Annotated in this window: 49 protein-coding genes (1 of these 49 running past the window's edge); 33 read left to right on the top strand and 16 right to left on the bottom strand. The window is 58.1% G+C overall.

The features are described from left to right. Positions 1 to 851: MFS transporter (locus AACX78_RS21735; protein WP_159167403.1), on the bottom strand; the 851-nt coding region annotated here is incomplete at its 3' end. Between the two features lie 92 nt (positions 852 to 943). Between AACX78_RS21735 and AACX78_RS21730 the strand changes: the two genes are divergently transcribed. Beyond that, the gene (locus tag AACX78_RS21730; protein ID WP_159167402.1) at positions 944 to 1,732 is read left to right on the top strand and encodes an AraC family transcriptional regulator; all 789 of its coding nucleotides are present in this window, start codon (positions 944 to 946) and stop codon (positions 1,730 to 1,732) included. Here the strand turns inward: AACX78_RS21730 and AACX78_RS21725 are convergent. Continuing rightward, a complete protein-coding gene (locus AACX78_RS21725) occupies positions 1,698 to 1,931 on the bottom strand; it encodes a hypothetical protein (RefSeq protein WP_021139880.1) in 234 nt (77 codons plus the stop codon). The two genes, AACX78_RS21730 and AACX78_RS21725, sit on opposite strands and share 35 nt — an antisense overlap. A 292-nt stretch (positions 1,932 to 2,223) precedes the next feature. Here AACX78_RS21725 and AACX78_RS21720 point away from each other — a divergent pair, with 292 nt between their 5' ends. Beyond that, a complete protein-coding gene (locus AACX78_RS21720; protein ID WP_159167401.1) occupies positions 2,224 to 3,474 on the top strand; it encodes a valine--pyruvate transaminase in 1,251 nt (416 codons plus the stop codon). 58 nt (positions 3,475 to 3,532) lie between these two features. On the opposite strand, the gene AACX78_RS21715 is transcribed toward AACX78_RS21720, so the two are convergent. Together AACX78_RS21715 and AACX78_RS21710 are read right to left on the bottom strand one after the other, a co-directional pair. Next, a complete protein-coding gene (locus AACX78_RS21715) occupies positions 3,533 to 3,970 on the bottom strand; it encodes an Hsp20 family protein (protein ID WP_159167400.1) in 438 nt (145 codons plus the stop codon). Positions 3,971 to 4,063: 93 nt separating this feature from the next. After that, a complete protein-coding gene (locus tag AACX78_RS21710) occupies positions 4,064 to 4,477 on the bottom strand; it encodes an Hsp20 family protein (protein ID WP_021139883.1) in 414 nt (137 codons plus the stop codon). 278 nt (positions 4,478 to 4,755) lie between these two features. Between AACX78_RS21710 and AACX78_RS21705 the strand changes: the two genes are divergently transcribed. From AACX78_RS21705 to AACX78_RS21695, 3 genes are all read left to right on the top strand, one after another. After that, positions 4,756 to 5,460: a helix-turn-helix transcriptional regulator gene (locus AACX78_RS21705; RefSeq protein ID WP_159167399.1), complete on the top strand. Its 705-nt coding sequence runs from the start codon at positions 4,756 to 4,758 to the stop codon at positions 5,458 to 5,460. Positions 5,461 to 5,530: 70 nt separating this feature from the next. Next, on the top strand, positions 5,531 to 5,908 hold the full coding sequence (locus AACX78_RS21700; protein WP_159167582.1) for a VOC family protein: 378 nt from the start codon (positions 5,531 to 5,533) through the stop codon (positions 5,906 to 5,908). A gap of 203 nt (positions 5,909 to 6,111) precedes the next feature. Further along, positions 6,112 to 6,876: a GNAT family N-acetyltransferase gene (locus AACX78_RS21695; protein WP_159167398.1), complete on the top strand. Its 765-nt coding sequence runs from the start codon at positions 6,112 to 6,114 to the stop codon at positions 6,874 to 6,876. 67 nt (positions 6,877 to 6,943) lie between these two features. Here AACX78_RS21695 and gyrB read toward each other — a convergent pair whose 3' ends face one another. From gyrB to dnaA, 4 genes are all read right to left on the bottom strand, one after another. After that, complete coding sequence (gene gyrB / locus AACX78_RS21690; RefSeq protein WP_159167397.1) at positions 6,944 to 9,358, bottom strand: DNA topoisomerase (ATP-hydrolyzing) subunit B; 2,415 nt, start codon at positions 9,356 to 9,358, stop codon at positions 6,944 to 6,946. Continuing rightward, positions 9,355 to 10,458 carry a DNA replication/repair protein RecF gene (recF, locus tag AACX78_RS21685; RefSeq protein ID WP_011898202.1) on the bottom strand — a complete coding sequence of 368 codons (1,104 nt, stop codon included), beginning with the start codon at positions 10,456 to 10,458 and terminating at the stop codon, positions 9,355 to 9,357. Before recF ends, gyrB begins: the two co-directional genes overlap by 4 nt. Positions 10,459 to 10,460: 2 nt before the next feature. Further along, entirely contained in the window at positions 10,461 to 11,564 is a 1,104-nt protein-coding gene (gene dnaN, locus AACX78_RS21680; protein WP_005319542.1) for a DNA polymerase III subunit beta, read from the bottom strand. Positions 11,565 to 11,646: 82 nt separating this feature from the next. After that, positions 11,647 to 13,017, bottom strand: a complete 1,371-nt coding sequence (gene dnaA, locus AACX78_RS21675) for a chromosomal replication initiator protein DnaA (RefSeq protein WP_005319544.1) — start codon at positions 13,015 to 13,017, stop codon at positions 11,647 to 11,649. A 311-nt stretch (positions 13,018 to 13,328) separates the two neighbouring features. Between dnaA and AACX78_RS21670 the strand changes: the two genes are divergently transcribed. From AACX78_RS21670 to mnmE, 8 genes are all read left to right on the top strand, one after another. After that, on the top strand, positions 13,329 to 14,087 hold the full coding sequence (locus AACX78_RS21670) for an amino acid ABC transporter substrate-binding protein (RefSeq protein ID WP_159167396.1): 759 nt from the start codon (positions 13,329 to 13,331) through the stop codon (positions 14,085 to 14,087). Continuing rightward, a complete protein-coding gene (locus tag AACX78_RS21665) occupies positions 14,088 to 14,756 on the top strand; it encodes an amino acid ABC transporter permease (protein ID WP_087756815.1) in 669 nt (222 codons plus the stop codon). A 12-nt stretch (positions 14,757 to 14,768) separates the two neighbouring features. Continuing rightward, positions 14,769 to 15,503 carry an amino acid ABC transporter ATP-binding protein gene (locus AACX78_RS21660; protein ID WP_005319551.1) on the top strand — a complete coding sequence of 245 codons (735 nt, stop codon included), beginning with the start codon at positions 14,769 to 14,771 and terminating at the stop codon, positions 15,501 to 15,503. A gap of 269 nt (positions 15,504 to 15,772) precedes the next feature. Beyond that, complete coding sequence (gene rpmH, locus AACX78_RS21655) at positions 15,773 to 15,907, top strand: 50S ribosomal protein L34 (protein ID WP_005307156.1); 135 nt, start codon at positions 15,773 to 15,775, stop codon at positions 15,905 to 15,907. Then, complete coding sequence (gene rnpA / locus AACX78_RS21650) at positions 15,907 to 16,266, top strand: ribonuclease P protein component (protein WP_005319554.1); 360 nt, start codon at positions 15,907 to 15,909, stop codon at positions 16,264 to 16,266. Before rpmH ends, rnpA begins: the two co-directional genes overlap by 1 nt. Then, positions 16,233 to 16,481 (top strand): membrane protein insertion efficiency factor YidD, encoded by a 249-nt coding sequence (gene yidD, locus AACX78_RS21645; protein WP_010635605.1) that lies wholly within the window; start codon positions 16,233 to 16,235, stop codon positions 16,479 to 16,481. Before rnpA ends, yidD begins: the two co-directional genes overlap by 34 nt. A 5-nt stretch (positions 16,482 to 16,486) precedes the next feature. Beyond that, a complete protein-coding gene (gene yidC, locus AACX78_RS21640) occupies positions 16,487 to 18,133 on the top strand; it encodes a membrane protein insertase YidC (RefSeq protein WP_017411499.1) in 1,647 nt (548 codons plus the stop codon). A gap of 87 nt (positions 18,134 to 18,220) precedes the next feature. After that, positions 18,221 to 19,582 (top strand): tRNA uridine-5-carboxymethylaminomethyl(34) synthesis GTPase MnmE, encoded by a 1,362-nt coding sequence (mnmE, locus tag AACX78_RS21635; protein WP_159167395.1) that lies wholly within the window; start codon positions 18,221 to 18,223, stop codon positions 19,580 to 19,582. A gap of 101 nt (positions 19,583 to 19,683) precedes the next feature. On the opposite strand, the gene AACX78_RS21630 is transcribed toward mnmE, so the two are convergent. Both AACX78_RS21630 and AACX78_RS21625 read right to left on the bottom strand, forming a co-directional pair. Continuing rightward, entirely contained in the window at positions 19,684 to 20,853 is a 1,170-nt protein-coding gene (locus tag AACX78_RS21630; RefSeq protein WP_276529318.1) for a histidine decarboxylase, read from the bottom strand. Positions 20,854 to 21,011: 158 nt separating this feature from the next. Further along, positions 21,012 to 21,263: a phosphopantetheine-binding protein gene (locus AACX78_RS21625; protein ID WP_159167394.1), complete on the bottom strand. Its 252-nt coding sequence runs from the start codon at positions 21,261 to 21,263 to the stop codon at positions 21,012 to 21,014. 334 nt (positions 21,264 to 21,597) lie between these two features. Between AACX78_RS21625 and AACX78_RS21620 the strand changes: the two genes are divergently transcribed. After that, positions 21,598 to 25,971, top strand: coding sequence for an amino acid adenylation domain-containing protein (locus tag AACX78_RS21620; protein ID WP_159167393.1), 4,374 nt, complete (start codon positions 21,598 to 21,600; stop codon positions 25,969 to 25,971). A 62-nt stretch (positions 25,972 to 26,033) separates the two neighbouring features. Beyond that, positions 26,034 to 27,356, top strand: coding sequence for a putative histamine N-monooxygenase (gene basC / locus AACX78_RS21615; protein ID WP_159167392.1), 1,323 nt, complete (start codon positions 26,034 to 26,036; stop codon positions 27,354 to 27,356). 45 nt (positions 27,357 to 27,401) lie between these two features. Here the strand turns inward: basC and AACX78_RS21610 are convergent, their stop codons facing one another. After that, positions 27,402 to 29,531, bottom strand: coding sequence for a condensation domain-containing protein (locus AACX78_RS21610; protein ID WP_236556366.1), 2,130 nt, complete (start codon positions 29,529 to 29,531; stop codon positions 27,402 to 27,404). Positions 29,532 to 29,771: 240 nt separating this feature from the next. Here AACX78_RS21610 and AACX78_RS21605 point away from each other — a divergent pair, with 240 nt between their 5' ends. The 8 genes from AACX78_RS21605 (at position 29,772) to AACX78_RS21570 (ending at position 40,288) form a co-directional block, all read left to right on the top strand. Continuing rightward, the gene (locus AACX78_RS21605; RefSeq protein WP_111588789.1) at positions 29,772 to 30,290 is read left to right on the top strand and encodes a sigma-70 family RNA polymerase sigma factor; all 519 of its coding nucleotides are present in this window, start codon (positions 29,772 to 29,774) and stop codon (positions 30,288 to 30,290) included. 133 nt (positions 30,291 to 30,423) lie between these two features. Continuing rightward, positions 30,424 to 32,247: an ABC transporter ATP-binding protein gene (locus AACX78_RS21600; protein ID WP_159167390.1), complete on the top strand. Its 1,824-nt coding sequence runs from the start codon at positions 30,424 to 30,426 to the stop codon at positions 32,245 to 32,247. Beyond that, positions 32,241 to 34,010 (top strand): ABC transporter ATP-binding protein, encoded by a 1,770-nt coding sequence (locus tag AACX78_RS21595; RefSeq protein WP_159167389.1) that lies wholly within the window; start codon positions 32,241 to 32,243, stop codon positions 34,008 to 34,010. Before AACX78_RS21600 ends, AACX78_RS21595 begins: the two co-directional genes overlap by 7 nt. Further along, positions 34,007 to 34,951 (top strand): ABC transporter permease, encoded by a 945-nt coding sequence (locus AACX78_RS21590; protein ID WP_159167388.1) that lies wholly within the window; start codon positions 34,007 to 34,009, stop codon positions 34,949 to 34,951. Before AACX78_RS21595 ends, AACX78_RS21590 begins: the two co-directional genes overlap by 4 nt. A gap of 11 nt (positions 34,952 to 34,962) precedes the next feature. After that, positions 34,963 to 35,898 (top strand): iron chelate uptake ABC transporter family permease subunit, encoded by a 936-nt coding sequence (locus AACX78_RS21585; protein WP_321167833.1) that lies wholly within the window; start codon positions 34,963 to 34,965, stop codon positions 35,896 to 35,898. Beyond that, positions 35,895 to 36,677 carry an iron ABC transporter ATP-binding protein gene (locus AACX78_RS21580; protein WP_159167386.1) on the top strand — a complete coding sequence of 261 codons (783 nt, stop codon included), beginning with the start codon at positions 35,895 to 35,897 and terminating at the stop codon, positions 36,675 to 36,677. Before AACX78_RS21585 ends, AACX78_RS21580 begins: the two co-directional genes overlap by 4 nt. 2 nt (positions 36,678 to 36,679) lie before the next feature. After that, the gene (locus tag AACX78_RS21575) at positions 36,680 to 37,648 is read left to right on the top strand and encodes a siderophore ABC transporter substrate-binding protein (protein WP_236556365.1); all 969 of its coding nucleotides are present in this window, start codon (positions 36,680 to 36,682) and stop codon (positions 37,646 to 37,648) included. A 165-nt stretch (positions 37,649 to 37,813) separates the two neighbouring features. Further along, the gene (locus AACX78_RS21570; RefSeq protein WP_159167384.1) at positions 37,814 to 40,288 is read left to right on the top strand and encodes a TonB-dependent receptor; all 2,475 of its coding nucleotides are present in this window, start codon (positions 37,814 to 37,816) and stop codon (positions 40,286 to 40,288) included. 99 nt (positions 40,289 to 40,387) lie between these two features. Here the strand turns inward: AACX78_RS21570 and fhuB are convergent, their stop codons facing one another. From fhuB to AACX78_RS21545, 5 genes are all read right to left on the bottom strand, one after another. Further along, entirely contained in the window at positions 40,388 to 42,370 is a 1,983-nt protein-coding gene (gene fhuB / locus AACX78_RS21565) for a Fe(3+)-hydroxamate ABC transporter permease FhuB (protein ID WP_159167383.1), read from the bottom strand. Next, positions 42,367 to 43,275 carry an ABC transporter substrate-binding protein gene (locus AACX78_RS21560; protein ID WP_159167382.1) on the bottom strand — a complete coding sequence of 303 codons (909 nt, stop codon included), beginning with the start codon at positions 43,273 to 43,275 and terminating at the stop codon, positions 42,367 to 42,369. The genes fhuB and AACX78_RS21560 overlap by 4 nt, the downstream gene beginning before the upstream one ends. A 12-nt stretch (positions 43,276 to 43,287) precedes the next feature. Beyond that, positions 43,288 to 44,052: an ATP-binding cassette domain-containing protein gene (locus AACX78_RS21555; RefSeq protein ID WP_159167381.1), complete on the bottom strand. Its 765-nt coding sequence runs from the start codon at positions 44,050 to 44,052 to the stop codon at positions 43,288 to 43,290. A 46-nt stretch (positions 44,053 to 44,098) separates the two neighbouring features. Then, positions 44,099 to 45,745, bottom strand: a complete 1,647-nt coding sequence (locus tag AACX78_RS21550) for a multidrug ABC transporter permease/ATP-binding protein (protein WP_159167380.1) — start codon at positions 45,743 to 45,745, stop codon at positions 44,099 to 44,101. A gap of 83 nt (positions 45,746 to 45,828) precedes the next feature. Further along, on the bottom strand, positions 45,829 to 47,934 hold the full coding sequence (locus AACX78_RS21545) for a TonB-dependent siderophore receptor (RefSeq protein ID WP_159167379.1): 2,106 nt from the start codon (positions 47,932 to 47,934) through the stop codon (positions 45,829 to 45,831). A gap of 374 nt (positions 47,935 to 48,308) precedes the next feature. Between AACX78_RS21545 and mioC the strand changes: the two genes are divergently transcribed. The 10 genes from mioC to atpH all read left to right on the top strand — a co-directional run. After that, complete coding sequence (gene mioC / locus AACX78_RS21540; protein WP_103472774.1) at positions 48,309 to 48,758, top strand: FMN-binding protein MioC; 450 nt, start codon at positions 48,309 to 48,311, stop codon at positions 48,756 to 48,758. 509 nt (positions 48,759 to 49,267) lie between these two features. Beyond that, a complete protein-coding gene (gene mnmG, locus AACX78_RS21535; protein ID WP_159167378.1) occupies positions 49,268 to 51,157 on the top strand; it encodes a tRNA uridine-5-carboxymethylaminomethyl(34) synthesis enzyme MnmG in 1,890 nt (629 codons plus the stop codon). A gap of 8 nt (positions 51,158 to 51,165) precedes the next feature. Continuing rightward, complete coding sequence (gene rsmG, locus AACX78_RS21530; protein ID WP_065402526.1) at positions 51,166 to 51,792, top strand: 16S rRNA (guanine(527)-N(7))-methyltransferase RsmG; 627 nt, start codon at positions 51,166 to 51,168, stop codon at positions 51,790 to 51,792. Between the two features lie 26 nt (positions 51,793 to 51,818). Beyond that, complete coding sequence (locus AACX78_RS21525; RefSeq protein WP_159167377.1) at positions 51,819 to 52,622, top strand: ParA family protein; 804 nt, start codon at positions 51,819 to 51,821, stop codon at positions 52,620 to 52,622. After that, complete coding sequence (locus AACX78_RS21520) at positions 52,619 to 53,527, top strand: ParB/RepB/Spo0J family partition protein (protein ID WP_159167376.1); 909 nt, start codon at positions 52,619 to 52,621, stop codon at positions 53,525 to 53,527. The genes AACX78_RS21525 and AACX78_RS21520 overlap by 4 nt, the downstream gene beginning before the upstream one ends. Positions 53,528 to 53,717: 190 nt before the next feature. Next, positions 53,718 to 54,125 carry an ATP synthase subunit I gene (locus AACX78_RS21515; protein ID WP_005319613.1) on the top strand — a complete coding sequence of 136 codons (408 nt, stop codon included), beginning with the start codon at positions 53,718 to 53,720 and terminating at the stop codon, positions 54,123 to 54,125. An 8-nt stretch (positions 54,126 to 54,133) separates the two neighbouring features. Then, positions 54,134 to 54,913 (top strand): F0F1 ATP synthase subunit A, encoded by a 780-nt coding sequence (gene atpB / locus AACX78_RS21510; protein WP_005319615.1) that lies wholly within the window; start codon positions 54,134 to 54,136, stop codon positions 54,911 to 54,913. Between the two features lie 39 nt (positions 54,914 to 54,952). Beyond that, on the top strand, positions 54,953 to 55,180 hold the full coding sequence (gene atpE, locus AACX78_RS21505; RefSeq protein WP_370881544.1) for a F0F1 ATP synthase subunit C: 228 nt from the start codon (positions 54,953 to 54,955) through the stop codon (positions 55,178 to 55,180). A 57-nt stretch (positions 55,181 to 55,237) separates the two neighbouring features. Then, entirely contained in the window at positions 55,238 to 55,708 is a 471-nt protein-coding gene (gene atpF / locus AACX78_RS21500) for a F0F1 ATP synthase subunit B (RefSeq protein WP_005319619.1), read from the top strand. A gap of 13 nt (positions 55,709 to 55,721) precedes the next feature. Further along, positions 55,722 to 55,878 carry the 5' portion of a F0F1 ATP synthase subunit delta gene (gene atpH / locus AACX78_RS21495; RefSeq protein ID WP_005319621.1) on the top strand. The gene runs 377 nt beyond the window's last position, so the window shows 157 of its 534 coding nt (coding positions 1-157); its start codon is at positions 55,722 to 55,724; the stop codon falls past the right edge of the window.

Genomic DNA, 55,878 nt, shown 5'->3' with positions numbered 1-55,878 from the left:
GCCCCCAGCGCCAGCGACGTGGCCAACCGGATGAGCGACATCGACTGCCAGCCCTTGCCCAGCAAGCGCTTGTTCAGCAGGCTGCCGATCAGAGTCCCTAGCGCCAACACCAGGCCGGAATAGCCGAACTCGCTGGCATTCAATCCCAATCCGGCAAACAGAAACGGTGCCAGGCTGTAGTAGCCAAACAGCATGGTATTGAACAGAGCGACCAGCAGGGCGCTGCGCCAGAGCCCGCCATCCCTTGCCATCCGGCACGCCAGTGGCCAGAGAGCCACCCTGGTAGTGATGGCAGGACGGGTTTCCGGCAGACGCCAGCTGGCGATCACCGTCAATCCCAGGGCCAGCACCAGCAAGCCGCTGAAGACACCGAGATAGCCTAACTGCTCGGCCAACAGACCGCCGCTCACCAGCCCCAACACAGGGCTGATGGACAGAGCCACCCCCATCACGGAGAAGACACGGGCCAGATCGCTGCCCTGATAACTGTCACGCAGCATGGTCTGGGTCACGACAGATCCCACGGCGGCGCCAAAGGCCGAGATGATCCGGGCCAGCAGCAGGGTTTCAAACTGGTTGGCCAGCAATGCCAGCAGACTGCCAGCCCCGTAGGTCAGCAGACCGGCCAGCATGGCCGGACGCCGCCCGATCAGATCGCAGAGGCGACCCCAACAGACAACCCCTACCGCAAACGCCAGAAAATAGACTGACAGTGTCTGGGACGCCTGCCCGTCACTCACCCTGAACTGACTGGCAATATGCGTCAGCACAGGGCTGTAGATGGTCTCCACTATCTGGGGAAACATCATCAATCCGACCACCAGCCAGAGCGGTGGCAACTTGTTGTTCATGACAAACCTCCTTGACGAGAGGTTGCCAGTCTAGAGAGATACGAAATGTCTGATTACAATAAGCAAGACTATAAACATCAACAATCAGACATATGGCCTTTATTCTTCCCGATCACCCTTTTGATCCCGACCGCCTGACTGGCAGCGTGATCGGCATAGCCTCTGCACTGGGTTGGCACGACTCAGGCCTACATCAGCATCAACGCCATCAGCTGTTGTTCGCCCAGGCTGGCTGCATGAGCATAGAGCTGGCCAATCGGGTATGCCTGCTGCCACCCAGTCGGGCAGCCTGGCTGCCGGCGGGTACGCCCCACAGGGTCTTGATGCGCGGCGTGGTGGCCTACCGATCCCTCTACTTCATGCCACAACCAGAGCTGCCAACCAGTGTGCAGGTGATCGCTGTCAACCCGCTGCTGCGGGAGATCATAGAACGAATGGCACTCTGGCCATGGGAGAAACCGGAAGTGGAGCAGAGCCGGACGCGGGCCTTGTTCATGGAGGAGCTGGCGCAAGCGCCGCGGGAATCCTGGCAACTGCCGCTACCGGCAGACCCGCGCCTGGCAGTCTGGTTGCAGGAGGTAAAACGGGGGGACACCCTGCCCGATCGGCTCAACCGGCTGGCCGAACGGGTGGGTGCCAGTGACAAGACCATAGGTCGTATCTTCATGCGGGAAACCGGCATGAGCTATCAAGCATGGCGCCAGCAGTGGCGTCTGTTGCGTGCCATGGAGCTGCTGGCCGAGGCTGTGCCCATCAGTCGGGTAGCGGCTTCGCTGGAGTTCTCCAGCGACAGCGCCTTCATCAGCTTCTTCAAGCAGCACACGGGGCAAACTCCCCTGCGTTATCTCAACTCTCGGGGTGAGTCGCATCGGCCGAGCTAGCTTCCACCACCAGCGTATCCAGCGCCAGTGGCTTCAAATTGCTGAGGGCATCCAGCACCACAGCCCGGGATGCTTCCTGCTGCTGGGCCAGCATCTCCTGTCCCAGTTTGGCGGTATCCAGTTCGGGTCTGGGGTTTTCAGTTGCCATGACATTCAGGCTGAGGGTGCTCATTATCAGGGTGGCGATCAGGGTTTTCATCTGGCTTGCTCCGGTATGGTTGAGATGACCAGATAGCTATTCCAATAGTCGTGCCAATCCTCAAAAAATACATAAGATTATGAATTTGTTTAAATTTATCTTCTTATGACACCAAGGTACGTCGCACAAAACATCATGAGTGGTCATTTTTAAACCCATTAATGGTATTTTTTACCATGCTCGATTATTGAGTCATGTTCCACGTGGAACGTCCCGTTATTTTGATCGACACCCGCTTTTAAACTGAGCTATGGTGCTACATCCCCGTAACTGACTCTGGATCCGTCACCGAATGGAATTTTCTTTGTTCGGCGAGAAGTTCACTCGCCACGCCGGCATTACCCAACTCATGGATGACCTTAATCAGGGGCTGACCAATCCGGACGCCATCATGCTGGGTGGCGGCAATCCGGCTCCGATCCCCGCCATGCTGGAGCGCTTTCAAACCGAAGCCAGAAACCTGCTCGACAATGGCGAACTGGTCAAAGCCATGGCCAACTACGACGGCCCCCAAGGCAAAGACAGGTTCACCAAGGCACTGGCCACCCTGCTCAGCAAGGAGCTCGGCTGGAATATCACGTCCCGCAATATCGCCCTGACCAACGGCAGCCAGAATGCCTTCTTCTACCTGTTCAACCTGTTGGCCGGTGAGTTCGCAGATGGCCGCAAGAAGAAGGTGCTCTTCCCCCTGGCGCCCGAATACATTGGCTATGCCGACTCGGCACTGGCCGATGACTATTTCGTAGCGTACAAACCCACCATAGAGAAACTGCCCGATGGCCAGTTCAAATACCATGTGGATTTCGAAAGTCTGCAGGTGGGCGACGATATCGGCGTGATCTGCGTCTCTCGGCCGACCAACCCGACCGGCAACGTGTTGACCGACGAGGAGATTGAACACCTCGATCAAATCGCCCGCGACAGGGGCATACCGCTGCTGATCGACAATGCCTACGGTGTGCCCTTTCCCGGCATCATCTTCAGCGAGGCCAAGCCGTTCTGGAACGCCAACACCATCCTCTGCATGAGCCTCTCCAAGCTGGGACTGCCAGGCACCCGCTGTGGCATCGTCATCGCCGATGAGAAGATCATCCAGGCCATCACCAACCTGAGCGGCATCATCAACCTGGCGCCGGGCAGCCTGGGGCCCGCCATCACAATCCCCATGATCGAGAGCGGCGAGATCATTGCCCTTAGCGAACAAGTGGTGAAACCCTTCTACAAGCAGAAGGCCGACTTCGCCGTGCAACTGCTGCGAGACGCTATCCCGGACCCGCGCTTCCATATCCACAAGCCGGAAGGCGCCCTCTTCCTCTGGCTCTGGTTCGAAGGCTTGCCGATCCACAGCCAGGAGCTGTATGAACGGTTGAAAGCCAAGAACCTGCTGATCGTGCCTGGTCACTACTTCTTCCCCGGCATCGACGACCCAGAGTGGCGCCACAGCCAGGAGTGCATCCGCCTCAACTACTCCCAGAGCGAGGAGCTGGTGCGCCGTGGCATTGCCATCCTTGCGGACGAAATCAATGCTCTCTACGCTCGCTGATCAAGCCTGCCAAAAACAAAAAGGCCTGCAATCGCAGGCCTTTTTCATCTCTTGTCACTTAGTTGGGCAGCACCAGCTGATCGGGTTTGCCGATCTCGATGGCACGAGGCTTGAGCGCCTCGGGCAGCTCGCGAGCCAGATCTATGGTCAAGAGGCCATGTTCCAGTTTGGCGCCCTGCACCTCAACGTGCTGACTCAGCTTGAAGGCGAGCTCGAAGTCACGCTCTGCGATACCCTGATGGAGGAACTGACGCTCACCGGCAGCTGCCTTGCGCCCCTTCACCTTGAGGGTGCCGTTTTCGGTTTCCAGCTCCAGCTCTTCGCGCTCAAAGCCAGCCACGGCGACCGTGATGCGATAGCCATCCTGATCGCGCTTCTCAATGTTGTACGGGGGGTAAGCGGTGGTCTTCTGATCGAACAGACCTTCCAGCTCACGGGCCATCCGCTCAAAGCCGACGGCATTGGAATAGAGATGAGAAAAATCGAGGTTACGCATAATCCTATCCTTCTAATAAGCAACAGGTTTTCATTTCCACAGGCCCGTCATCGGCACCCGGGAAGCTTGGTAAAAATGGATTCAAATCAGGCGTTAGCCGTTGATCTCAATCTTGCGCGGCTTCATCGCCTCGGGTACTTCTCGCATCAGCTCGATGTGCAGCAGGCCATTTTTCAGATCAGCCCCTTTCACCCGCACATAGTCGGCCAGTTGGAAACGACGCTCGAAGCCTCGCTCGGCTATGCCCTGATACAGATAGTTGCGATCGGACTCTGCCTGCTTGTTGCCCTTCACCGTCAGCAGATTTTCCTGGAAGCTCAGCTCCAGCTCTTCCTGGGTAAAGCCAGCCACCGCCATGCTGATACGGTAGTCGTTGTCACTCAGCTGCTCGATGTTGTAGGGAGGATAACCGGCATTGCCATTGCTGGCCGCAGATTCGATGAGATTGGCCAGACGATCGAAACCGATGGCAGAACGATAGAGCGGGGAAAAATCGATAGAACGCATAGTATTACCCTCTTGTGAGCGATAACGGATTATTTGCCCTCCTGTCGGACGGGCTCCTGGTCGAAACCTCTGTCGAGCGTTCCGGCCTTGTTACCTATATAGGGGCCAGCTTTTTGCTTTCAAGGGCTAAAAATGAAAAGTTTTCTGAAACATCAGATGTGGCTCTTAGCCTCCCTTGGCATCTTCTAGTGATAATAAAAGAGGTGAGCATAATCCCCCACCTTGTCCCGGCTCGCCCAAACATGGCACCCTAACCGCAGATCCCAAGGTGCCATGCCATGTCCCGTTCCGAACGCCTGCTGGCCCTGCTCCAGCTGTTGCGCGGTCACCGTTACGCCATCACAGGCACAGAGCTGGCCAGCCAGCTCGGCATCAGCCTGCGCACCCTCTATCGGGATATCGCCACCCTGCAGGCTCAAGGTGCCCATATCGAAGGTGAGCCCGGTATCGGCTATGTGCTGCGCCCTGGCTTCATGCTGCCACCGCTGATGTTCAGCGAAGAGGAGCTGGAAGCCCTGGTGCTGGGTTCACGCTGGGTCGTCGCGCACTGTGATGAAGCCTTGAGTGCATCTGCCAGCAGTGCACTGGCCAAGATAGAGGCCGTGCTGCCCGCCGAATACCGCCAACAGCTCCAGGCCAATGCCCTGCTGATCGGCACCTCCCGCAGCGACAGCCCTGTCGATGAGGCTCCCCTGCGCAGCGCCATCCGCCAGCAGCGCAAGGTGACCCTGAGCTATCGCGATCTGAAAGAGGAGCTATCTGAGCGCACCGTCTGGCCATTTGCTCTCGGCTACTTCGAGCAGGTGCGGGTACTGGTCGCCTGGTGCGAACTGCGGCAGGGCTTTCGCCACTTTCGGGTAGATCGCATCGCCCGGATGCAGCTGGAAGATAACCGCTATCCCAAGAGCAGAGAGAGCCTGCTGAAAGAGTGGCGTGCTACCCAGCAGATCCCGCAACCAAAATTCATTGCTGACAGAAACTGACAGCAGGTAGCGCCATGCTGACGGGGTCGGCGCAAATGCGCCCTCCACCGAATCAAGGAGCGTTACCATGTTGTTAGTCCCGCAGTTCACCATTCTCTATGTCGCGAATCCGGCTCGCAGCGCCCTCTTCTATCGCGAGCTGTTTGGCCATCCGCCAGTCGAAGAGTCTCCCACCTTTGCCATGTTCGTGTTCGAGTCGGGCGCCAGGCTGGCGCTCTGGTCCAGTGCCACAGTAGAACCCGCCGTTACCCAGAGTGCAGGCGCCATGGAGCTGGCCTTCCCTCTGCCTGATGAAGCCAGTGTCGATACGGGCTTGGCCGAGTGGCAGGCTCGCGGCCTGACCATACTCCAGCAGCCAACCAAGATGGAGTTTGGCTACACCGGCATGGCGCTCGATCCGGATGGCCATCGCCTGCGCCTCTACTGCCCGGGTGCCGAGCCAACCTAGATCTTCAGGTATCCACATCTGTACATCAGGAAAAATGCCGAACGCTAATCAGGCGTTCGGCATTTTCGTTATTTCAACCCGGCCGACAGTGACACTATCATCCTTTCAACTGCCAGTGTTTCACGTGGAACATCGGGAGGCGCCTCGCTAACCAGCTGCATTGCCTGTGTTATCATCCTCAAGCCTGATTATCTGGAAAAACAATGACCTCTCGACATAACTCCCTCAGACTTTACCAGCCGACCAACAGCACCCCGGATGAACTGACAGAGCAACAACTGGCACTGTTCACCCTGCTCCAACTGCGTGAGCAGGAGTTTGGCTTCAACCCGAATGTGATCGTCCATTACCCGGAAGCCGGCTTTCTCGGCTCGCCGATCGGTTATCTGAATCAGCTGATTGGCGAACAGTTGCAACTGGGCTACTTCATCAATCAGGTGGTTATCCTCACCACCTATCAGGTATTGAGCTCCCCACTCATGCAAGCCGGTTATCAGCATGAAGCGGTTCATATGCCAGCAGGCCCCGACCATACCGCTATCTTCAGATGGCAGTGTGGCACTCACCCGGCTGGCAAGACCCTCTATGTCGAAGTCGTCAATGAGCAGGACCCAAAGATCCGGCCAACGTTTGTGCTGATGTTGCGCGATGAGCATGGCAAGCTGCAGGGTGGCATGTCCGGGTCAATCTGGACTAAAGAAGAGCGTCGTTATGCCTATATTGGCACTGTCGTTGTGCAACCGGGGCAACCCGCGGGAACCGGCACACTGCTGGCCAATACAGTGCTGGAGTACCTGAGCCTGCAAAGGGTTTGCGAAATCAATCTGGGCACCCAGACCGCCGAGCCTTTTTATACCAGGTTAGGATTCAGGGCCATTCACCACATAGTGCCTGCGTTACGTCACCGCACGACAAAGGATGGTACCGAGCTTCCCCATAATCTGGTCATCATGAGCAAACTGCTCTGATCCCGCTGACTGCAGATGTAAAAAAGCCGCTCACAAGGAGCGGCTTTTTGCTGTCTGACTGCGTCGATTAGACGTCGAGGTTGGCTACGCGCAGGGCGTTGGTCTCGATGAAGTCACGACGGGGCTCAACAGCATCACCCATCAGGGTGGAGAAGAGCTGGTCAGCACCGACGGCATCGTCGATGGTGACGCGCAGCATGCGACGGGCTTCCGGATCCATGGTGGTTTCCCACAGCTGATCCGGGTTCATCTCGCCCAGCCCTTTATAGCGCTGGATGTAGATGCCACGCTTGCCTTCGCCCATCAGCCAGTCGACCGCTTCCACGAAGTTGGCGATCGGCTTGACCTTCTCGCCACGCTTGATGAAACCACCGTCCTCGATCAGGTTCGCAATCTCTTTGCCCAGCGAGACCAGTTGACGGTACTCGGAGGACTGCAGGAAGTCGTAGCTGATCGCATATTCACGGTCGACCCCGTGCTGACGCACGACGGCGTGCGGCACGAACAGGCTGCGTTCTTCGTCACGACGCACCTGGATCTGGTACTGAATACCGTGGTTGCTCTCGTTGAGCACGGCTTCCATCCCCTGGCACCAGGCCAGCAGATCGCTTTCGCTGGCCAGCAGGGTTTCGTTCAACTCAGGCTGATAGATCAGCTGGGTCAGCACGGCATCCGGTGCCCGGCGGGACATGCGGGTGATCAGGTGAGACACGGCGCGGTGCTGATTGACCAGACGCTCCAGTGCCTCGCCACCGATAGCCGGCGCAGACTCGTTGACGTGCAGGGTCGCACCATCCAGTGCCATGGCAGTCTGGTACTGCAGCAGCGCATCTTCGTCTTTCAGATACTGCTCCTGTTTGCCCTTCTTGACCTTGTACAACGGTGGCTGGGCTATGTAGATGTAGCCACGCTCGATGATTTCCGGCATCTGACGATAGAAGAAGGTCAGCAGCAGGGTACGGATGTGCGCACCATCGACGTCCGCATCCGTCATGATGATGATGTTGTGGTAACGCAGCTTGTCCGGGTTGTACTCGTCACGACCGATACCACAGCCCAGGGCTGTGATCAGGGTGCCCACCTCTTGCGAGGAGATCATCTTGTCGAAACGGGCCTTCTCTACGTTCAGGATCTTGCCCTTGAGCGGCAGTATGGCCTGGTTCTTCCGGTTGCGACCCTGCTTGGCGGAACCGCCAGCAGAGTCCCCTTCCACTATGTAGAGTTCGGAGAGGGCCGGGTCTTTCTCCTGGCAGTCGGCCAGCTTGCCGGGCAGACCGGCGATATCCAGCGCACCCTTGCGACGAGTCAGCTCGCGGGCCTTGCGGGCCGCTTCACGGGCACGGGCCGCATCGATGATCTTGTTGACCACTATCTTGGCATCGCCCGGGTTTTCCAGCAGGAACTCGCCGAGCTTCTCACCCATCGCCTGTTCAACGGCGGTCTTCACTTCAGAAGAGACCAGTTTGTCCTTGGTCTGGGAGGAGAACTTGGGATCCGGTACCTTGACCGAGATGACCGCAATCAGACCTTCACGCACGTCGTCGCCGCTGGCGGCCGACTTGGCCTTCTTGCTGTAATCCTCTTTGTCCATATAGGTATTGAGGGTACGGGTCAGCGCGGTACGGAAACCCACCAGGTGAGTACCGCCATCCCGCTGCGGGATGTTGTTGGTGAAGCAGTAAACCCCTTCCTGATAGGCATCGTTCCACTGCATGGCGACTTCGACACCGATGCCGTCCTGCTCTGTGGAGAAGTGGAACACCTTGGGATGGATCGGGGTCTTGTTCTGGTTCAGGTATTCAACGAACGCCTTGATACCGCCCTCATAGCAGAAATGCACCTCGCGGCCATCACGCTCGTCCTGCAGACGGATGGAGACACCGGAGTTGAGGAAGGAGAGCTCGCGCAGACGCTTGGCCAGGATCTCGTAGTGATACAAGGTATCGGTAAAGATGGTCGGGCTCGGCCAGAAGCGCACTTCGGTACCCGTGCCGCTGCTGCTGTCGCCAATCTGCTTGAGCGGCGCCACAGGCTCACCCAGGTGATAGGTCTGCTCATAGACATGGCCGTTGCGACGTATGGTCAGCAACAGCTTGTCAGAGAGGGCGTTAACAACTGAGACGCCCACGCCGTGCAGGCCGCCTGACACCTTGTAGGAGTTGTCATCGAATTTACCGCCGGCGTGCAGCACGGTCATGATGACTTCTGCGGCGGAGCGGCCCTCCTCCTCGTGCATGTCTACCGGGATACCCCGGCCATTGTCACGCACGGATACGGAACAGTCGGAATGGATCTTGACCAGAATATCGGAGCAGTAGCCAGCAAGAGCCTCGTCAATGGAGTTATCGACGACCTCAAACACCATGTGGTGCAGACCTGAGCCATCATCCGTATCGCCGATGTACATCCCCGGGCGCTTCCGGACCGCATCCAGGCCCTTCAGTACTTTGATATTCGAGGAGTCGTAAGTATTTTCACTCATAGCTTACTCTCTGCCTTCTCTAACGTTTCGGAGATCTTGCCTTGTTCCACGTGGAACAACTTGCAGTCATTCGCATCCATCATGTCTGCGAGCTGACCGGTGTCGATGGCGGTGATAAACACCTGAGAACCGCACTGCTTCAGCCTTGTGGCCAGCAAACGGCGCTTGTCGACATCCAGTTCAGAGGCAAAATCGTCAATTAAAAAAATACAGCCACGGCTGCTATGTTGATTCAAATAGAGCCCTTGGGCCAGTCGCATGGCACAGACCAACAACTTCAGCTGACCCCTGGACAAAATATCCTGAGCAGGCACACCGTTCGCCTTGAGTCGCACATCGGCCTTCTGTGGGCCTACCCCTGTGTAACCCAGCGTACGATCCCGCTCAAACCCCGCCTCCAGCAAGTCGCCGAGGGGGGTATCTTTCTCCCAGCCCCGATAGAAACCGAGACTGATGTCGAATTCGGGCAGAAAATCTGCCGTCATCTCCTTGATCAGGGGCGTAATGGCCTGACAATAACTGGCGCGAAACTCGGCCAGTTCACCCCCGAGCCGCACCAGCTCCTGATCCCAGAACGCCAACTGGCGATACTGGGTGCTCTGGCGCAACAGCGCATTGCGCTGTTTCAACAGACGCCGCACTCGTCCCCACAAGGAGAAAAAGGTCGGTTCCTGATGGAAAACGCCCCAATCCAGCCAGGCCCGGCGAGCCTGGGGCCCGCCCGTCAGCAGGTTGAAGCCATCGGGATGGATCAACTGCACCGGCAGCAGCTCGGCCAGATCGGCCAGTCGCTGGGCCTGGGCCCCGGCGATCTTGAGCTGGGTCTCGCCACTCTTGTCCTTGGCGAGCCCGATGGGCACCTGACGCCCCTCCAGTTCACATTGGGCAAACAGGGTAAAGGCCCGCTCCCCCTGGCGGATAACCCGCCCGGTCAGGTGAGTACGAAAGGAGCGACCGAGACCAAGATAGTGAATGGCTTCCAGCACGCTGGTCTTGCCGCTGCCATTGCACCCGACCAGGATATTGAGACCGGGGGACAGCTTGAGACTGGCCTGCTGGATATTGCGAAAGTCGCTGAGCTGGAGTTTGACCAGGGACACGACTAGATCCGCATCGGCATCACCACGTACTGAGCATCCTGATGATCAAAATCCTCAATAATGGCACTGCTGATGGAATCGCTCAGGCTAATCCGAATTTGGTCACATTTTAACGTATTCAGCACGTCCAGCACATAAGAGACGTTAAAGCCGATCTCCATCTCGCTGGCTTCGTATTGTACGTCAAGCAGCTCTTCGGCTTCTTCCTGTTCCGGGTTGTTGGCGGTAATGCGCAGCAGGTTTTCCTGCAGATTGAGACGCACCCCACGGAATTTCTCATTGGAGAGGATAGCGGCGCGGGCAAACGCCTGACGCAGATCCTCACGACCGGCGATCAGGGCCTTGTCGCTGTTGCGCGGGATCACCCGACGCCAATCCGGGAAGCGACCATCTACCAGCTTGGAGGTGAAGATAAAGCCGTCCAGCGCAGCGCGCAGGTTGCTGCGACCAATCTGCAGCCGTACCGGCTTGTCTTCCGCTTCCAGCAGGCGCACCAGCTCAAGCACACCTTTACGGGGCAGGATAACCTGATGATCGGGCAGCGATTCTTCCACTACCTCACGACGACAGGTCGCCAGACGGTGACCGTCGGTCGCCACGGTACGCAGGCCGTGGCCCTCGCTCTCGAACAGCATGCCGTTCAGGTAGTAACGCACGTCCTGGCTGGCCATGGAGAACTGGGTGGCATCGATCAGCTTCTTCAGCTCCAGCTGGCCAATGTCGAATTCGAGCACGGATTCCCAATCCTCGATATTCGGATATTCGCTGGCAGGCAGGGTCGACAGGTTGAAACGGGAACGGCCGGAACGAATGATCAGACGCTCGCCTTCGGTATTGAGGCGAATGTCCGCCCCTTCCGGCAGGCCACGGCAGATATCCAGCAGCTTGCGCGCCGGCACAGTGGTGCGGCCATCCTGGCTTTCATTATTGAGATAGACCTGACCTATCATCTCGACTTCCAGGTCAGTCCCGGTCAGCGACAGCAGACCCTGGCTGACATCAAGCAGGACATTGCCGAGGATCGGCAGGGTCGGCCGGCCACCCAGGGCACCGGACACCAGTTGCAGAGGACGTAACAGGGCCTCACGGCTAATTTCGAGCTGCATCTGTGCTCTCCGTTGTTATCAGGACGAAAGGTTTCGGATCAGGTTGGAATATTCGCGCTGCATCTGTCCACTCACCGTCATATCAGGAAGAGAGGGTTCGGATCAGGTTGGAATAGTCCTCCTTGATGTCGTGACTCTCCTCCTTCAGCTGCTCTATCTTGCGGCAGGCATGAAGAACGGTAGTGTGGTCACGGCCACCAAAGGCATCACCTATCTCCGGCAAACTGTGGTTGGTCAGCTCCTTGGCCAGTGCCATCGCCAGCTGACGCGGACGGGCAACGGAGCGTGAGCGGCGCTTGGACAGCAGATCCGCCAGCTTGATCTTGTAATACTCAGCCACCGTCTTCTGGATGTTGTCGATGGTGACCAGCTTCTCCTGCAATGCCAAGAGGTCGCGCAGCGCTTCGCGCACGAAATCGATATTGATGGCACGGCCGGTAAAGTTGGCGTTGGCGATCACCCGGTTGAGGGCGCCTTCCAGTTCACGAACGTTGGATCGCAGACGCTTGGCGATGAAGAAGGCCACTTCGTCCGGCAGGTGGATCTGGTTCTCATCCGCCTTGCGCATCAGGATGGCGACGCGGGTCTCCAGCTCCGGCGGCTCGATCGCTACCGTCAGGCCCCAGCCGAAGCGGGACTTGAGACGATCCTCGACACCGTTGATCTCCTTCGGATAGCGATCCGAGGTCAGGATGATCTGCTGGTTACCTTCAAGCAACGCATTGAAGGTATGGAAGAACTCCTCCTGGGAGCGCTCCTTGTTGGCGAAGAACTGGATGTCATCGATGAGCAGGGCATCGACGCTACGGTAATAACGCTTGAACTCTTCAATGGCGTTATTCTGCAGCGCCTTCACCATATCCTGCACAAACCGCTCGGAGTGCATATAGATGACTTTGGCGTCCTTCTTGCGCTCCTTGATGGCGTTGCCAACGGCATGCAGCAGGTGGGTTTTGCCCAGACCGGTACCGCCATATAGGAACAGAGGATTGTAAGCGCCACCCGGGTTGTCGGCTACCTGACGGGCAGCCGCACGGGCCAACTGGTTGGACTTACCCTCGACGAAGTTCTCGAAGGTATAGTTCACGTTGGTGTTGCTCTTGTGGTTCGGCTCAGGCTTGGCGTCAGCCTTGCTTTCCCAGCTCTTCTGCAAGTTATTCACAGGCGCAGCACCCCGCGCCGGCGCTCTTGCGATCGCAACGGGATGGGGACGATTACCTATATCAAAACGCAGGGTGGGGCCATCGACCCCACAGAGTTCATTGATGATGCCGTTAACCCGGATGAGATACTTGTCTCGTACCCAGTCCAGAACAAAGCGATTCGGTGCATACAGGGTCAGAGTATTGTCACTCAACTCCGCTTGAAGCGGCCGGATCCACATGCTGAATTCTGCCGAGGGCAACTCATCTTGCAGCCGGTTAAGGCACTGCTGCCATAGCGAAGCAGTCACTCTAAACTCCCGTCAATTGATTAACTAAAGACCGGCTATTCTACGTTTTTAGCGGCTGGATCTCTAGCCGCCACCTCGTGGATCCGGCAAATAAGATCCTTGACTTTCAAGGATCCAGCACCGATGAATCCAATTTCATCCCCAAAGTTACCCACAGCCTGATCCCACCCGGACGGCCCCGGGGATCCTGACCTTAACCGGTTATTTTATATAACCAAATATCATTTATTCTTTGGGTTTTATTCCAATAACATCAACGAAAATCCAGTCATTACAACTAAAAATACAGAACAACAGAGAGAGGAATCCCCATGACATCATCCATCAAGCTGGTCTCCGGTGCCGCCATTCTGCTGGCCGCCCTGTCCGGTCAAGCCATCGCCCAGGAAACCATCAAGGTCGGCATGTCCGGCAAATATTTCCCGTTCACCTTCGTCAAGCAGGACAAGCTGCAGGGCTTCGAGGTGGATATGTGGAACCAGATCGGTGAGCGCACCGGCTACAAGGTCGAGTTCGTGACCGCCAGCTTCTCCGGCCTGTTTGGCATGCTGGAAACCGGCCGCGTCGATACCATCTCCAACCAGATCACCATCACCGACGAGCGCAAGGCCAAGTACGCCTTCTCCCAACCCTACGTCTATGACGGTGCCCAGATAGTGGTCCGCAAGGGCAACAGCACCATCCACGGCATCAAGGATCTGGAAGGCAAGACGGTTGCTGTTAACCTGGGTTCCAACTTCGAAGAACTGCTGCGCAAGAACGACCCGAACAAGAAGATCGATATCCGCACCTATGACTCCAGCTTCGAGCAGGATGTCGCCCTGGGTCGCATCGATGCTTTCGTGATGGACCGCGTCTCCACCGCCCAGCTGATCAAGGAATCCAAGCTGCCGCTGCAACAGGCTGGCGCACCGTTCGAGACTATTGAGAACGCCCTGCCCTTCCTGAAGACGCCTGAAAAGCAGGCTCTGCTGAAGAAAGTCGACGACGCCCTGACCGCCATGCGCAAAGATGGTTCCCTGCGTCAAATCTCCGAGAAATGGTTCGCAGCTGACATCACCGACAAATAAATGATGGAATTTGACCTCGAGTACACCCTAGGGCTGTTCCCCATCCTGCTCAAATACCTGGGCACCACGATGGAAATGGCCCTGTGGGGATTCGTCTTGGCACTCGTACTGTCGCTGACCCTGGCGATAGTACGGGTGTTTCGCATCCCCGTGATCCACTGGCTGGCGATGCTCTATATCTCGTTCTTTCGAGGTACGCCACTGCTCGTCCAGCTGTTCCTGCTCTACTACGGACTGCCGCAACTGTTCCCCGTCTTCGTGGGAATGGATGCCTTTACCGCCGCCATCGTCGGCCTGACCCTGCACTTCGCCGCCTACATGGCAGAGTCGATCCGTGCCGCCATCCTGGGTATTCACAAGAGTCAGATGGAAGCGGCGCTCAGTATCGGCATGAGCCGCTATCAGGCTATGCGGCGGATCATATTGCCGCAGGCGGCACGCATAGCGACCCCGTCGCTGATGAACTACTTCATCGACATGATCAAGAGCACCTCGCTGGCGTTCACCCTGGGAGTGGCCGAGATCATGGGCAAGGCGCAGATGGAAGCCTCCTCCTCCTTCAAGTTCTTCGAGAGCTTCATGGCGGTGGCCCTGGTCTACTGGGTGGTGGTCATCATCTTCACCCGCTTGCAGCACCTGCTGGAAGTGCGCCTGAACCGTGCCTATTAAAGGAAGTCTGCGATGATCAAATTAACAGGCCTCTCCAAGGCATTTCACGGCAACAAGGTGCTCAACAGCATAGATCTGGAGGTCAGGAAGGGGGAGATAGTGGTCATTATCGGCCCCTCCGGTACCGGCAAGTCGACGCTACTGCGCTGCCTGAATCTGCTTGAGACACCGGATGCAGGCACCCTTGCCATCGATGATCTGCAGCTGGATCTGGCCAATGCCAGCGAGCAGCAGGCCATAGAGCTGCGCAAGCGCGCCTCCTTCGTGTTCCAGAACTACGCCCTGTTCGCCAACAAGACGGCGCTCGACAACATAGCCGAAGGGCTGATCACCGTCTGGAAGCAGCCAAAGGCAGAGGCCCGCGCCACAGCTCTCGGCATCCTCAAGGACATAGGGCTTGCCGACAAGCAGGATGCCTACCCGGCATCTCTCTCCGGCGGCCAGCAGCAACGGGTCGGCATCGGCCGCGCCATGGCGGCTCACTCCAAGGTCATTCTGTTCGATGAGCCCACCTCGGCCCTCGACCCCGAGTGGGTCGACGAGGTACTTGGCCTGATGAAGGAGCTCGCACGCCAGCACCAGACCATGGTGGTGGTGACCCATGAGATTGAATTTGCTCGTGATGTTGCCGATCGGGTGATCTTCATGGAGGGGGGCCGGATCGTGGAACAGGGCCCGCCGGATCAGATATTGGTCGATCCCAAGGATCCTCGCACCCGGGAGTTCTTGCGAAAAGTACTTAAATAGCTCTCTCTTTGGCGGCCTGGCCGCCTTTTTTATTGGAGGATCCTTGTTTAACCCCAGGTTGCCAGTATAATCCGGAGCCCTTGATCCTCCGGATCCTGTCAGCTTCTCCTGCTTATTGATGAGTCAGGGCAAGATGAGAGGGAACGGCGGATTGACTAAAAGCCGAACTCTGTTTAGAATTCGGCCTCTTTTGCTAGTCGTCACACGCTATAGCTGGCGCGTCGGCTAAGTGTGACAATCAAAACTGTACAGAAATACGGAATCGAATCATGAAACGTACTTTTCAACCGTCCAACCTGAAGCGCAAGCGCTCTCACGGTTTCCGCGCCCGCATGGCAACTGCCAACGGTCGTAAAGTTCTGGCCGCTCGTCGTGCCAAGGGTCGTGCCCGTCTGGTAGTTTAATGCCAACGCCGCACACCTTCTCTCGGGAGTTACGTCTGTTAACTCCCGAACACTTCAAACGCGTTTTCGCCGAGCCTGTCCGGGCCGCTTCTCCGCAAATTACTCTTCTCGCCTGTCCCAATACTCTCGAACATCCCCGTCTTGGCCTCGCTGTGCCCAAAAAAGCACTCAAGCGTGCCGTCTGGCGTAATCGTGTCAAACGAGTGGTCCGGGAAAGCTTCCGTCTCAATCAAGCCAGCCTGCCCGCTATCGACATAGTCGTGATCGCCAAGGGCGGCGTCAAAGAGATGGATAACGAGGAGCTGTTCAAGTTACTGGAAAAGCTATGGCGCACTCTGTCACGCCGTTGCAATGGGTAGCTGTCAAACTGATACGCCTGTATCAGCTAATCATTAGTCCCCTGCTGGGGCCGCGCTGCCGTTTCACGCCAACTTGTTCCCAATTTGCGATAGAAGCCATCCGACTTCACGGTTTCATAAAAGGCGTTTGGTTAGCCAGCAAACGTCTATTAAAATGCCATCCCTTATCCGAGGGTGGTTATGACCCGGTTCCGCAACCAAAGCGAAGAAACTGAAGACTATGGAATCACAACGCAATCTTATCCTGATCGGTTTGCTGTTCGTGAGCTTTCTGCTCTGGCAACAGTGGGAGTCCGACAAGGCTCCGAAGCCGGCCCCGACTACCGTGGCCCAAACCGAACATTTCGTACCTGAAGCCGGTCAGACCGGTGATATTCCTCAGGTTTCCGAGCAAGCCAACGCAAACGCCGCACGCAAGCTGATCACCGTCTCCTCCGACGTGCTCAAGTTGACCCTGGATACCCAGGGCGGTGACATTGTTTCTGCCGAGCTGCTGGCTCACAAACTGGAAGAGGGCAAGGATCAATCCTTCGTCCTGCTGACCAGTCAGCCTGACCGCCTCTATGTCGCCCAAAGCGGCCTGGTGGGTCGCGATGGTCCTGACAGCCAGGCCCAGGGTCGTCCCACCTATGAAGCCGCCCAGACCAGCTACCAGCTGGCCGATGGTCAGGATCAAGTCGTCGTTCCGATGACCTGGACCGACAGCAAGGGTGTGGTCTTCACCAAAGAGTTCGTGCTCAAGCGCGGTGACTATGCAATTGGCGTCGATTACAAGATCGACAACAAATCTGCCGAGCCGGTCCAGGTGCAGTTCTACGGTCAGCTGAAGCAGACCGTGACCACACCCAAGGATCAGGAAGGTCACGCCATGGTAGCCAGTGCTTACCGTGGTGGCGCCTTCTCCAGTGAAGAGAGTCGCTACAAGAAGTACACCTTCGACGAGATGAAGGATGCCGACCTGAACAAGACCACCAAGGGTGGTTGGGTCGCCATGCTGCAACACTACTTCGTCTCTGCCTGGGCACCGAATGCCGACGATACCAACAGCTTCTACAGCCGCGTGATCCCTGGTAAAGACCAGGCCATCATTGGCTACAAGGCGCCGCTGGTAGACGTGGCTGCCGGCCAGCAGGCCGAAGTGACCAGCAAGCTGTGGGTGGGTCCCAAGCTGCAAGACCAGATGGCCAAGGTGGCAAACCACCTCGACCTGACCGTCGACTACGGCTGGCTGTGGTTCATCGCCCAACCGCTGCACTGGTTGCTGACCGTGTTCCAGGGCTTTGTGCATAACTGGGGTGTGGCCATCATAATGCTGACCCTGCTGGTGCGCGGTATCATGTTCCCGCTGACCAAGGCCCAGTACACCTCCATGGCCAAGATGCGCATGCTCCAGCCCAAGCTGGCCGCGCTCAAGGAACGCTTCGGTGACGATCGCCAGAAGATGTCCCAGGGCATGATGGAGCTGTACAAGAAGGAGAAGGTCAACCCGCTGGGTGGCTGTCTGCCTATCCTGGTCCAGATGCCTATCTTCATCGCTCTGTACTGGGCACTGATGGAATCCGTTGAGCTGCGTCACGCACCGTTCGCGCTGTGGATCACCGACCTGTCAGTGAAGGACCCCTTCTTCGTACTGCCAATCCTCATGGGTGCTTCCATGTGGTATCTGCAGAAGATGAGTCCGACCACCATTACCGACCCGATGCAGCAGAAAGTGATGCAGTTCATGCCGATCATCTTCACTTTCATGTTCCTCTGGTTCCCGGCTGGCCTGACCCTGTACTGGTTGGTGAGCAACGTCATCTCCATTACCCAGCAGACCATCATCTATCGTCAGCTGGAGAAGAAAGGGCTGCATACCCGCACCTGATCTTCCCCCTGATGACAAAAGAGGCGGCCTTCGGGCCGCCTTTTTTATTACAATGTCCCCAATTACCGAACATACGAGCCAAGCAAGATGACAACAGATACGATCGTGGCCCAGGCCACCGCGCCCGGCCGTGGCGGCGTTGGCATAGTCCGGGTCTCAGGCCCCGCCGCCGAACAGGTCGCCGAGATAGTGCTCGGCAAGCTTCCCCGGGTCCGTTATGCCGAATATCTGCCGTTCAAGGATGAGCAAGGCCAACCGCAGGATCAGGGCATAGCTTTGCTGTTCAAGGCCCCCAACAGCTTCACCGGCGAAGATGTGCTGGAGCTGCAAGGTCACGGTGGCCCCGTCATCATGGACATGCTGGTGCGCCGTATCCTGCAGATAAAAGGGCTGCGCCCTGCCCGTCCCGGCGAGTTCAGCGAACGCGCCTTCATGAACGACAAACTGGATCTGGCCCAGGCCGAAGCCATCGCCGATCTGATTGAAGCCTCCAGCGAGCAGGCCGCCCGCAGCGCCATGCACTCCCTGCAGGGGCAGTTCTCCAGCAAAATCCAGCAACTGGTGGAGAGCCTGATCCGGCTGCGCATCTATGTGGAAGCCGCCATCGACTTCCCGGACGAGGAGATCGACTTTCTCTCCGACGGCAAGGTGGCAGGCGATCTCTACGCCATCATGGCTGAGCTGGACGGCGTGCGCAGTGAAGCCAAACAGGGCGCCCTGCTGCGGGAAGGGATGAAGGTGGTGATCGCCGGTCGTCCCAACGCAGGCAAATCGAGCCTGCTCAACGCCCTGGCCGGACGCGAGTCAGCCATCGTCACCGAGATTGCCGGCACCACCCGCGACGTGCTGCGCGAGCACATCCACCTGGATGGCATGCCGCTGCACATCATAGATACTGCCGGCCTGCGCGATACCCTGGACAAGGTAGAGCAGATCGGCATCGAGCGTGCCTGGGCCGAGATAGAGCAAGCCGACCGTGTGCTCTTTATGGTGGATGGCACAACGACCGATGCGATCGACCCGCGGGAAATCTGGCCGGAATTTGTTGATCGGTTGCCAAAAAACATCGGCCTCACGGTAGTGCGCAACAAGGCTGACCTGACCGGCGAGGATCTCGCTCCAAGCCAGGAACTAGGCCACGCCGTCTACCGCATCTCAGCCAAGACAGAACTGGGGCTGCCCGCCCTGCGCGAGCACCTGAAAGCCTGCATGGGCTTCCAGGGCAACACCGAGGGGGGCTTCATGGCCCGCCGCCGCCACCTGGATGCGCTGGAGCGCGCCGCCGAGCGGTTGCTGGTGGCCAAAGATCAGCTGGAAATCTATGTCGCCGGTGAACTGGTGGCCGAAGAGCTGCGTCTGGCGCAGGAGTCTCTGTCCGAGATCACCGGCGAGTTCAGCTCCGACGATCTGCTCGGTCGCATCTTCTCCAGCTTCTGCATCGGCAAATAATCTAGCGAGAAGCAGCCAGAGTAACGCAAGCAAACAGGGCGAGAGCTGGCTCTCGCCCTGCAACCGTGTCCATCATGGCAAGGCCGTCAACTCTGGTGCTATCAGACAGTCAACGCATGCGCCAAACCGCGGCCAGGTTCTCCATCCAGAGCAATGTCATTGATCACCCTGTCCAGGGTTTCCTTCCCGGTGTGATGAGGCATGGTGATGATATGTGATATTTTTCCTGATGTGGCCAGACAGTGCTTTTTCCATATATGGTCAGCAGGCTTTGGGAAAACCACAGTGATCGAATTTGGATTGCGCCAGGCATGAATACCTTTGGCGTGAAAACGCTCGATGACATATTGGGCCATATCAAGACAGTGCTGCGTTCGCTGACGCCAGTCTGAAAATGATCGGCTTTTTATTGCCATCCATAGCAGTAGCGGGGTATAGCCATTACGCGAGCCACTGATTGTCTGGTCACATGCCGAGATATAATCTATTTCAACCGAGACATGCTCGACATGCTTGCGTCTGGCCAGGACAATCCCGCAGGGAATGGGAGAACCGATCATTTTATGACCCGATACACTTATCGAGTCGACGCCATCGGCGAAAGAGAAAGGTTGAGGGTTGTCGATGAAAGGCAAGATCATGCCACTCAATGCCGCATCGGCATGCAGGTAATAGTCCCCCCTGGTGATTCCTATTTTTTTCAAGCGTCTTTGAATGGTGGCAATGTTGTCTGTCGCCCCTGTCATCGTCGTCCCTATGTTGGCAAATATAATAGGGTGGCGCTCTCCATCCAGTCGAATCCGATTGATCAGGTCATCATAATCCATCTCGCCATTAGGCTGTGAATCGACCATACATGACTTTACTCTCAACAGTCGGATGATCTTTGCAACCGAATAATGCGTATCTTTTGAGTAATATAATGTTGCCTCAGGAAATAACTCGCGGGCCAGATAGCATCCGAACATATTCCCCTCAGTACCACCGTTGGTCACATAACCCCAACTTTGCTCAAAAGGAATGCAGAACAGGGTTGCAAAGAATTGCATCACCTCTCTTTCAAAATCAAAGGAGTTGAGAAGGTAGTTGCTCTGCTGGCTCCAATCACCACAGTTGTTGATAGAGAAGTTTAGAAAACGGTTCAAAGCGGAGTAGTCAAAGTCAGCCGCCTCTGGATAACCGATATTGAAATATTGATGCTGCACACAATACCGCCAAAACGACTCTATTTTCCCGGCATCTTCTGATGACAAACCCATTATCATACCCATGGCTAGCGCTATGCAGGCATGCCTGCACATTTGGTGGTGTAGTTTGGCAATCCGCATCTTGATTTATCAAGTTGCCGATGATTAATCGTAAGGGATGGCGGTGAAACAACCATTAATAAAATCACGCGGACTCTTGCTGTCAAAACTATAATTTACGGTTATCTTGCAATGGCTTGTCGATTGGCAATCAACTCCCGCCAGCTAGCCAATGTTGGTGATTTTATCAGATCTTCAAAACTGACATGGATGTTGCGTTCTTTAAGTTCAGCAGCAAATCGCATCACTCGCAAAGAGTCTAGCCCATATAAAATAAGGCTCTCTTCCAGATCCAGCTCAGTTTCATTGTCTTCAATAAGTTGCTGTACGCGCTCTTGTAGCCATTCATGGCTAATCATTTCTGGATTGGTCATGTGAAACCAGCCTCATATTGTTGATGTCATTGTAAATAACAGCAGACTCAAATACCCACATCATAACTATGGGCCTAACGCCTCCACACATTGAGCAGGGATATAAGCCTGCCATCTGTCATGACAATTTTTCGCCCAGGATAATAGAGTTGAAAAATACTTGTCCCGCATTTCAGCGCACACCATAAACCATTCCGCAGTAGATCCGTTGCAGACTATCTTGCTTCCCCCCATACAGGTTGACTCAATAAAATAAACTTGTAATGAAAACCATTCTCACCTGTAAATATATAAAGAACCAAATGAATGGCCTTGTCAACATTACGAGCGAGATATGAGAGAACTGACTTCCATGCAGGCGGCTTGCTGGATTGGCCGAGGCAATCACTCATCACTGGGTGAGGTTTCTGCGCATCTTTACGCCGAGTTCGATTGCCATGCCCTCGACTTGCAACGCTTGGGCCGCGCCCTTGAACATGTGTATCGATCACACCCCATGCTGCGACTTCGGATAACCCATGACGGCATGCAGACAGTGGCTGAAATGACTCCATCACAACGCCTTGAGGTTGATGACTTCAAGGCGTTGGGTGATGCAGAACGGGTGGAAGCACTGAGGCGCAAGCGCCAGGAGTGGACACATCAACGCCTTGACCTGGCCCGGGGGCAAGCTGCACGTTTCTCGGTATCAATTCTGGGGGAGGATGCATGCAGGCTGCATATCGATACCGACATGATAGCGGTCGATCCCTCCAGCTTCCGTGTGCTGATGGAAGACCTGGCGCTGTTCTATGAATGCCCGGACTCGCCACGGCAAACCCCTCCAGCCTTCTTCGACTGGTGCGATGCCATCAATCGGGATCCCGTGCAGCAAGCAGCCAGAATGGCTGACAGATCCTGGTGGCGCAGCAGGCTGTCTCAGATAGCGCCAGCCCCCTCACTGCCAGCGCCAGCACATGTTGCTTCATCCCCCGATAGCCACCGCCTCAGTGCATGGCTCTCCCCCGATGAGCGTCAAACCCTGATCCAGTTGGCCCGACACAGACGAATGACGCCTTCCAGCCTGATGTTGGGGCTGTTTGCGCATCAGCTCGGCATGGCCACGGGCGACAAGAGATTTCGTCTCAATCTGCCCTTCTTCTGGCGCCAACCCGTGATTGAGGGGACAGAACAAATCGTCGGGGAGTTCGCCAATCTGACCATCCTTGATGTCGACATGACCTCTGCCAATACCCTCGCAGGGCTCTGCCATCAACTGGCAAGCCAGATGGCCGAACGACTCAGTCACGGCAGCTACTCAGGTGTCAGCCTGATGCGCGATCTCTCCCGCCACCATGGTGCAGCCCAGCTAGCCCCTGTGGTGTTCACGGCAGCGCTGGATCTGGATGGCGGCGAGCTGTTTTCCGAACGGGTTCACCGTGTGTTTGGCTCCATGAACTGGGTCATCTCCCAGGGACCTCAGGTCGCACTGGATGCGCAAGTTGTCCGTATTGATGGCGGTATATTGATCAACTGGGACATTCGCCTGGATGCACTGCCGCAAGCCTGGATCACCCGGTTGTTCAACGATTTCGTCACTCAGGTTCGCACAGTGGCCACCAATCCAGCCACCCTTGACCTAGCGCTGACACCACAAAAGCCTCTGATGGAAACACCTCTGACACCATTGCAGCAAGCCTATCTGCTGGGTCGCACCACCCAGTTCCCACTCGGGGGAGTCGCCATGCAGGAGTTTCGCGAATACCACGGGCGACTGGATCCGGCCACGCTGCGGCAGCGACTGCACGCCATGGTCAAACGCCACGAGAGTTTGCGCACCCTTGTCGATCCCGAGAGAGTAATCCAGTACGTCAGTGACGAGGAGAGGATAAACCTTGAGGAGATCGACCTGCGCCACCTCTCTGCCAGCACGGCGCAAGAACGGCTCAAGCTGCATCGCAACCACTATACCCACGCACTCCTCAGCCTCGATCATGCCCCCTGGAACTTGACCCTGTTCCATTTGCCGGATGACCAGCATGTTGTTTTCGCTCGCTTCGATGCGCTCATCCTCGACGGGCGCTCGATCGCGGCACTGATGCTGGAGTTGTTCGAGGGTCATCAGCCCGACATGCCCTCCATCACGGCGGCACAGGACGCCCCCGTGAGCCCTGAGCTGCGCAAGGCTGATGCCCAGTATTGGACGCATAAACTCGCCGGGCTGGACGGGGCCCCCCGGCTGCCATGGAAGCAGCCACTGGATCAGATCCCTACCGCCCGTTACGAGCGACAGAGCCTAATCATCCCCCCTGACCTCTTCACCCAGCTTTGCAAACTGGGCTCCCGACAGCACTTTTTCAAAAACACCACCATCATGGCCCTGATCCTGGATGTGCTGTCCCGCTGGCTCGACGAGGGGGATCTATGTGTCGCCATTCCGGTCGCCCCCCTGCCCTCAGGCCCGCTTGCCAACCGATCCAGCTTCATTGCCGTCGAGTGGTGTGGTGCCAGGGACACCTTGGTAAACAGGGCAAACCAGCTGCAAAACGACGTGATGGAAGGGTTGCAGCATCTGGCCTTCTCCGGGGTGGATATTGCCCGTCAGCTGTTTGAAACCCGGGGTACAGGCCCGGCGCTACCCATTGTCATCACCAATGGACTCTCCTGGCCAACAGCCACCGGCAGCAGCACCATGACCCTGTGTGCCGGGCTGACTCAGACCCCGCAGGTGGCGATGGACATTCGCTTTTCGAGCCGCGCGGATGGCGCCCTGATACTGGATATCGACTATGCCCGTGAGGCAATAGAGAGCGATCTGGTGTGCGACATCCTCACGGCGCTGGACAAGGCAAGCCGCCATATCGTCACCTCCGGCCTGTTTGATATTGATGCCAGCGCCATCATTGATACGGGCCACTATCGCCATAACAGTGACGAGACAGCGGCAGACACGGACCCCTTCCTCGAGCGTATAGCGACGCACCTTTTCGATGCCGGCAATGACAAGATTGCCCTGATACAGGGGGATCGCCGCATCAGCTATCGCACTCTCGGCGACAGCGTCTGGCGGATCATGGGGGCGTTCGAAAGAGCGGGGATCACGGCAGGCAAGGTCGTCGCCATCTGTCTGCACCGCAGCCCGGAGCACACCATGGCTACCCTGGCCTGCGCCCTGAGCGGCGTGGTCTGGGTACCGATAGACAGCTGCTCCCCCACCGAGAGGCTGCACTACTTGCTGGAGAACTGTCGACCTGACCTGATCATCTGTGCAGACGGGCTCGAGTCTGACTACCCCACTGTCACACCAGCGGCGCTGCTGGCGTCTCCCCACGATAATCTCTGCGGCACCCCCTGGGTCTGGCGCTCCCAACACCTGGCGCCGGCCTACTACCTCTACACCTCGGGGACGACCGGCAAGCCCAAATGCGTGGTGCTCAACAACAGGGCCACGGCCAATGTTATCGGCAGCACGCTCAAGGCATGGCAAGTCACCCCTGACGATGTATTCATCTCGGTCACACCACTGCACCACGACATGTCGGTCTTCGATGTGTTCGGTTGTCTGAGCGCTGGCGCCACCCTGGTACAACCGGAAACGGGGGCGGAAAAAGATGCGGTGCACTGGAATCAGCTGGTGGAGCAGCATGGCGTCACCCTCTGGTGCTCTGTGCCGGCCATGCTCGAGATGTTGCTCTCCTGCTGTCAGGCAACGGGGCTGACGAGCCTGCGGCTGATCGCGCAAGGGGGGGATTACATCAAACCCGGCATCATAGCCGAACTTCGCAAGCAGCTGCCGTCGGCCCGCCTGGCATCACTGGGCGGACCGACCGAAACCACCATCTGGAGTATCTGGCACCAGATCGGCGTCAGGGTTCAGGACAAGATACCGTACGGTACGCCCTTGCCGGGCAACGGCTACTGGTTGCTCAATGAAAGAGGGGAACACTGCCCGACCGGGGTTGCCGGTCGCATCCATACCACAGGGGTGAACCTGGCACTCGGCTATCTGGAAGATGGCGAGCTGACACAGCAGGACTTTGTCACCCTTGCGTCAGGCTCCGGTGAGGAGACAAGGGCGTTTCGTACCGGCGATCGGGGCCGTTATCGGGCTGACGGCACCCTGATGTTCGACAGCCGCGTGAACGGCTACATCAAGGTGCGTGGCGTGCGCGTCTCATTGCCTGATATCGAAATCGAGCTCATCAAGCACCCGGCCATTGCCCATGTACTGGTGGTGGACTACGGCGCCGAGCAGCAGGGGGAACTCTGTATCGGGGCCCTGTATGTGGGCAAGCATGGGGAAACAGTTTCCATCACCTCGTTACGCGAGCATGCAAAGCAACACCTGCCAGCCTCCCATGTGCCGACGCGCTTTATCCAGGTCGACAGCCTGCCGCTGACACAAAATGGCAAGCCGGATCGGCGCGCAGCACGCAGCAGGTTGACCTCATCAGACAAGGGGGGATCGGCACCACAAGCCACAGCGGATGCTGGTGCGACGGATGGCGGCGCCGTGCTCGATATCTATCTGGAGGTGCTGGGACAGGTCCGGAATGAAGGGATGAGCAGTCAGCTCGACTTCACCAGCCTGGGGCTGCGTCCCCAACACCTCAAGGTCATCTCGGCACGCCTGGGTGAGCACTTCTCCAGAACCCTGTCACCTGGACAACTGCTGCACTGCCGCAATGCAGCGGATGTTGAAGTCCTGCTCAGGTCCCCCGGTTCCTGACCTATCAAGCCTCGGGGAGAGCGCACACCCCGGGGTTCATTGTCATTCCCTCGGAGTTTTTTATGGATATCACAAGCGTTGACCTGACCGGTATTGGCATCGGGCCCTTCAATCTCGGGCTGGCAGCCCTGCTATCCCGTCACAATGAGGTGACGGGGGTATTTCTCGAGCGCAAACCCGCGTTTCGCTGGCATGAGGGATTGCTGCTGCCGGGCACCACACTGCAAGTGCCCTTCCTGGCCGATCTGGTGACACTGGCCGACCCGACCCACCCCCTGAGTTATCTCAACTACCTGCACCAGCAGGATCGGCTTTACCCCTTCTATTACTACGATCACTTCCTGATCCCGAGACGGGAATATGACCACTACTGCCGCTGGGCCGCGCAGCAGCTAACGAGCTGTCACTTTGGAGAAGAGGTCATCGATGTCCGCTATGACGACACCAGGGAGAGGTTTCTCATCGACAGCACATCCGCAACCGGAGCCTTGCAGCGCTACAGCAGCCGCGATCTGGTGATCGGCATAGGCACCACCCCCTGGTTGCCCGACTGGGCTCGGGAATGCCAACATCCTCTGGTCATGCATTCAGCCCGGTTCATGCATGCCAGGGAGCAGCTTTCGCAATGCAAGCGGGTGACCGTCATTGGCTCGGGACAGAGTGCCGCCGAATGCGTATTGGCGCTCTTTAGCGCCTTGACCCCGGAACAGGTCCGGGCCGGTGCCTCCATTCAGTGGATCACCCGGGCGGCCGGTTTTCACCCCATGGAATATTCGAAGCTGGGACAGGAGTGCTTCACCCCCGCCTACATGCACTACTTCCACACTCTGCCCAGAGAGCGGCGCAGGGAGATAGTGGCGGAGCAAGGGTTGCTCTACAAAGGCATCAGCTTCTCGACCATTGGCGAGATTTTTGATCTGCTCTATGAGAGATCCATCGGTGGAGAGACGCCAGGCCTGGTGCTCTACTCACATTGCACCATCGAAGGAGTGGAAGCACTGGAAGGCCAGGGAGCCCTGCGCATGAGCTGCCATCACACCCAGCTGGATCAGCACTGCACACTGGAGACCGACGCCATCGTCGCCGCAACCGGTTATGCCCATGCGTGGCCTGCATGGTTTGAACGGCTCAAAGGCACAGTCCTGGCCATTGATGAGCAGGGGGATTGCATAGTCCAGCCAGATTTCACGGCCCGTCGTTGCGACAGAGGACAGGGGCGGATCTTTGTTCAGAATGCCGAAATATTTCAGCATGGGGTGGGCTCACCGGATCTGGGCATAGGCCCCAACCGCAATGCACATATCCTCAATCAGTTGCTTGGTCGGGAGCAGTATCGCCTGCCCCGAACCTCCACCTTCCAGCACTACGGGCTGCCAACCTCCTAGCCCTGTGTTCTGCCCCCTGTCGGCTGACAGGGGGCAGAACACTGTTTATGCCTCCTTTTGCAGTGCCAGATCAGCCAGTCGACATGCACTCGTACCGGTACTTGTCATCAGTCCGAACAGCCGGTTCAGCACAACGCAAAGGGCCTCGACCCAATCCCTGCTGTAGCGTTCGGCGCTATAGGTGATCACCAGCCGCAATCTGCGCTCCCCTTCCAGCACATCCTCCATGATTTCGAACTGCAACCCGAACATGGACTCCGTTTTGTCAGGATCAATCTGTCGGTAGCGGATCCCCTCACCGGCAGGGGTTGGCAAGCGCCCGTTCAAGGCATTATTGGCGTGAATCTGAACATAGACATCGAAAAGGAGACCCTCTGCCGCCGTCATGCCAAGCCCTTGCTGGATCTGCTCCAGCGGGATGTCTGCGTAGGACATGGAGTCATTGATGGTATGTGTAACCGTCCTCAACAGACTGCCGAAAGACTCCTGCTCATCGAACTCGACCCTGTGCGCCACCATGGTGGTGAAGTAACCCACTGTATCAAAGAATGCCGGATCGGTACGTCCGGATGCCGAGGTCCCTATGACGATCTCGTTCAGGCCATCCAGCTTGTGCAGGGATACTGCAATCGCCGTGTACACCAGATTGAAGAGCGAAGAGTCATGGCCTCTGGCGAAGGCATACAAACTGTCGAGACTCCCCTGCTCGAGCTTGAGCTCCAGCCACTGCGCCGCGATAGAACCCTGGCCATCGGACGGAGCACATAGCCGCTGCTTTCGCCGCTCGTCGGCAGCACCTTGCAACATCCGGGTCCAGTACGCCAGGTGCCGGGGATTGATGCCCTGCTCTGCCTGCTGCCGTGCAAATCCGTGAAAATCGAGCGCTGGCGTGGCCCATACCGGCGCCTGATCTGCCGCACGGGCAAGATAGGCGCTGGCAAGCTCCTCCATCATGAGATTGATGGACCACTCATCCACCACCATGTGATGAACCAGGAATGAGAGGTGCTGACGGCCAGTCGCCACATCCCGAATGAAACGGATACGGATCGGCAACTCACAGGAGAGATCGAATTGATAGGTCGCCTCACTGGCCAGGGAGACACCTCCGCTTTCAGCGCTGTGCCAGAACCACCGATATTGGCCCAGATGTTCAACGGGAATAATACGCTGGAATACCTGACCGTCTTGCACATGGAAAGTCGTTCGCAAACTGGGGTGGCGTTTTATCAGGTCTGTAAATGCCTGCAAAAAAACCGTTTCATCAACTTCATCAATAAAATCCAGCGCAAAGGGCAGATTGAAGATGGTGCCAAAATCATGGGCAGCATAGGCTCGCCACAATGACGCTTGTGCCAGCGCGAGTGGTGCCTGCTGGCTGGTATTTTCAACAACAAGTGAAGGTATTTGCTGAGGCGGGCTATTCAATACTACTTTTTTAGCGAGGGCAGCCGCAGAAGGCGACTCAAAAAAATCATTGAAACGGCACTCAATACCATGACGATTCTGCAACTTGCCAATAATGCGCGTAGCCAGCAATGAGTGGCCGCCAAAATCAAAGAAGTCATCATTAAGCGTCATTTCAGGGCTGGATAAAGCAATACGAAACTCATCAAGTAAAATAAGCGCCAGCTTGTCCCTTTCCGTGTGTTCCGTCTGGTTATTGGTAATTTCAGGTGCTAACACGCCTGAGTTTATCGATAGCTTTGTCATTTCCAGAGAAGGCAGATGCGGAGCAAGGGCGCCGTACTCATCACGCAACCTGGCCACCAGCTCGCCCAGACAACACACCTCCCCCAGTATGGGATGAGACATCAATGCGAACATAACACCCTGTTCTACATGGATAATGAATGCCTTGAACGGCGGCTGGCTGGCAGAATCCCAGGGCGACGTATGAAGGGAGCCAAGGGTGGTATCGAGGTCCCCCGAAGACAACCGGATAAATTCCAGACAGGGATACCAGCCATCAACCCTGTATTTATAAAGGTCCCCTTCATCACTGAAGAGATAGCGGGAATTCAAATCCGGCAAGGCCGTTATTAATGACTGAATTGTCAGAGTGAGCAATGAAATATCGACATTGTCATCCAGCCGCCAGACTTCCAGGTGCTTGATGACTTGCTCCGGATGCTGTTGTTGCAACAACCAGATATTTTCTTCATGAGTGCTCACAGGTATTTCGGGCAATACCTCGGAGTAACATAGTGGCAAGAGTGGCCTCCTTGCTGAATTGTGAATAATGACCATTGGGTTATGCCGGTTTTTCTGTCAAAAACCACTGAGATAGCTCCCCTGCTGTCAGAGTCAGTGAAGAGCATTGCTTGATATCTACGAACAGGATATCTTGTAAATGATTATCATATAGATTTTCATTATCAAAAAGAAAAACACTGTATTCGGGAGAAAAGAGCCGTGGAGAGGGATGCTTGCTCCTTGCAGGAACAGTGGCAGACGTTATATCGGGACAATCATGGATGGCTCTGTCGCCTGCTCCGTCGCAAGCTGGGAAATTCGTACGATGCAGCGGATTTGGCTCACGATATTTACCTCCACCTCATCAATAAGGGCCATATTCCCGCGGCCAGCGAATCGCGCCGTTATTTGATGCAAATAGCCAAAGGCAAACTGATCGATCTCTATCGCCGGCGCAGTCTGGAAGCCCGCTATCTCGAACGCCAAACCCAGCAACCTGCACTCAGGGAACCTTCCGAAGAGACCCGTGCACTGATGCGCGAAGCCCTGGGCGCGGTTGATATGGCGTTGCAGCGCAAGCCACCCAAGATCCGCCAGGCACTGCTGCTGTCGAGGCTCAATGGTATGGGCTACCAGGACATAGCAACCGAACTGCAGGTCTCGGTCTCTTCCGTTGAGAAGTACATAGCCCTTGGCCTGCAGACCTGTCACCAGTGCGAACCAGACGCGGGACGCTGAACTTTCTTCTGTCGTAAAAAGATTCATTTGAGGTTTTCATCCGCCCGTTCGGAAAACCACAAGAGACGTGTCAGCCCAATGCAAACGAGACGGTGGGACATGGCCGCCATCACCCCACAGTGGAGAAGTATTCATGAAGGTAGACGACGAGTTCATCCTTGATTCCAAAGCCGCGGGTCCGATTGCCCGAGTCCTTTCACCCATTCGTGGCCGGCTGCTGGCTGCCGCCCTGCTCGCCGCCGTTGGTTCCATGCTGACACTGGTTCCCCTGGCGGGTATCACCCGGATTGCACAGCTGGTACTCGGCCAGGAGGGTGCTGGGTGGGAGCTTGAAGAACTCTGGCTGATTGTCGGTGTCAGCCTGGCGAGTCTGTTTCTGGGCATGACGCTCATTTCCGCGGGCGATCTGGTCGCTCACCTCGCCGACAACCGCATCACTGGCTATCTGCGTCAGGCGCTGACCCGCCGCCTGGCCAGGGTGCCGCTGGGCTGGTTCACGGCCCGGGCATCGGGTGAAGTGAAACAGGCGATGCAAGATGACATAGGCACACTGCACAGCCTGACGGCCCATTTCTTCACGACCATGGGACGCAGTGCCGGGGCCGTTGCCATCTCGATTGCCTACCTGTTCTTCATGGACTGGCGCATGGCTATCATCTCGCTGCTGCCCTTTCCCCTCTTCTTCCTGTTCTCCGCCAGGGCGCACAGCGCCAGCGCCGCCAACATGCAGCAGTTCGGTGCCGGCATGGCGCGGATCAACAACGCCGTGGTCGAGTTTGTCAGCGGCATTCCGGTAGTGAAGGCATTCGGTGTTCAGGGCAAGCTCCACAGCAGCTACCGCGAAGCCATCGATGCCTTTGCCGATGCCTTCAAGGCGTTTACCCGCCCCCTGGTCAGCGCCATGGCCAATGCCAACGCCATCATGGCGCCAGCCTCCGTGCTCGGTGTCGTGCTGGCCGGGGGCGTCGTGCTGGTCAGTGCCGGCTGGATAGCGCCAGCCGATGTGCTGCCATTCATGCTGGTGGCCCCTGGGCTTTGCGCCCCCCTGCTGCTATTGAGCTACCTCACCCATGACCTGAACAATGCGACCGGCGCTGCCCAGCGGGTGCATGCCTTGCTGCAGACTCCCGTGCTGGACACCACTACTGCAGCCGACTCCCGGCAGCCGGCAAACGGGGAGATCCGGGTCGAGCAACTGAGCTACGGCTATGACGATCAGGTACAGGTGCTGACCGACATCAACTTCACTCTGCAGCCTGGTACCGTCACTGCCATTGTCGGTGCATCCGGTTCGGGAAAATCCACGCTGGCACGCCTGCTGCTTCGCTTCTTCGATCCGGATGCTGGGAGGATCACCCTTGGCGGGGTCGATCTCAGACAAATGGACAGCGCCCGGCTCTATCGACACATCGGCTTTGTCTTGCAGGATGTGCGCCTCATTCACGCCAGTCTGCACGACAACATAGCGCTGGGTCGTCCGAACGCCACCCGGGCAGAGGTTGAAGCCGTCGCACGGCTCGCCAATATCCACGATCGCATTCTGGCGCTGCCGCATGGATACGACTCAGTGGTCGGAGAGGATGCGCAGCTCTCCGGTGGGGAACTGCAACGGGTGAGCATAGCCCGTGCCCTGCTGCTCGACCCGCCTGTGCTGGTGCTTGACGAAGCCACGGCGGCGGCCGATGCCGACAACGAGGTAAAGCTGCAACAGGCACTCTCGGCCTTTGCCCATGGCCGTACCCTGGTCGTCATCGCACACAGACTCGACACCGTCATGAACGCCGATCAAATCCTGGTGATCGACAACGGTACCCTCTGCGAACAGGGCAGGCACGACGAACTGCTGGCACTCAATGGCCGTTATGCCCGCTTGTGGGCCCAGGGCCGCTATGACAAGGCCATTCCCGCAGAGAAAAGACAATCCCCCGAGCATGAAGAGGCGGTCCCCCAATGCTGAAGACCTTTGTTCGTCTGCTGGACGATGACACTGCAATATTGCGTCGCTATGGTTGGCTGGCAGTGATCTACAGCCTCTGTTGCGGCCTCACCATAGTCACCCTGATCCCTGTGCTCAGGCACTTGTTGCTGGGAGAGGTGAACGGCGCAGCCAGCTGGCTGTTCGTCCAACTGCTGGGGGTGGTGCTCTGCTGGTACCTCAGGCGCAAGGTGGAAAAGGCGGGGATAGCGGTCGGTATTGCCGTCCTCCAGACGGGTCGCCATCAGCTGGGCGAGCATGTCGGCAGCCTGCCCATCGGCTGGTTTACCCCTGCCAACACCGCCCGGCTCAATCACGCGGCATCACAGGGGATGATGGAAATAGCCCAGCTCCCGGCCCATGTTTTTACCCCTCTGCTGACCGGCTCCATCATACCTTTGGTAGTGCTGGCGGCTCTGTTTGCCATCAACCTGACCCTGGGACTGGTGGCGCTGGTCGCCCTGCCGCTCATGGTGGGGGTGTTCTGGTTCACTGGCCGCCTCAATCAAGCGGCTGACCTCAAGTTCCACCACAAGGCCGCCTCCACCAGCCAGCGCATGGTCGAATTTGCACAGGCACAATCCGTGCTGCGAGCCTTCAATGGCGAGCGCGGCGGTACCCGCTTCCTCGAGCAGGCCATCTCGCAGCAACAGCAATCCGCCAAAAAGCTTATCCAGCTCACCGCACTCTCATCCGGACTCAATCTCTGGGCGGTGCAAGCCGGCTTTGCCGCCCTGCTGATCGCCGCGACCCTGTGGTTGCAGGGAAATGCAGGCGCTGGCGTGGACAAAGAGGGTCTGATTGCCGCCCTGGTGGCTCTGGTGCTGATAAACCGTTTCATCGATCCCTTGCTCGATGTGGCCAGTTACAGCGATATCCTGCGCAGCGTCCGTGGACAACTGGATGCCTTGCGAGACATCTTTGCGCAAACTCCCCAGTCGGCCCCGCACTCACCACGCATCCCGACCGATGCCTCGGTCGAGCTGTGCAACGTCAGTTTCCGGTATGCCGCAAATCAATCCTCCGTGCTCAGTGACGTCAGCCTGAGAGTCGAACCAGGCAGCATGACGGCGCTGGTCGGGGCATCCGGCTCGGGGAAAACCACCTTGCTGAGGCTGATCGCACGCTTTTTCGATGTCAGCCAGGGAGAGGTCAAGGTGGGTGGCGTGGATGTCAGGGAGATAACCGGCGACGTACTGGCCAACCAGATCAGCCAGATTTTCCAGGATGCCTACCTGTTCCAGGGCTCGATTGCCGACAACATCCGCATCGGCAAACCGAACGCCAGCGATGAAGAGGTGTTGATCGCGGCAATGCAAGCCGGGGTGAGCGAGATCCTGGAGCGCCTTCCCCAGGGTCTGGCAACCCAGGTGGGTGAAGGGGGTGCCCGCCTCTCTGGCGGTGAGCGGCAACGTATCTCCATCGCCCGGGCCCTGATCAAGGATGCCCCCATACTGCTGGTCGACGAGGCCACGGCAGCCCTGGATGCGGAAAACCAGGCCGCCATCGCCGAGGCGCTGGCGCGTCTGCGAGGGAAACGAACCCTGATTGTCATCGCCCACCAGCTGTCGACGGTCGAGATGGCAGACCAGATACTGGTACTGGAAGAGGGCAAGGTGCGCGAACAGGGCACCCATACCGAACTCAGCCGCCAGTCCGGTCCCTATGCCCATTTCCTGGCACAACGGCAAGCCGCCAAGGGATGGCGCATCACCCGCGCCGTCCGTGACGAGGCCACCTCTTGAGACCAGCGGTACTGCCCACACTCTTGATCCTGCTCAGTGGCCTCTCCCTGCTGGTCGGGGTCAAACAGATATCCCTGGCGGCGCTCTGGTCCTTCTCGGGCGACAGCTGGCTGACCCTCACCGCCAGCCGGTTGCCCCGACTGGCGGCACTCCTGCTCACCGGGGCCGGCTTGTCGGTGTCCGGGGTCATATTGCAGCAGATAGTGCAAAACAAGTTTGTGGAACCGGCCACCTCAGGTGGGCTGGATGCCGCCAAACTCGGCATCCTGATTGCGCTGACCCAGCTCCCCTCAACCGGCACCACGGGGCGGATGCTGGTGGCGCTGGCATTCTGCTTTCTGTCCAGCCTGCTGTTCATCGCCATCATACGGCGCATTCAGTTCAAGAATACTGTGCTGATCCCCGTGATTGGCCTCATGTATGGCAGCGTGCTCAGCGCCATCGCCGAGTTCTATGCCTATCGGCACAACATATTGCAAAGCATACAGGGCTGGCTGCTGGGGGATTTCTCCAAGGTGGTCGAAGGCAATTACGAGATCATCTACCTGATCCTGCCCATTACCGTGCTCACCTACCTCTATGCCCATCGCTTCACAGTGCTGGGCATGGGGGAAGAGGCGGCCACCAGCCTGGGACTGCGCTATTCGGCAACGGCGGCATTGGGATTGGTGCTGGTGGCAGTCACGGTAGCCGCCACCGTTATCACAGTGGGGGCCATCCCCTTCGTCGGTCTGGTCATTCCCAACCTGGTGGCCATGCATTACGGTGAGCACCTGAAGAAAACCCTGCCCATCGTCGCCATGAGCGGTGCCCTGCTGCTGCTGGCGTGCGACATTCTCGGCCGCCTGCTGATCTACCCCTTCGAAGTGCCGATAGGCTTGACCGCCGGCAGCGTGGGGGGAGTGCTGTTCCTGTCGATGATCCTGTGGAGACGCGCATGAAGCACCTGTTGATCCCTTATGGCATCTGGGCGCTGGTGATAGTGCTGGCCTTGCTGTTTCTGCTGGTGGGGTCGGATCTGGACTTCGACTATGTGATCCCCCAAAGGTTGATGCGTCTTGCCGCCATCGGGCTGGCGGGCATCTGTATCGCACTATCGGCTGTGACGTTTCAGACACTGGCGGGCAACCGGCTCCTGACTCCCGCCATCATGGGCTACGAGGCTGTCTATTTGCTGCTGCAAGCCTTACTGGTACTGACGCTGGGCAGCCAGAGCCTGATCCTGCTGGACCGGCAGGAAAACGTGCTGCTGTCACTGCTGTTCATGCTGGGCTACTCCTGGATAGTCCATCGCTGGCTGTTCAGGGAGGGGCAGACCAATCTCTATCAACTGCTGCTGGCGGGCCTGGTGCTGACCATGGTGCTCGGCACCTTTACCCAGTTCATCCAGCTCAAGACCAGCCCGGGTGAGTTCTCGATCCTGCAAGGCTTCAGCTACGCCACCTTCAATCGGGTACAGCCCGGACAACTGCTGTTCGGCGCCGCCTTGATCACCCTGGTCGGCATCATGACCCGCCGACGGCTGGCGGTGCTGGATGTGCTCTCCCTGGGTCGTGACCAGGCAATCTCGCTGGGAGTGGATTACCGGCACACAGTTCGGCTGCAACTGGCCCTGATCGCCGTGCTGGTGGCCGTCTCCACCAGCCTGGTGGGCCCAACGGCCTTCATGGGGGTATTCGTGGCCAATATCACCTATGCGCTGGCACGCACCTTTCGCCACAGGGTCACCCTGCCGCTGGGCTGCGCCATTGCCATCGCCATTTTTATCGTCGCCCAGTTTCTGGTGGAGCAGCTGTTCAACTACCGCACCACGGTCAGCATCCTCATCAACCTGGTATGCGGCACCTACTTTCTCGCCCTCATGGTCAAAACGAAAGGCACCCCATGATCACCCTGGAGCATGTTCACAAGACTTACGGTGACAAGCCAGTGCTGCGCGATGTCACCCTGACCTTTCCCGCCGGCCAGGTCACCTCGCTGATCGGCCCCAATGGCGCAGGCAAGAGCACGCTGCTGATGTCGATTGCCCGGCTGCTCACCGTCAGCCGGGGCAGAATTCTGATGGACGGGATCAATATCGAGCAGATCCCCACCCGCGACTATGCCAGACGGGTCGCGACCCTGCGCCAGTCACCGGACGTCGGGCTGCGCCTGACCGTTGACGAGCTGGTCTCTTTCGGGCGCTTCCCCTACAGCCAGGGTGCTCTCACCCGCCAGGACCGGCTGGCAATCGATGACGCCATTGATTTTCTGGCCCTTGCGCCGCTGCGCAAGGCCTATCTGGATGAGCTCAGCGGCGGCCAGCGACAGATGGCGTTTCTGGCCATGACCATTGCCCAGCAGACCGACTGCCTGTTGCTGGATGAACCCCTCAACAATCTGGACATGAAGCATGCGGTCAACATCATGCAGGCCATACGGCGCCTCTGTGATGAACAGGGCCGCACCGTCATTCTGGTGGTACACGACATCAACTTTGCCGCCAACTATTCCGACCACATAGTCGCGATGAAAGCAGGCGCCATCGCCCACAGCGGCCCGGTCGGCCAGGTGGTCACCCGTGCCTGTCTGCAAGACCTCTATGAACTGGACTTCGAGATACTGCCGAGTCAAAACGGCTTCGTCTGCAACTACTTCAACCCATCCCTGTCAGGAGAATCGCTATGAGGATGAACAAGGCACATGCAGTGCACGGAATATTGCTGGTGGCGGCCGCTGGCCTGATGGGGTGTGATGACGCCTCATCAGGATCGGCGGCACAGACACCCTCGGCAAACGATCCCATTGTCACTGTCGAACACCAGCTGGGTACGACCCGGATAACCCACCGCCCAGAGCGGGTGGTGGCCTTCGACATGAGTGAACTCGATACCCTGGATCAGCTGGGCGCCCCCGTGGCGGGCATCGCCAAAGACTATGTTGCTCACTTCCTCAGCAAATACAAAGACGATCCCAACGTCATGGATGTGGGCACCACCATACAACCCAATCTGGAGCGACTGCACAAACTCAAGCCGGATCTCATCCTGATCTCCCCCCTGCAAGCCCAGAGTTATCAGGAGCTGAGCCGGATAGCGCCGACCCTGCACTACGACATCGACATGACCAATCACCAGGGGCATGTACTGGAAACCGCCAAGGCTCACCTGCTCACCCTCGGGAAGATACTGGGTAAAGAGGAGCTGGCGCGTGAAAAGGTTCAGCAGATAGACGACAAGATAGCCCAGGTGCGTGAAGTGACCCGGAACCGACCGGAAAAAGCCTTGATAGTGCTGCACAATAACGGCGCCTTTACCTCCTTCGGCACACACTCACGGTATGGCTTCATCTTCGATACCCTTGGAGTGCAGCCGGCGGGGCCTGACAGGGAAACAGGCACCCATGGGCAGCCCATCTCCAACGAGTTCATCCAGCAGGCGGATCCGGACATCCTCTATGTGATCGACAGGACGGCCGTGATGGAGCGGCGGGCGGCACTCAATGCCCAGAGCCTGGATAACCCCCTGCTGCGCCAGACCAAGGCGTGGAAAAGTGGCAAGGTCATCTTTGTCGACCCGGAAACCTGGTATCTCTGCACGGCCAGCGTGACCTGTCTGACCCGCATTGCCGATGAAGTGATGACAGGCTACCGCAGCTGACAGGATCACGTTGTTTGCCCGGCCGTCGCGGCTAAATCACTGGCCGTTAGGCTGCCGGGCCACAAAGATACAAATGATATTCATTTTTATTTGAGGATTATAAAGTCTCGTTCGGAAAACAGAAGGAGACAATCAATCACCTCCTCGAATAGAAAGGAATCCTGAATGTTAAAGCCCCATCTGTTGCATCCTGCGGCGCTCGCCCATCCCCCTCTGGCACAAACCGTTTCCCGCTTTTCCTTGAACAAGCTGGGCGTGGCCGCACGTCTGGCCATTCTGGCCAGTGTCAGTGGCACACTACTGCTCGGCCTGGCTCCATCGGCGCAGGCCCAATTCCCGGAGCAGTCGGTCACAGCCACAAAAAACATTAGTATCCCGGCTGGCTCTCTGGCCCAGGCGCTCAAGATCTTCTCGTCCGAGACAGGTATCAGCCTGGATCTCGATGATAAAACCCTGCAAGGGATGACCAGCCCCGGGCTGGCAGGCCAATACAGTCCCCCCCAGGGTCTGGCCCTCTTGTTGAGTGGTCACGATCTGGTGGCCGAGCCTGCGGGAGAGGGACGCTACAAGGTTCGCCGGCAAGCCGGGGTCAGTGCCGATGAGGTCATGGTGGTGCAAGGGCGCCAGACCTATGCCGGTGGCCAGGTGGCCTCTGACAGTCGGGTCGGACTGCTTGGCAACAAGCACTTCATGGATACCCCGTTCAACACCGTCAGCTACACAGAGGAGTACATAGAGAACGAGCAGGCCCAGGATATCGGCTCCCTCGCCGGTGCCACCAATGCATCCATCTATGTGCCGAGCAAACGCAGCGTCTTCGAGACCTTCTACATGCGTGGCTTCAGCACCACGGCCAGTGACATGACCTTCAACGGTTTGATCGGCATGGCGCCCAACATGCGCAGTTCGACCGAGATGGCCGAGCGGGTCGACGTGCTCAAGGGCCCGTCCGTGTTGCTCAACGGCATGCCGCCAGACGGCAGCGTGGGGGGCAGCATCAACATAGTGCCCAAACGCGCCGGCAAGGATCCTCTGGCCAAGGTGACCGCCACCTATGAATCAGACGGGCTCGGCGGCGTGCATCTGGATCTCGGTCGCCGTTTCGGGGAAGAAAAACAGTGGGGGGTGCGCTTCAATGGCGTCTACCGCGATGGTGACACCCCGGTCAATGACCAGCAGCACAAGATGGAGCTGACTTCCATTGGCCTCGACTGGCGCAACGAGCGGGCCCGTGCCTCCCTCGATCTCTATCGGCAACATGAAGAGGTGGATGGGGTCAACTACTTCAGCATCTTCTCCATCGCCAGCACTGTCACCCAGCAGCCCACAGCCAAAAAGGGCGACTATTCACTGGCTCCACCCTGGGCCTACACCATCAATGACACCAGGGCAGCCGTATTGCGGGGGGAGTACGACCTGACCGACTCGCTGACGGCCTTTGCCGCATGGGGCCAGCGAGAGGGGGGATACAGAGCCCTGATCACCCGCAATACCCTGCTCAACAATGCGGGGGACATCAACGCCATGGCCATTCGCTCCGAACGGGACGGCACCCAACGATCGGGCGAAGCCGGTCTGCGCGGCAACCTCGGCACGGGCCCTGTCGATCACGCCTGGTCACTGGCCGCCACGCACTACACCTCGGAGCTCAGCTTCAAGGATCGCATGTATCCCAACCACACAATCACCAACTATGACCACCTCGATTTTGGCTCGGCCCCCGATCAGAGCGGTTTTGGCGCAGTGACGTCCAGCAGCGACGCCAAGCTGGAAAGTGTCGCCTTGGTGGACACCCTCTCCTTCCTGGACGGGGACCTGCAGTGGACAGTCGGCGCCAGACACCAGATGGTGGAGAGCACCAACTATGGTGCCAGCGGCGCGCAGACCTCCCACTATGACGAGAGCCGGCTCTCGCCAGCCACCGCCATCCTGGTCAAGGTACGGGATGACCTCTCCCTCTACACCAACTACATAGAGGGATTGGGCCAGGGGGGCACGGCGCCCACCACTGCCAGCAATGCGGGTGAAATCATGAAGCCCTACCAGACCAAGCAGTATGAGGTCGGCGCCAAGCTGGATCTGGGTCAGTTCGCCCATACACTGAGTCTGTTCCAGATAGCCAAACCGAGTGCCTACACGGATCCGGTCAGCAATGTCTATGGGGTCTACGGTGAACAGCGCAACCGGGGGATTGAATGGGATCTGTTTGGCGAGCTGACTCCGGAACTGCGCCTGCTGGGGGGAGCCTCCTATACCCAGGCCGAACTGACCAAGGCCCTCAACAAGGCCAATGAAGGCAACCAGGCGACCGGGGTGCCCAAAGTGATGGCCAAGCTGGGGCTGGAATACGACCTCGCCGCCCTGCCCGGGCTCACGTTGACCGGCAATACCCAGTTTGTCGGCAAGCGCTATGTCACCGATGACAACCGCATGTCGCTCTCCCCCTACACCACCTTCGACCTGGGGGCCCGCTACACCACCAAGATTGCCACCAAGGAGGTGACCGTGCGAGCCTCGGTGCAAAACCTCACCAATCATGCCTACTGGCTCGGTTCCTGGAGCGGTGGCGACGGCAGCGGGCTGTCCGGCGGACTGGGTTCTCCACGTACCTTCCTTTTGTCCACCTCACTGGCATTCTGAGTTGGTTGCCTGCCTCGGCACATGAGTCGGCGACAGCCTTGAAACAAAGAGCCCGGGATTATCCCGGGCTCTTTGTTTGTGCATTTGTCATCCACACACCTAGAGGCGGCGCAGGCACCACATGAAGTAAGCGCCCCCTAACAGGGTGGAGACCAGCCCGACCGGCACCTCTTGCGGGAACAGGATCTGCTGGCCGACCCAGTCCGCCGACACCATCAGCAGGGCCCCGGAAGCGGCAGCACCGAGCAGGTGCCAGCGCGCCCGTACCAGCCCCATCAGCTTGGCCATGTGCGGGGCCAGCAGACCAACGAAGGAGAGCGGCCCCACCACCAGGGTGGCGCTGGCGGTGAGCACGGCCACCAGCAGCAGTATCGCGAGCTGGGCACGGTTGAGGCGAATCCCCAATGCGGTCGCCAGTGCCGGTCCCATGGGCAACAGATCGAGCCAGCGGCTGATGAGCAGGCAGGCTGCCAGCATCAATACCGCCAGAGCCACCAGTCCATAAGCCACCGGCAGGGTGACGTAATAGGTGGAGCCGGACATCCAGGAGAGCAGTTGCTGCACTCGCATGTCGCCGTTGGCCAGCGCTATGGCCTGCAATGGTTCGAACAGCGCCGTGATGGCGATGCCGGACAGCAGGATCCGCTCAGGCTGGAAGCCATGCTTGCGGTTGACCAGCACCAGCAGCAAGAGACAACCGAAGGCCCCGATCAAGCCCCCAAGCAGCATCATGGGCAATGGCAAGGCAGGCAGCAGCAGTGCCGTCGCTATCACTCCCATGAAGGTGCCACCACTCACCCCCAGCAGTTCCGGACTCGCCATGGGATTGTTGCTGACCCGCTGCAGCAGGGTGCCCGCCAGCGCCAGCAAGACCCCGGCAGCCCCCGCCGCCAGAGTGCGTGGCAGGCGCCACTCCAGCTGGGCCTGCCACCTGAGCCAGCTCGGCCAGCTCCAGCCGTGCATTCCCTGACCGAACAGCAGAGAGCCTATGATGGCGAGCCCCAAGCCGAACAGCAGCAAGGTGATCAGTCGAGTCGGGGCCGGATGTCGTGCTACCAGCAAACCGGCACTCGCTTTGGGTGTGCCCGACTTAAAGGAAAGTCGCGGGATCAGCCAGAACAAGAGCGGTGCCCCCAACAGTGCCGTCATGGCACCGGTCGGGATCAGCATGGGCCAGAATCGGCTGACGGATTGCAGCAACAGATCGGTGGCTGCCAGCAGCAGAGCCCCCAGAACAGGCCCCCACAGCAGCCGCTGACCGAGCTGGCGGATCCCCAGCAACCGCACCATGGCCGGTGCGGCCAACCCGATAAAACCGATCAGCCCCACCACACTCACCACACAGGCGGTGACAAATACCGCCAAGCCAAGCCCCGCCAGTCGCAAGTGCTGAAGGGAGACCCCCAGGCTGCGGGCGCTGGCATCATCCAGTTCCAGTACTCTGAGGGGGCGCACCAACACCCCAGCCACCAATGCAACAACCAGCAGTCGAGGCAGCAGATAGTGCACCCCACTCCAGCTGTTCTGGGCCAGAGAGCCGCTGCCCCACACCATCAATCCTTTCAACTCCTCCTGAAAGAACAACAGCAACCCCATGCTGATGGCTGCCAGGTAGAGGTTGATCACCAGCCCCGCGAAGACGATGACGACGGGATTGAGCTGACGGCGCCAGGCCAGGGCAAACACCAGCGCCATGGCGAGGCTGCCACCGGCCATGGCGATCCACTCCCGCCCCAGCAGCAACCAGGAAGGAGCAAACAGGGTCACCATCATCAATGCCAGCTGGGCGCCGGAAGCCACCCCCAGTGTGGTCGGTGACGCAAGAGGATTGCGCAGCACCTGCTGCATCAGGGTACCGGCAAGACCAAGGGCACCACCGGCCAGTAGGGTCACCGTCAAGCGGGGCAACCAGCTGAAATGGACCACAGCTTGACGGGCATCATCCAGATTGGGCGAAAAGAGGGTCTGCCACCAGAGCGCGCCGGGCAACTGGCGGGCCAGCTCCCAACAGGCCAGAAAAAGGGTCAACCCCAGCAAGGCAAGACCCGGTCGCAACAGCGGCGATTCAAAAATGCGTTTCATTGGATCTTTTCCCTGGTTTGGGCGTCACTGAGCAAGGCCTGACTCAGCTCACTGGCAAAACGGCGTGCAGCAAACACTCCCCCGAAGCCCCATACAGCAGGCAGATGCAAGACAGGGGCACGCTGTACCAGTGGCAGATGCTGCCATAAGCCGGGCTCCTGCAGCCGCTCGCTCACCCCGACAGGAATGGGATCCACCACTACCAGCCGCGCCTCGGGCAACGCCAGAAATTGCTCAATGCTGACCACTGACAGACCCCAGTCATCTGTCTCCTCCTGCCAGGCATTGCGCAATCCAAGCCTTGTCATGACTGCTTCGTACAGGCTGTGACGGCCGAACACCCGCACATGGCGCTCATCGATGAACTGCACCACCAGCAGGGGCGGCAGCTCCGCCGGCAGAGTCTGTTTCATCTGCTCGAGATCCCGATTCAAATCTGTCAGCAGCACGTTCGCCTCGGCCGTTTTGTGCACCAGCGCCGCTATGGTCAGGGTCGCCTCATGGAGCCGCTGCCACAGATCAGTTTGTGGATCATAGAGATCGATAGACTGCACAGGCGCAATACGGGAAAGCGCGGGTGCCAACAGCGCGGCCATCGGTGAGATAAGAATGCGGTCAGGCTTGAGCTCAGTCAGCAATTCCCGGTTGGGTTGAACCCTGAGCCCTATATCCACCACCCCCGCTGGCAGTATCGGCTCGCCAACCCAGGCGCGGTAGGCGCTGACATCCCCCACCGCCAGTGGCGTCACCCCCAGCGCCAGCAGCGTTTCGGCTATGGTCCAGTCCAGGGTGGCAATACGGGGCACAGCAGCACCAGTGGCAGTGGACGCAGGCTCTGCCTGCAAGGCCAGTGGCAGCAGCAAACCAAGGAGACAAACTGAGCGCTTCAGTAAACGATTCAACATGCATAACCCCGACTAGACGATGGCGATGGCATGGGCATGGGCCGGGTGGCGCATGACCTCCATCGGAATGCCATAGATGGCGTGCAGGGTCTCGCTGGTCATGATCCGCTCTGGCTCGCCATGGGTAAGCAGACGACCCGAGTGCAGCGCCACCAGCCGATCGCAGAAGCGGGAGGCCATGTTGATGTCGTGGATGACTATGATGACGCCGAGGTTGAGCTGACGGCTGAGCTGCCTGACCAAAGTCAGCACCTCCACCTGATGAGCCACGTCCAGCGCGGCCAACGGCTCGTCCAGCAGTATGAAGCGGCTCTCCTGGGCCAGCAACATGGCCAGCCAGACCCGCCCCCGCTCACCGCCGGAAAGGGTATCCACCAGCCGATCGGCAAAACCTTCGGTATGGGTGAGAGCAATGGCCCTGTCGACCTGACGCTGATCCTCTGCTCCCATCCGGCCCAGCAGGCCGCGCCAGGGATAGCGCCCCATCTCCACCAGCTCCCGGCCGAGCAGGTTCTCAGCACTCGGCAGATGCTGGGGCAGATAGGCCACCTGACGGGCGAAGTCCCGGTTGCCCCAATCGGTCAGCGGTTTGCCATCGAACAGGATCTCGCCCTCACTCAGCGGTTGCTGGCGCGCCAGCAGCTTGAGCAGGGTGGATTTGCCCGAGCCGTTGTGGCCTATGAGGCCATAGACCTGTCCCTGCTCGAAACGCAGGTCGGTGGGGTGCAGCAGCTCGCGGCCGTTTACCGCGAAGCTGGCGGCTTTCATCTCAAACATAAGCTGTTCCTGTGCTGGCCTGATGCCAGTCTCATCGGTGCCGGCATCAAGCCGGCACCTCGCAATCCAGATGGGCGACGGCATCCTGGCTGACCTGCTCGCGCCGTTCACCGGTCAGCTCGATAAGCTGGCCCTGGCGCATCTCCAGCAGACGATCGGCCAGCGGGAAGTAGTGATCGTCATGGCTGATGGCGATCACCGTCTTGCCCATTGCCTTGAGGCGCGGCAGCAGCAGCTGATAGAAGATGCGGCGGAACTGAGGATCCTGATCCGCAGCCCATTCATCAAACAGCATCACCTCGCGCTGCTCGGCCAGTGCCAGCAGCAGGGCGACCCGCTTGCGCTGCCCCTGGGAGAGGTCGATATCGGCGATAAAGTTGTCCTCTATGGTGAGCTTGCTGCCCATCTGCAACCGATCCAGCCACTCGGCCACCAGCTCGGCCTTGGGCTCCGGCCCCAGCAAATGCTGGAACAGGTGATAGTCGGTGAAGATGGCGGAGAAGAGCGCCAGATAGGCGTTGCGATCCGTGACGGGTTCACCATCCAGCAGGATCCGGCCAGACACAGGCTGATAGAGGCCGGTCAGCAGCATGGCCAGGGTCGACTTGCCGGAGCCGTTGCCGCCAATGATGAAGACTTGCTCCCCCCGCTCGATCACCAGATTGCTGGGGCCCACGGCGAAGCAGCCCTCCCCCTGATAGTGAAAGCTCACCTGCTCCAGCTCGATGCGTTGCCAGGCACGGGGCGCGGGCGGCAGCGGGAAGTCGGGATCCGGCTCGGCCAGCGCCAGTGCGGCAATCTTGTCGAATGCCACCTGGGCGGAGAGCAGGGTCGGCAGGGCGCCTATCCCCTGCAACAAGGGCGTGCGCAGGAACAGCAGGGTCAGCGCGAAGGTGGCGGCCACATTGGTGTTGGCCCAGCCGAGGCCATTGGCCAGGAAGAAGACCAGGCCGATAGCGCCCAGCATCATGATATTCGACCAGTTCACCGCGCTCAGGTGATAGGTGTCGGCGCGGATGATCTGCTGGCGATAGTCACGGGCGTTCTGCTCATAGAGCTGGTGGTAGACGAAGTGGGCCCGCTCGCGGTTGAGCGCCAGCTCCTTGCTGCCGGCTATGATGGCCTGATAGTTCTGGTAAAGGCGATCCTCCGCCTGACGCATATGGGACAGGTGGTGATAGACGCGGTTCACCAGCAGCCAGCCCACCACCATGGTGACAGTGACCCAGAGGGCGGTGACGCCGAGCAGGGCCGGCGAGAGCCAGCCGAGATAGAGGGCCGAGCCCAGGGTGAGCACCAGCCCCTGTACCAGCTCTGGCAGGCGCACGAAGGCGATGGTGATCTGGCCTATGTCGCTGGAGAGGGATGCCAGCAGCGGCCCCTGGCCAAGCTGGCGAATGCGGGCGACATCGGTATCCAGCAGTTGCTTGAGCAGACGGCCCCGCAACCGGTAGACAAAATGATGACCGAGTGTGGTCAGGCCCAATTGAGAGCCGAGTGTGATCACCAGCAGCAACAGGATCAGGCCAAGCAGTTGGCCAAGTACCGGCAGCGGATCACCGACGGATTCGACAAGAGAGTGATTGATAAAGGCAATGACACCTATCCCGCTCACTGCGCTGAGCAGGCTGAGCAGGGTAATGGCAATGAAGGGCCAACGATATTGGCGGTAAACCAGAGACAAGAGTTCCATAACGGACCGGTATTCTAGAGATATGCCAGAAGCAATGTGCAGGGGAAAAGGAGGGTGGGAGCCTGGGCTCCCGCCCTCCTCTGTTACCAGCGGTAGTTGATGCTGCCCACTACGCTGCGCGGCTCGCCGTAGTAGCAGTAGTAGTCACAGCTCGCCACATAGGTATCACCCAGCAGGTTGTTGACGTTGAGCTGGGCTCGCCAGTTCTTGGCAAAGTCATACCCGATCATCGCATCCCACACGGTATGGGCCGGCACCAGGGCCGAGCCATAAATGGGGGTGTAGTCCGCATTCACGGCACCTATGCCGACACTGGAGCCGACATAACGCACGCCGGATCCCAGTTCCAGACCAGAAACCGGCCCCTGCTGCACCTTGTAGTTGCCCCAGAAGGAGGCGATATGGCGCGGGATCAGGCTGGCACGGCGATCGCCCTTGCCGGTGTCGTTGGTCATGGCATCGGTATAGGTGTAAGCGGCGGTGAGACGCAGCGCCTCTGTGGCCTGCACGCTCCCTTCCAGCTCGACCCCCCGGGAGGTCACTTCGCCAGCCTGGGTCTGCTGACCGGAGCCTGTAGAAACGAGCGAATTGGTCTGCTCCAGATCGAACAGCGCCAGGTTGATGTAGCCGTCGAGGAAGCTGGGTGCGTACTTGACGCCTGTCTCATACAGGGTGCCCTTGAGCGGCTTGTAGGACTCGCTGGTGTTGGGGTCGATCCCGGGCAACACCTCGAACGACTCGGCGTAGGCAATATAAGGAGAGAGACCGTTGTCGGCCAAGTACATCAGGCTGCCGGAGAGGGAGAGCTCGTGATCATACTGCTTCTCGTTCTTGCCCTTGACTTCGCTGATGTTGTGAGTCTCCACATAGTCGAAGCGGCCGCCGCCAGTCAGCAACCAGCGATCGTCCCAGCGAACCTGGTGCTGGGCATAGAGGCCGCTCTGGCCCTTGGTGCTCTTCTGGTGGGTCGCGGTGGATTCATCAAAACCGGGGAAGCCGCTGTAATCCGGGTTCATGGTGTTGATGGAGCCCATGCCGTAGTTGTCGGCTTCCTGGCCTTCATTGACATGGCGCTGCAGATCCAGCCCCAGCAGCAGGGTCTGTTCCGTGCTGTCGGTGTTCCAGTAACCCACCATCTGGTTGTCCATGGTGGCACTCTTGGTGTTGCCATCCCGGTAGACCAGACCGCGGAAGGCGGTGGTGCCTTCATAGGTCGGGAAGATATAGGTCTGACGCAGCAGCAGATCGTTGTAGTTGAAGCGGACGTTCTGCTTGAACTCCCAGGTCTGGTTGAGCTGGTGGGCCAGCTCGTAACCGGTGGAGATCTGGGTATTGCGGTTGCGATCGTAATCCGGCTGGCTCAGGTTGGTGGAGGGATCGATCTGTCCACCGCTGGTATTGAGGGTGCCGTAAACCGGGAAGAAGCCGTTGGTCGGCACCCCTTCGTCGTGCAGCAAGCTGGCCAGCAGGGTCAGGCTGGTGCGATCCGAGAGATCAAAGGTCACGCTCGGCGCCAGATAGACGCGATCGTTGTAGGTGCCATCCAGCACGCCATCACGCTCTTTATAGAGGGCAACCATGCGGTAGCGGCTGTTGTCGGTCAGCGCATCGGAGACATCCACCCCGATCTGGCGATGATCCCGGCTGCCCAGCTGCAGATCCAGCAGCCCCTGCGGGGTGGCGGTCGGCCGCTTGCTGATGGCATTGATCACGCCGCCGGGAGGCGCCTCGCCGTAGAGGATCGAGGCCGGCCCTTTCAGCACTTCCACGCTCTCCAGGCCGAACGGCTCGGGTGTCCAGACATAGTAACCGGTGCCGAACAGGCGGTTGCCGTCCAGATAGGAGGCGGCATCAAAGCCGCGTACCTTGAACCAGTCGGTATTGTTGTCGGAGCCATAGAGGCCGGTGAGCACACCGGAGCGGTAGCGCAGGGACTCGTCAAGCTGCTGCACGGCGCGCTGATCCAGATCCTCGCGATTGACCACGGAGACGGCGCGAGGCGTCTCGGCCATGGGCACTTCCACCTTCATGGCAGTGCCTGTCACCACCATGGTTTCGCTGGCCTTGGGCAGTTCTTTCGGCTGTTCAGCCAGCACTGGCAGGCTTGCCAGCAGGCAGGAGAGCGGCAGCAGATGCTGTGCCCCTCTCTTTCGCATCGCTGCGATTGGGGTGTTTTTTTGCACAATCATATAAGTGTCTCAAATATCAATGAGTTGTTTCTGGTTTCTTATTATTGGTGCCCGGTCATGCCGGTCGGCCCGGTTCCTCAGGCGAATAAAGCAGCGTCATGCTACTACAGGAGCCATGATCGAATCGATTCAATAATTGCTAATCATTTGCATCTGCATTGTTACTTAACGTATCAAACAGACGGCTTTTGGGTAGAAGAGAAGGGGAGCAGACGGGGACATCTCTGCTAAAAAGATCGGAGGAAAGAGAAAAGCGAGGGATCCAGCTCTATATAAGAAAAGAAAAGAGGATCCATTATCCCCAAGCTTTATCCATATTTATCCACACCCTTTGACGGTAGAATCCGGGTTCCGCATTTTTCAGGATCCATTCCATGGCCAAACTCAATCTCGTCGTCGGCTCCATGCTGGGCGCCGCCGAATATGTCGCAGACCACGTCGCCAACCTGCTGGAACAGGCGGGCCATCAGGCCGAGATCCACAATCCGGCCACGCTGGCCGAGGTGCTCGCCGAGCCGGACGCCATCCTGCTGGTGGTCACTTCCACCCACGGCGCCGGCGACGTGCCCGACAACCTGCAACCCTTCGCCAAGGATCTTGCCGAGCAGCATCCGGATCTTAATGCCTTGAAATATGGCGTGATCGCCCTCGGCGACAGCAGTTATGACACCTTTTGCCAGGGTGGCAAGACGCTGGATCGGCTGCTGGCCGAGTGCGGTGCCAGCCGGATCGGGGATCGTCTCGACATAGATGTCACCCAACACGAGATCCCGGAAGATGCAGCAGAAGCCTGGATCCAGGGCTGGATGCCGTTGATCGCCTGATCAGGGTCTGGGAGATCCGGCAGAAAAGCCTTGATCTCCCCGTTTATACCCAGATCGCTATCCACCAGGTTATTAACAGATTGATCCTGACGACTTGTTCTACATGGTTACCCACAACGACCGGGGGTAATGTGCATAACTACAGTGTAAAGCTCTGCAAAACCTATAGTTATCCATGTATGAGATCCAGCCCGCTAGCCGCCTGTGTATAAAAGCACTGGTTATCCCCCTGTTCACGGGGCCAGGATCCAAGCTTTTCCACAAGCTGAGATCGCCTTTAACCAGATGATCTTTATGATCAAAAAGCGCTTATCAACAGAAATGGTGGATCCTAATAAAAGATCCAATAAAAGATCGATCTAAAGATCCTTAAGATCTATTAAGTGGATCCTCCCTCCATACTGACCGTTAAGTAGACGTTCCCCTCAGGGCGTGAAACAGATAGAATGTTCCGCCCCTCAGCCCAGGCAAACAACGATCTTCAGACGTGCAGATCAAGGTGATCCCCAATGCAATACCATGAACAATTTGATGTGATCGTCGTCGGTGGCGGTCATGCTGGAACCGAAGCAGCAACAGCGGCAGCCCGTATGGGTCTGAATACTCTGTTGCTGACCCACAATATCGATACGTTGGGACACATGTCCTGTAATCCGGCGATCGGTGGGATCGGCAAGGGACACCTGGTCAAGGAAGTTGACGCCCTCGGCGGGATCATGGCGCGAGCCACAGATCTTGGCGGGATCCAGTTTCGTACCCTGAACTCCTCCAAGGGACCCGCGGTACGAGCCACCCGTGCTCAGGCAGATCGACTGCTCTACAAAGCCGTTGTTCGCCAGATGCTGGAGAACTACCCGAACCTGAAGATCTTCCAGCAAGCCTGTGACGATCTGATCATGGACGGGGATCGTGTTGCCGGAGTGGTCACCCAGAGCGGGATCCGCATCAGCAGCAAGACAGTGGTACTGACCGTAGGCACTTTCCTGAATGGCTTGATCCACATCGGGATGGAAAACTACAAGGGCGGCCGCGCAGGGGATCCTCCCTCGATCGCCCTGGCTCAACGGCTGCGCGAGATGCCGCTGCGCATTGATCGTCTCAAGACGGGTACACCGCCACGGATCGATGCCCGCAGCGTTGATCTCTCCGTGATGCAGGCCCAGTACGGCGATGATCCACGCCCGGTCTTCTCGTTTATCGGCAACGCCAGCCAGCACCCCCGTCAGGTGCCCTGCTACGTCACTCACACCAACGAGCGTACCCACGAGGTGATCCGCAACAATCTGGATCGCAGTCCCATGTACGCCGGAGTGATCGAAGGGATCGGCCCGCGTTACTGCCCGTCGATCGAAGACAAGATCACCCGCTTCGCGGACAAAACGGCGCACCAGATCTTCGTCGAGCCGGAAGGCCTGACCACCCACGAACTCTATCCGAACGGGATCTCCACCAGCCTGCCATTCGACGTGCAGGTGCAGATAGTGCGTTCCATTCGTGGTTTCGAAAATGCCCACATTACCCGCCCCGGCTACGCCATCGAATATGACTTCTTCGATCCGCGGGATCTCAAGGCCAACATGGAGAGCAAGTGCATCGGCAACCTGTTCTTCGCCGGCCAGATCAACGGCACCACGGGTTACGAAGAGGCCGCGGCCCAGGGCCTGATGGCCGGTTTGAACGCCGGTCTGCGTGCCCAGGACAAGGATCCCTGGCATCCGCGTCGGGATCAGGCCTACATGGGCGTGATGATGGACGATCTCTCCACCCTGGGGACCCGCGAGCCCTACCGCATGTTCACCAGCCGCGCCGAATATCGTCTGCTGCTGCGGGAAGACAACGCCGACCTGCGCCTGACCGCCATCGGCCGCGAGCTGGGTCTGGTGGATGACGAGCGCTGGGGCAAGTTCAACGTCAAGCTGGAACAGGTGGAGCTGGAGCAGCAGCGCATGCGTTCGACCTGGATCCACCCGCAACATCCGTCGCTGGAGGCGGTCAACGCCCTGGTCAATACCCCGCTGACCCGCGAGCAGAGTCTGGAAGAGCTGCTGCGTCGTCCCGAGGTAACCTACGATGCGCTGATGGCCATCGAAGGCGTGGGCCCGGCGCTGAGCGATCGCGCCGCCGCCGATCAGGTGGAGATCCAGATCAAGTACGCCGGTTACATCGAACGTCAGCACGACGAGGTGGAGAAGCAGCTGCGCAACGAGAACACCCTGTTGCCGCTGGACATGAACTACCGCGACGTCAACGGTCTCTCCAACGAGGTGATCGCCAAGCTGAGCGATGCCAGGCCGCAGACCATAGGTCAGGCCTCCCGCATCTCCGGCATCACACCGGCAGCCATCTCCATCCTGCTGGTTCACCTGAAAAAACACGGCCTGCTGCGTAAAACCGCCTGAGGATCCCCATGCTGGAAAGATTGAACGGCCTGCTCATGCAGGCCGGTATTGTTATCACCGACACCCAAAAGACCCAGTTGGTTCAGCTTGTCGAGTTGCTGCACAAGTGGAACAAGGCTTACAATCTCACCTCGGTGCGTGATCCCGACGCCATGCTGGTCAAGCATATCCTCGACAGCCTGGTGGTGAGCCCTCACCTGCACGGTGAGCGCTTCATCGATGTGGGGACTGGTCCTGGGCTGCCTGGCTTGCCACTGGCCATCATCAATCCTGACAAGCAGTTCGTGCTGCTCGACAGTCTGGGCAAGCGGATCAACTTTATCCGCCAGGTGATCCAGGAGCTGGGGCTGACCAATGTGACGCCAGTCAAATCCCGGGTGGAAGAGTATCAGCCTGATGTGGGGTTTGATTGTGTGCTCAGTCGGGCCTTTGCCTCGCTGGAGGACATGCTGAGCTGGTGTCACCATCTGCCGTCCGAACAGGGCAGCTTCCTGGCGCTCAAGGGGCAATATCCCGAGCAGGAGCTGGCCCAGTTGCCTGCCAATATCCGTCTGGTAGCCTGTCATGAATTGCGGGTACCGGAACTGGAAGGCGAACGTCATCTGCTGGAATTCAAACATATCCAGCCCGAATAGGGTCGCAGTTTCATTTAGGGGATAGTGTGGGAAAAGTCATCGCCATAGCCAACCAGAAGGGTGGAGTGGGTAAAACCACCACCTGTGTGAATCTGGCCGCCTCCCTGGCCGCTACCCGGCGCAAGGTGCTGGTGATCGATCTGGATCCTCAGGGCAATGCCACCATGGGCAGCGGCGTCGACAAATACGAAGTCGAGCGCACCGCCTACGAGCTGCTGATCGAAGATACCCCCATTGCCGAAGTGATCATCCCCGAAACCTCGGGGGGCTATCACCTGATCGCCGCCAATGCCGACGTGACCGCGGCCGAAATCCGTCTGATGGAATTCTTCGCCCGCGAGATCCGACTGCGCAACGCCATTGCCTCGGTACGGGACAAATACGACTACATCTTCATCGACTGCCCGCCTTCTCTCAACATGCTGACCGTGAACGCCATGGCCGCCGCCGATTCCGTGCTGGTGCCCATGCAGTGCGAATACTATGCACTGGAAGGGCTCACCGCTCTGGTGGACACCATCAGCAAGCTGGCAGCCGTGGTCAATCCGGAGCTGAAGATCGAAGGGGTGCTGCGCACCATGTTCGATCACCGCAACCGGCTGGCCAATGATGTGTCCGATCAGCTGAAACAGCATTTCGGGGACAAGGTCTATCGCACCATCATCCCCCGCAACGTAAGACTGGCGGAGGCCCCGAGTTTCGGAGCCCCGGCCATGCACTATGACAAATCATCGGTGGGCGCCAAGGCCTATCTGGCGCTGGCGGGCGAAATGCTGCGCCGCCAGGAGCAGGAACGTCCGGTGACCATCGCAGACCGAGAGAGCATATGACGCCGAAAAAACGTGGGCTGGGCAAGGGGCTGGACGCCCTGCTCAGCACCAGCACGGCCGCGCGCCAGAAACAGGTGATGAGCGACCAGCGTACTGAAGAGGCCATGGCCCCCACCCATCAGGGGGAACTGCGCAGGCTGCCGGTGGAGTGGCTGCAGTCCGGCAAGTACCAGCCGCGCAAGGATATGTCGCAGGATGCGCTGGAAGATCTGGCCAATTCCATTCGCGCCCAGGGCGTGATCCAGCCGATCGTGGTACGCCCCCTCGGCGAGCAATCCTTCGAAATCATTGCCGGTGAGCGGCGCTGGCGAGCTTCCCAACTGGCCCGCCTCGACGTTGTGCCCTGCATTGTCAAGGATGTACCTGACGAGGCCGCCGTCGCCATCGCCCTGATCGAGAACATCCAGCGCGAAGATCTCAATGCCATCGAGGAGGCGGTTGCCCTGCAGCGGCTGCTGACCGAGTTCGAACTGACCCACCAGCAGGTGGCCGAGGCGGTGGGCAAGTCCCGCACCACTGTCACCAACCTGTTGCGCCTCAACCAGCTCAACGATGACGTGAAGCGTTTCGTCGAGCACGGCGATCTCGACATGGGCCACGCTCGTGCCCTGCTGGCCTTGAGTGGTCAGGCCCAGTCCGAACTGGCCAAGCTGGTCGCGCAGAAGGGACTGACAGTGCGAGATACCGAGAAACTGGTGCAAAAAGCGCTGGAACCGGCAAAAGCCAAGGTTGAACCCGTGCGCGATCCACAGTTTGGTTATCTCGAGCGCCAGCTGTCGGAAAAAATTGGCAACCAGGTTCAGTTACAGGTTGGCAAGCAAGATAGCGGAAAGTTAGTAATAAGTTACGGGGATTTAACCGACTTGGACCGTATTTTGGGCTATTTTGGCCTGTCGGAATCGTGATTTTTACGCTTTTTGTAGTAATAAAACATCCATTCCTTTTGATATGAACATAACCTTAATTCTGTGCGGAAAGCCGCAAAAATTAAGGGTTTTTGTCATATTGCAATCACCGCCTTCAAGGGTATAATTTGACCGGCTTTTGGGGCTGTAAATTCGTGCGTGCCAACATGTCGATTTTTACAGTTCTGTAATGTTCAGGGGGCATTTGGTGGAGCAGAAATTAGCCTGGAAAGGTTTGACACTGGCCTTGGCTATACTTGCTTGCCAACTTACCCTGATCCTGGCTGTGAGTGCCACTTGGGCTCATCTAAGAGGTATTCCGGCCGGATACGCGTCCCTCTATGGGGGAGGCGTATATCTGATTCCACAACTCCTGTTCAGTCTGTTTACGTTGAGCCGGAAGCTTGGCCCCGGGAGTGCGGGCTGGGTGTTGTGGGATTTTTGTGTTGGAGCAGGGATCAAGCTGGTAAGTACTGTCGCACTCTTCGTGACAGTGCTCCTGTACGTCGAGGTGGAACATCTCCCCCTTTATGTCACTTATGCGCTCTCCCTGTTTTTCCAATGGGTCATCACGATCGTTCTCAATAACCGCTACTAGGAAAACTCATGGCTGCAACCGGAGAAGCCCTGACTACTCAGGGATACATCTCCCACCACCTGCACCATCTGCAAGTGGGTTCGGGGTTCTGGACGGTAAATATCGACTCCATGATATTTTCCGTTATCCTCGGCGCTCTGTTTATCTGGATATTCCGCAAGGTGGCCGCGACTGCGACCAGCGGTGTTCCGGGCAAGCTTCAGTGTTTTGTAGAAATGGTTGTCGAGTTTGTGGATGACACCGTCAAGGGTATCTTCCACGGTAAGAGCAAGCTGATCGCTCCGCTGGCGCTGACCGTGTTCATCTGGGTTTTCCTGATGAACCTGATGGACCTCATCCCGGTTGACTACCTGCCCTACACGGCACAAGTGCTGGGCATCCCCTACTTGCGAGTAGTTCCTTCCGCCGATGTTAACATCACCATGTCCATGGCTCTGGGAGTCTTCGCCTTAATCATCATTTACAGTATCAAGATGAAAGGTGTCTCGGGCTTTGTGAAAGAGTTGACCCTCAACCCTTTCAATCACTGGGCATTGATCCCTGTTAACCTCGCGTTGGAGTTGGTTACCCTGCTGTCCAAACCCATCTCTCTGGGTCTGCGTCTGTTCGGTAACATGTATGCCGGTGAACTGGTATTTATCCTGATCGCCGGTCTGCTACCGTGGTGGTCCCAATGGCTGCTTAGCGTGCCTTGGGCGCTGTTCCACATTCTGGTAATTACTCTGCAAGCCTTTATCTTCATGGTGTTGACCATTGTCTATTTGTCGATGGCCAGTGAAGACCATTAATCCTGTTACGTTTACTAGCTCTGTTTGGAGAATATAAAGATGGAAATGATTTACTTCGCCGCTGCAATCATGCTGGGTATGGCCGCTGTCGGTGCCGCTATCGGTATCTCTCTGCTGGGTGGCAAGTTCCTGGAAGGTGCTGCTCGTCAGCCTGACCTGATGCCTATCCTGCGTACCAACTTCTTCATCGTAATGGGTCTGGTCGACGCAATCCCGATGATCGTGGTCGGTATGGCTCTGTACCTGATTTTCGGGGTTGCAGCCTGATAAGTGATGCTGTTGTTATCACTTTCTTTTTAAATTTCATATAGAGAGGTCTTGGTTGTGAGTATCAATGCCACCCTCCTCGGTCAGACACTTGCTTTCATCATTTTTGTCTGGTGCTGCATGAAGTTTGTATGGCCGCCCCTGATGGCTGCCATCGAGGCTCGTCAGAAAGCTATCGCTGATGGTCTCTCTTCCGCAGAACGCGCCAAGAAAGATCTGGATTTGGCCAAGGCCAACGCCACCGATCAGCTGAAAGAAGCCAAGCTCCAGGCCGCACAAATCATTGAACAGGCTAACAAACGTAAAGCCCAGATCATTGATGAGGCGGCTGTTGGAGCACACACTGAGCGGGAAAAAATCCTGGCTCAGGGCCGTGCCGAGATCGACGCTGAACGTCATCGCGCCAAAGAAGAACTGCGCAAGCAGGTTGCTGCTCTTGCCATTGCGGGCGCAGAGAAGATCCTGGCGCGCCACATCGACCAGGCTGCCAACAGCGACATCGTCGACAAACTGGTAGCAGAACTGTAACGGGAACGGGGCTATGTCTGAACTGACTACAATCGCTCGCCCCTACGCCAAGGCTGCTTTCGAGTTTGCCGTTGAGCACAAGGCGGTTGACCAGTGGCTGGGGATGCTCGGCTTCGCTGCACAAGTAGCGGAGAACGAGACCATTCACAACCTGGTACACGGCTCTGTGG

It is taken from the genome of Aeromonas sp. 9A, from assembly GCF_963900955.1.
GTDB classification, from domain to species: domain Bacteria; phylum Pseudomonadota; class Gammaproteobacteria; order Enterobacterales; family Aeromonadaceae; genus Aeromonas; species Aeromonas salmonicida.
Note: the sequence above shows the minus strand (reverse complement) of the source record. Positions and strands in the feature narration are given on the sequence as shown.

What these genes read in the sequence shown, in the direction of transcription:
- fhuB (WP_159167383.1), bottom strand. Translation starts at nt 42,370, where the DNA reads ATGAAACGCATTTTTGAATCGCCGCTGTTGCGACCGGGTCTTGCCTTG.
- atpE (WP_370881544.1), top strand. Translation starts at nt 54,953, where the DNA reads ATGGAAATGATTTACTTCGCCGCTGCAATCATGCTGGGTATGGCCGCT.
- AACX78_RS21545 (WP_159167379.1), bottom strand. Translation starts at nt 47,934, where the DNA reads ATGATTGTGCAAAAAAACACCCCAATCGCAGCGATGCGAAAGAGAGGG.
- AACX78_RS21580 (WP_159167386.1), top strand. Translation starts at nt 35,895, where the DNA reads ATGATCACCCTGGAGCATGTTCACAAGACTTACGGTGACAAGCCAGTG.
- AACX78_RS21660 (WP_005319551.1), top strand. Translation starts at nt 14,769, where the DNA reads ATGATCAAATTAACAGGCCTCTCCAAGGCATTTCACGGCAACAAGGTG.
- AACX78_RS21720 (WP_159167401.1), top strand. Translation starts at nt 2,224, where the DNA reads ATGGAATTTTCTTTGTTCGGCGAGAAGTTCACTCGCCACGCCGGCATT.
- AACX78_RS21695 (WP_159167398.1), top strand. Translation starts at nt 6,112, where the DNA reads ATGACCTCTCGACATAACTCCCTCAGACTTTACCAGCCGACCAACAGC.
- AACX78_RS21665 (WP_087756815.1), top strand. Translation starts at nt 14,088, where the DNA reads ATGATGGAATTTGACCTCGAGTACACCCTAGGGCTGTTCCCCATCCTG.
- AACX78_RS21625 (WP_159167394.1), bottom strand. Translation starts at nt 21,263, where the DNA reads ATGACCAATCCAGAAATGATTAGCCATGAATGGCTACAAGAGCGCGTA.
- AACX78_RS21705 (WP_159167399.1), top strand. Translation starts at nt 4,756, where the DNA reads ATGTCCCGTTCCGAACGCCTGCTGGCCCTGCTCCAGCTGTTGCGCGGT.
- AACX78_RS21575 (WP_236556365.1), top strand. Translation starts at nt 36,680, where the DNA reads ATGAACAAGGCACATGCAGTGCACGGAATATTGCTGGTGGCGGCCGCT.
- AACX78_RS21600 (WP_159167390.1), top strand. Translation starts at nt 30,424, where the DNA reads ATGAAGGTAGACGACGAGTTCATCCTTGATTCCAAAGCCGCGGGTCCG.
- gyrB (WP_159167397.1), bottom strand. Translation starts at nt 9,358, where the DNA reads ATGAGTGAAAATACTTACGACTCCTCGAATATCAAAGTACTGAAGGGC.
- dnaN (WP_005319542.1), bottom strand. Translation starts at nt 11,564, where the DNA reads ATGCAGCTCGAAATTAGCCGTGAGGCCCTGTTACGTCCTCTGCAACTG.
- atpB (WP_005319615.1), top strand. Translation starts at nt 54,134, where the DNA reads ATGGCTGCAACCGGAGAAGCCCTGACTACTCAGGGATACATCTCCCAC.
- AACX78_RS21725 (WP_021139880.1), bottom strand. Translation starts at nt 1,931, where the DNA reads ATGAAAACCCTGATCGCCACCCTGATAATGAGCACCCTCAGCCTGAAT.
- AACX78_RS21630 (WP_276529318.1), bottom strand. Translation starts at nt 20,853, where the DNA reads ATGGGTATGATAATGGGTTTGTCATCAGAAGATGCCGGGAAAATAGAG.
- AACX78_RS21520 (WP_159167376.1), top strand. Translation starts at nt 52,619, where the DNA reads ATGACGCCGAAAAAACGTGGGCTGGGCAAGGGGCTGGACGCCCTGCTC.
- mioC (WP_103472774.1), top strand. Translation starts at nt 48,309, where the DNA reads ATGGCCAAACTCAATCTCGTCGTCGGCTCCATGCTGGGCGCCGCCGAA.
- AACX78_RS21550 (WP_159167380.1), bottom strand. Translation starts at nt 45,745, where the DNA reads ATGGAACTCTTGTCTCTGGTTTACCGCCAATATCGTTGGCCCTTCATT.
- AACX78_RS21595 (WP_159167389.1), top strand. Translation starts at nt 32,241, where the DNA reads ATGCTGAAGACCTTTGTTCGTCTGCTGGACGATGACACTGCAATATTG.
- AACX78_RS21710 (WP_021139883.1), bottom strand. Translation starts at nt 4,477, where the DNA reads ATGCGTTCTATCGATTTTTCCCCGCTCTATCGTTCTGCCATCGGTTTC.
- rsmG (WP_065402526.1), top strand. Translation starts at nt 51,166, where the DNA reads ATGCTGGAAAGATTGAACGGCCTGCTCATGCAGGCCGGTATTGTTATC.
- basC (WP_159167392.1), top strand. Translation starts at nt 26,034, where the DNA reads ATGGATATCACAAGCGTTGACCTGACCGGTATTGGCATCGGGCCCTTC.
- AACX78_RS21515 (WP_005319613.1), top strand. Translation starts at nt 53,718, where the DNA reads ATGTTCAGGGGGCATTTGGTGGAGCAGAAATTAGCCTGGAAAGGTTTG.
- yidD (WP_010635605.1), top strand. Translation starts at nt 16,233, where the DNA reads ATGGCGCACTCTGTCACGCCGTTGCAATGGGTAGCTGTCAAACTGATA.
- AACX78_RS21715 (WP_159167400.1), bottom strand. Translation starts at nt 3,970, where the DNA reads ATGCGTAACCTCGATTTTTCTCATCTCTATTCCAATGCCGTCGGCTTT.
- AACX78_RS21670 (WP_159167396.1), top strand. Translation starts at nt 13,329, where the DNA reads ATGACATCATCCATCAAGCTGGTCTCCGGTGCCGCCATTCTGCTGGCC.
- AACX78_RS21555 (WP_159167381.1), bottom strand. Translation starts at nt 44,052, where the DNA reads ATGTTTGAGATGAAAGCCGCCAGCTTCGCGGTAAACGGCCGCGAGCTG.
- AACX78_RS21620 (WP_159167393.1), top strand. Translation starts at nt 21,598, where the DNA reads ATGAGAGAACTGACTTCCATGCAGGCGGCTTGCTGGATTGGCCGAGGC.
- AACX78_RS21560 (WP_159167382.1), bottom strand. Translation starts at nt 43,275, where the DNA reads ATGTTGAATCGTTTACTGAAGCGCTCAGTTTGTCTCCTTGGTTTGCTG.
- mnmE (WP_159167395.1), top strand. Translation starts at nt 18,221, where the DNA reads ATGACAACAGATACGATCGTGGCCCAGGCCACCGCGCCCGGCCGTGGC.
- rnpA (WP_005319554.1), top strand. Translation starts at nt 15,907, where the DNA reads ATGCCAACGCCGCACACCTTCTCTCGGGAGTTACGTCTGTTAACTCCC.
- AACX78_RS21730 (WP_159167402.1), top strand. Translation starts at nt 944, where the DNA reads ATGGCCTTTATTCTTCCCGATCACCCTTTTGATCCCGACCGCCTGACT.
- mnmG (WP_159167378.1), top strand. Translation starts at nt 49,268, where the DNA reads ATGCAATACCATGAACAATTTGATGTGATCGTCGTCGGTGGCGGTCAT.
- AACX78_RS21570 (WP_159167384.1), top strand. Translation starts at nt 37,814, where the DNA reads ATGTTAAAGCCCCATCTGTTGCATCCTGCGGCGCTCGCCCATCCCCCT.
- rpmH (WP_005307156.1), top strand. Translation starts at nt 15,773, where the DNA reads ATGAAACGTACTTTTCAACCGTCCAACCTGAAGCGCAAGCGCTCTCAC.
- yidC (WP_017411499.1), top strand. Translation starts at nt 16,487, where the DNA reads ATGGAATCACAACGCAATCTTATCCTGATCGGTTTGCTGTTCGTGAGC.